The sequence below is a fragment of the Enterobacter cloacae complex sp. HYC003_NIDB genome (genome assembly GCF_056673375.1).
This window is the reverse complement of sequence record NZ_CP114220.1, coordinates 2,470,830-2,528,500: the sequence shown is the minus strand read 5'-3', so window position 1 is coordinate 2,528,500 and position 57,671 is coordinate 2,470,830. Positions and strand designations below refer to the sequence as shown.

Sequence of the window (57,671 nt, the reverse complement as noted above, 5' to 3'; positions counted from 1 at the left end):
CGGTACATCGCCGTTTCCGCTATCGAGCGACGGTTGTAATCTGTTGTCCATTTCCACCGCGCATTACTCCCGGTCATTCGCTGATTAGCCACTGCACGGTTACGGTCTGCATATTCACCGGGCCAGTAACCCGCACCTTTTCGGGGTGGGATAAGCGCGCTGATTTTCTTACGCCGCAGTTCATCGTGACAGAGCCGGGTGTCGTAAGCGCCGTCTGCCGATGCTGCCCTGATTTTTCTGTGAGTCTGCCGGATAAGACCCGGGAAGGCTTCTGAGTCCGTCACATTGTTCAGCGACAGGTCTGCACAGATGATTTCATGTGTGTTGCTGTCAACTGCCAGATGCAACTTTCGCCATATACGACGGCGTTCCTGGCCATGCTTTTTGACTTTCCACTCGCCTTCACCAAAGACCTTCAGCCCGGTGGAATCAATCACCAGATGCGCGATTTCACCCCGGGTGAACGTTTTGAAACTGACGTTAACCGACTTTGCCCGCCTGCTGACACAGCTGTAATCCGGGCAGCGTAGCGGAACGTTCATCAGAGAAAAAATGGAATCAATAAAGCCCTGCGCAGCGCGCAGGGTCAGCCTGAATACGCGTTTAATGACCAGCACAGTCGTGATGGCAAGGTCAGAATAGCGCTGAGGTCTGCCTCGTGAAGAAGGTGTTGCTGACTCATACCAGGCCTGAATAGCTTCATCATCCAGCCAGAAAGTTATGGAGCCACGGTTGATGAGGGCTTTATTGTAGGTGGGCCAGTTGGTGATTTTGAACTTTTGCTTTGCCACGGAACGGTCTGCGTTGTCGGGAAGATGCGTGATCTGATCCTTCAACTCAGCAAAAGTTCGATTTATTCAACAAAGCCGCCCCGCAGAGTCCGGAACGCTGATACGGATCCATATCATTAGTAACAGCGAAAGTACTGACATAATACCGAACGTCAGGCGCCAGCCAAGATAATGCCCAAGCCAGGTTCCCAGCGGAACGCCTAGTGAGAGCGCCAGCGGTGTCCCAGCCATGGCTATCGCCATAGCCCGACCCTGATGAAGCGGCTCAACAATTCGGCGTGAAAACCCCGCCAGCAGGCTCCACGCCAGTCCCGCAGCCGCCCCGGCCCCCAAACGCGCTAACAGGGTCAGGTAAACATTTGATGAAAGTGCGGTAATGGTATTAAAAATGAAGAATCCCGCTACGGTCATTAATAAGACATATTTCCGATTCCACGACCGGGTAACGATAGTTAACGGAATAGCGGCAAATAATGACCCGAGGGCGTAGACGGTGACCCACTGGCCTGCGCTAGCCAGCGAAATATTCATTCCCTTACTGATTTCTGGCAATAATCCTGCTGGAATAGTTTCCGTCATGATGCAAATAAATCCGGTCATCGCAAAAGCCATTAATGGCATATAGGGAAATGTGTCATTCATTTTCTGCATTTTGCAATACCGTTAATGTTTAATTAAGCCTGCCAGGTGCGCAGGCTTAGCGCCTAATAGAGTAGATCGTTAGTCAATTAAAGTGCCATGTTCAGTATTGTTTCCGCCACTTCAGCAGTAATTTTTCCATGTTCACCTAATGCGATGTGCCCATGTTCTTTTAACTTGCCGATAACAGCTGAAATATCTTCCGCGCCCAGACCATAATCAGAAAGTCGGGTTTTAACGCCCATCAGTTCAAAAAATTCCACGGTGGCATTGATAGCCTCATCGGCCATTTTTTCGCTATCAGACTCAGGAATATTCCAGACACGCGCACCGTACTGAGCCAGCTTTTCTGCTTTTTCCTTTTTGCACAAGCGCCATAGTGCAGGCATAACGATAGCGAGGGTACGGGCGTGGTCGATTCCGTATAATGCAGTAATTTCCTGGCCAATCATGTGAGAAGCCCAGTCAGTTGGGACACCTGCGCTCAACATTCCATTCAGGGCCATCGTCGCAGCCCACATGATGTTAGCTCTGGCGTCGTAGTTCTGTGGATTTTTAAGGGCTACTGGGCCTTCTTCTTTCAGCGTGCTCAGCAGTCCTTCCGCCAGGCGATCCTGCACCTTAGCGTTAACCGGGTAAGTAATGTATTGCTCAAGAACGTGGACAAAGGCATCAACAACCCCGTTTGCGGTTTGTTGTTCAGGCAGCGTGTAGGTCATTTCCGGTTCGAGCACTGAAAATTTCGGCATAACGTAAGGGGAGGTGAAAAAGAGTTTATCCTGGGTGGTCACCCGATTAATCACCGCCGTGTTATTCATCTCTGAACCCGTGGCCGCCAGGGTCAGCACGCATCCAAAAGGGAGAGCTTGTTTCACCACGCCGCCATAACTCTTGACGATCTCCCATGGATCATTTTCGTAGAGGGCTGCGGCGGCAATAAATTTAGTCCCGTCGATCACTGAACCGCCGCCCACGGCCAGAAGAAAATCAATTTTTTCTGTTCTGACAATCTCAACGGCTTTCATCAGGGTTTCATAATGAGGGTTTGCTTCTACACCGCCAAACTCATAAACCAGGGTGTTTGTCAGGGACTCTTTTACGCGTTTCAATATACCGTGTTTTATAACGCTGCCCCCGCCATAGACAATCATGACCTTTTTACCCTGCGGGACTTCTTGTGCTAACGCAGAAATTTGATCGCGACCAAAAAGAATTTTTACCGGATTATGATAGATAAAATCTTGCATAATGATTACCTCATTTTCAGAATTAAAAGCCGTCACTACAACGAGGACATATTCACGTCGTGGAATATAAAGTACCATTTTGAATTTTATTTATTAATCAACATAAATTTCACTTACTTGTGAAATTTATTTGATAATTAATGACAGACTGGTACGCTGACGTCTCCAGTAGGGACCGAGGAGGAGGAATCGTGTGGATGAATTAAAGGTTTTTTTAACAGTGGCCAGGCTGAAAAGCTTTACCAAAGCCGCAGCTGAAATAGGTGTGACACCCTCAGCCATCAGCCACACGGTGAAATCTCTTGAGGAAAGGCTTGGGATCCGCCTGCTGGCCAGAACCACCCGCAGTATCTCCACTACGGAAGCAGGTGAAAGGCTCATTAACGAAGTTGGCCCGTTAATGGAACAGGTTGATGATGCTATTAGTCGGTTGAGTGAGCTTAGGGAAAAACCCACTGGCGTCATACGCCTCACGGCGGCAGATGATGTTATCCAGTATTTGATCCGTCCTGTATTACCGGACTTTCTGAGTCGCTACCCAGATATTCAGATTGAAATCGGCATTGACTATGGATTTACAGATATTGTTGATCAGCGTTTTGATGCCGGGATTCGTCCGGGCGATGTTCTGAATAATGATATGATTGCCGCAAAAATAAGCCAGAACTGGCGCCAGCTTGTTGTTGCTGCACCAGATTATTTTAAGCGTTATGCTAAGCCCAGGAAGCCGCAGGATCTTTTGAACCACAACTGCATTAACGTCCGCTATTCTGATACGAGTGGATTGTACGCCTGGGAATTCGAGAAAGATGCTCAGAAATTCAGTCTGAAAGTCAAAGGGCAATATATTGCGAACAGCACGATTCATCAGCTCGATGCAGCATTAGACGGGCTGGGGATTGCCTATATTCCCGAGTATGTTGCAGATGGATATATCAAAAGCGGCAAGCTGATTGCTGTTCTGACCGAGTGGTGTCCATATTTTGACGGCTACCATATTTATTATCCTCACCGCCGACAGGATTCTCCTGCGTTTATGGCTTTTCTGCAACTTTTGCGCGACAGGTACAATAATGGAATAAGATAAATTTATGAGTAAAGGATTATGTCCACGATAAGCACCTGGGTCGATTCCTGGGAGGCGGCCATGAGGGTAGGGAAGCGCCGTCCCGTCAAGTCAGCGTAATGCTCTGCCAGTGTTACAACCAATTAACCAATTCTGATTAGAAAAACTCATCGAGCATCAAATGAAACTGCAATTTATTCATATCAGGATTATCAATACCATATTTTTGAAAAAGCCGTTTCTGTAATGAAGGAGAAAACTCACCGAGGCAGTTCCATAGGATGGCAAGATCCTGGTATCGGTCTGCGATTCCGACTCGTCCAACATCAATACAACCTATTAATTTCCCCTCGTCAAAAATAAGGTTATCAAGTGAGAAATCACCATGAGTGACGACTGAATCCGGTGAGAATGGCAAAAGCTTATGCATTTCTTTCCAGACTTGTTCAACAGGCCAGCCATTACGCTCGTCATCAAAATCACTCGCATCAACCAAACCGTTATTCATTCGTGATTGCGCCTGAGCGAGACGAAATACGCGATCGCTGTTAAAAGGACAATTACAAACAGGAATCGAATGCAACCGGCGCAGGAACGCTGCCAGCGCATCAACAATATTTTCACCTGAATCAGGATATTCTTCTAATACCTGGAATGCTGTTTTCCCGGGGATCGCAGTGGTGAGTAACCATGCATCATCAGGAGTACGGATAAAATGCTTGATGGTCGGAAGAGGCATAAATGCCGTCAGCCAGTTTAGTCTGACCATCTCATCTGTAACATCATTGGCAACGCTACCTTTGCCATGTTTCAGAAACAACTCTGGCGCATCGGGCTTCCCATACAATCGATAGATTGTCGCACCTGATTGCCCGACATTATCGCGAGCCCATCTATACCCATATAAATCAACATCCAGGTTGGAATTTAATCGCGGCCTCGAGCAAGACGTTTCCCGTTGAATATGGCTCATAACACCCCTTGTATTACTGTTTATGTAAGCAGACAGTTTTATTGTTCATGATGATATATTTTTATCTTGTGCAATGTAACATCAGAGATTTTGAGACACAACGTGGCTTTGTTGAATAAATCAGATTTCGGGTAAGTCTCCCCCGTAGCGGGTTGTGTTTTCAGGCAATACGCACGCTTTCAGGCATACCTGCTTTCGTCATTTTGTTCAGCGCTCGTACCAGGGCCATAGCCTCCGCAACCTGACCATCGTAGTCACGCAGCGTCAGTGAACCCCCGAACAGCTGTTTTACCCGGTACATCGCCGTTTCCGCTATCGAGCGACGGTTGTAATCTGTTGTCCATTTCCACCGCGCATTACTCCCGGTCATTCGCTGATTAGCCACTGCACGGTTACGGTCTGCATATTCACCGGGCCAGTAACCCGCGCCTTTTCGGGGCGGGATAAGCGCGCTGATTTTCTTACGCCGCAGTTCATCGTGACAGAGCCGGGTGTCGTAAGCGCCGTCTGCCGATGCTGCCCTGATTTTTCTGTGAGTCTGCCGGATAAGACCCGGGAAGGCTTCTGAGTCCGTCACATTGTTCAGCGACAGGTCTGCACAGATGATTTCATGTGTTTTACTGTCAACGGCGAGATGCAGCTTACGCCAGATACGGCGGCGTTCCTGGCCATGCTTTTTGACTTTCCACTCGCCTTCACCGAAGACCTTCAGCCCGGTGGAATCAATCACCAGATGCGCGATTTCACCCCGGGTGGGCGTTTTGAAACTGACATTAACCGACTTTGCCCGCCTGCTGACACAGCTGTAATCCGGGCAGCGTAGCGGAACGTTCATCAGAGAAAAAATGGAATCAATAAAGCCCTGCGCAGCGCGCAGGGTCAGCCTGAACACGCGTTTAATGACCAGCACAGTCGTGATGGCAAGGTCAGAATAGCGCTGAGGTCTGCCTCGTGAAGAAGGTGTTGCTGACTCATACCAGGCCTGAATAGCTTCATCATCCAGCCAGAAAGTTATGGAGCCACGGTTGATGAGGGCTTTATTGTAGGTGGGCCAGTTGGTGATTTTGAACTTTTGCTTTGCCACGGAACGGTCTGCGTTGTCGGGAAGATACGTGATCTGATCCTTCAACTCAGCAAAAGTTCGATTTATTCAACAAAGCCGTTTTGAAACTGACGTTAACCGACTTTGCCCGCCTGCTGACACAGCTGTAATCCGGGCAGCGTAGCGGAACGTTCATCAGAGAAAAAATGGAATCAATAAAGCCCTGCGCAGCGCGCAGGGTCAGCCTGAATACGCGTTTAATGACCAGCACAGTCGTGATGGCAAGGTCAGAATAGCGCTGAGGTCTGCCTCGTGAAGAAGGTGTTGCTGACTCATACCAGGCCTGAATAGCTTCATCATCCAGCCAGAAAGTTATGGAGCCACGGTTGATGAGGGCTTTATTGTAGGTGGGCCAGTTGGTGATTTTGAACTTTTGCTTTGCCACGGAACGGTCTGCGTTGTCGGGAAGATGCGTGATCTGATCCTTCAACTCAGCAAAAGTTCGATTTATTCAACAAAGCCGATAGACTTTCCTCCGACTGAAACAACAGGATGATTGAGCCCATGCTTCGATACGAGTTAACGCCGAACAATGCAGGTTTTATACTGTGGGGAGATTCAGAAGCCCTGAATGAATTACATGAACTCATTCATTACATCGTGGATGAAAGCCCACTGATTAAAGTTAAAGACGGATTTATGTTATCCCTTGCCTATGATATTCGTAAAGCACGGGAAGGTAATCGTCGTGTTGAGCAACATCAGTATGATCAACATGATACATATAAGCTTTATGGTGTTGAGCTTTTATGGCCTCTGGTCCTGGTACAGTCCTCAATACTCAGAAACTCAATGGGTTATATTCAGACAGACAAAAACCAGCTGTCTGTCATGTATGCCTTTGAATACCTGATAGAATCAGCATTAACAGAGTCTGAGAGAACAACGTCGAATGATATTATGCTAACAGTAAAATATGCATCAGACTCTGATTTTAATTTCATTGAGGATAATATTGACAGCAGGTGCTGCTATTTTATCAGCCTATCTCCGGAGCAAAGAAAAAAGCAGTTAATCAGTATTGTTCGTTCTTTTCATTCATTATGGGGTAAGTATGCCCGTGAAAAGCAGGACATAAAGATGCTGAACGAAATGAATAATACATCATGGGTCTGGCCGGACAATATCAACTGGTGAGCAACCACTGTCCGGCCAGTGAGTACCATCAGCGGGCTCTTTTACCAAAAATGTCCTCTGAACGTGACTGAAGCTGTTTGAGTGCTTCGAGCATGTCATCATTATCCAGTGAGCGCTGGGATTTCTTCCCTTCCTGCTTTGGCCGTCGTCGGGAAGGGCCATCTCCAGCGGGAATTGACTGAGAGCGCGTGTTATCCCGCTTGCTCTGCACCAGACTGATAAACTCCAGGGTTCGGCCAAGACGCTTGTTATCGACAATCGCGCCCTGGTCGATTTCTGACAGTCGGTCGTAGGTAGAGTAGGGAAGTAGCGTACCGTTCAGGCGCAGCTCTTTTCTGCCATCAGGATAGTGATACACATCGATATATTTACCTATTGCACGGCGACTCAGTTCGCTGTCTTCAATCAGGTACAACATTTTATCATATTGTATCGTCAACGATTTTGAGACTTTACGTTTTTCACGAACAGTGAAAATAAGCCCCAGGTCCTCATCATGTTCTACAGCACGGTGTACGTCAAAATCATGTCGCGGTACTTTGCCAAAACGGCGGTTATAGTCAGCCATATAGGCCTCAGCGAAGTCATTTGCAGCCTCCATTGAACAAATGCCCTGTAACCGCAGCTCTTTGACCAGACGATCCTGTAAAGTGAGGTGAGCTCGTTCTACACGCCCTTTGGCGGGACTGGTTTCTGCACAGATAGTCTGGATGTTCAGTTCATGCATGGCTCGCCCAAACTGAGTATGCCCGTCTCCGCCTGTGGCGTGTTTATTGTTAACACGAAAAACACCGGCTTTATCGCTGTACAGTGCCAGCGGTTTACCATGCTTATCGATATAGCGCCGCGTGGCTTCGAAGTAAGAAAACGTGGACTCCGATTTAACAAACAACAGTTCCATCAGTTTGCTGGTTGCATCATCAACATAGACCAGCGCGGTGCAGGCCGGGCCACGGCCTTCAAACCAGTCGTGATCACAGCCATCTATTTGTATCAGCTCACCAGTACACGGACGCCGGTACCGTGGTTGAGGGATCCTTGCGGCACGTTGTTTACGGGGAACCCATAAGCCAGCCCGCACCATGATGCGCCGGACAGTTTCTTTGCCAAGAAACAGTCCGTGGAGTTCTTCGAGCTTTTCACGCGCCAGAGTCGGACCGAAATCAGCATAACGCGTCTTGATCAGTTCCAGAGCCTGATCTGCGAGCCCGGGTGGCAACTGGCGGTTACCACGCATGCCACATCGTCTGCTGGCCATACCAAGCGGTCCGCCTTCCCTGATTTTTCTGTGAGTCTGCCGGATAAGACCCGGGAAGGCTTCTGAGTCCGTCACATTGTTCAGCGACAGGTCTGCACAGATGATTTCATGTGTGTTGCTGTCAACTGCCAGATGCAACTTTCGCCATATACGACGGCGTTCCTGGCCATGCTTTTTGACTTTCCACTCGCCTTCACCAAAGACCTTCAGCCCGGTGGAATCAATCACCAGATGCGCGATTTCACCCCGGGTGAACGTTTTGAAACTGACGTTAACCGACTTTGCCCGCCTGCTGACACAGCTGTAATCCGGGCAGCGTAGCGGAACGTTCATCAGAGAAAAAATGGAATCAATAAAGCCCTGCGCAGCGCGCAGGGTCAGCCTGAATACGCGTTTAATGACCAGCACAGTCGTGATGGCAAGGTCAGAATAGCGCTGAGGTCTGCCTCGTGAAGAAGGTGTTGCTGACTCATACCAGGCCTGAATAGCTTCATCATCCAGCCAGAAAGTTATGGAGCCACGGTTGATGAGGGCTTTATTGTAGGTGGGCCAGTTGGTGATTTTGAACTTTTGCTTTGCCACGGAACGGTCTGCGTTGTCGGGAAGATGCGTGATCTGATCCTTCAACTCAGCAAAAGTTCGATTTATTCAACAAAGCCGCCCCGCAGAGTCCGGAACGCTGATACGGATCCATATCATTAGTAACAGCGAAAGTACTGACATAATACCGAACGTCAGGCGCCAGCCAAGATAATGCCCAAGCCAGGTTCCCAGCGGAACGCCTAGTGAGAGCGCCAGCGGTGTCCCAGCCATGGCTATCGCCATAGCCCGACCCTGATGAAGCGGCTCAACAATTCGGCGTGAAAACCCCGCCAGCAGGCTCCACGCCAGTCCCGCAGCCGCCCCGGCCCCCAAACGCGCTAACAGGGTCAGGTAAACATTTGATGAAAGTGCGGTAATGGTATTAAAAATGAAGAATCCCGCTACGGTCATTAATAAGACATATTTCCGATTCCACGACCGGGTAACGATAGTTAACGGAATAGCGGCAAATAATGACCCGAGGGCGTAGACGGTGACCCACTGGCCTGCGCTAGCCAGCGAAATATTCATTCCCTTACTGATTTCTGGCAATAATCCTGCTGGAATAGTTTCCGTCATGATGCAAATAAATCCGGTCATCGCAAAAGCCATTAATGGCATATAGGGAAATGTGTCATTCATTTTCTGCATTTTGCAATACCGTTAATGTTTAATTAAGCCTGCCAGGTGCGCAGGCTTAGCGCCTAATAGAGTAGATCGTTAGTCAATTAAAGTGCCATGTTCAGTATTGTTTCCGCCACTTCAGCAGTAATTTTTCCATGTTCACCTAATGCGATGTGCCCATGTTCTTTTAACTTGCCGATAACAGCTGAAATATCTTCCGCGCCCAGACCATAATCAGAAAGTCGGGTTTTAACGCCCATCAGTTCAAAAAATTCCACGGTGGCATTGATAGCCTCATCGGCCATTTTTTCGCTATCAGACTCAGGAATATTCCAGACACGCGCACCGTACTGAGCCAGCTTTTCTGCTTTTTCCTTTTTGCACAAGCGCCATAGTGCAGGCATAACGATAGCGAGGGTACGGGCGTGGTCGATTCCGTATAATGCAGTAATTTCCTGGCCAATCATGTGAGAAGCCCAGTCAGTTGGGACACCTGCGCTCAACATTCCATTCAGGGCCATCGTCGCAGCCCACATGATGTTAGCTCTGGCGTCGTAGTTCTGTGGATTTTTAAGGGCTACTGGGCCTTCTTCTTTCAGCGTGCTCAGCAGTCCTTCCGCCAGGCGATCCTGCACCTTAGCGTTAACCGGGTAAGTAATGTATTGCTCAAGAACGTGGACAAAGGCATCAACAACCCCGTTTGCGGTTTGTTGTTCAGGCAGCGTGTAGGTCATTTCCGGTTCGAGCACTGAAAATTTCGGCATAACGTAAGGGGAGGTGAAAAAGAGTTTATCCTGGGTGGTCACCCGATTAATCACCGCCGTGTTATTCATCTCTGAACCCGTGGCCGCCAGGGTCAGCACGCATCCAAAAGGGAGAGCTTGTTTCACCACGCCGCCATAACTCTTGACGATCTCCCATGGATCATTTTCGTAGAGGGCTGCGGCGGCAATAAATTTAGTCCCGTCGATCACTGAACCGCCGCCCACGGCCAGAAGAAAATCAATTTTTTCTGTTCTGACAATCTCAACGGCTTTCATCAGGGTTTCATAATGAGGGTTTGCTTCTACACCGCCAAACTCATAAACCAGGGTGTTTGTCAGGGACTCTTTTACGCGTTTCAATATACCGTGTTTTATAACGCTGCCCCCGCCATAGACAATCATGACCTTTTTACCCTGCGGGACTTCTTGTGCTAACGCAGAAATTTGATCGCGACCAAAAAGAATTTTTACCGGATTATGATAGATAAAATCTTGCATAATGATTACCTCATTTTCAGAATTAAAAGCCGTCACTACAACGAGGACATATTCACGTCGTGGAATATAAAGTACCATTTTGAATTTTATTTATTAATCAACATAAATTTCACTTACTTGTGAAATTTATTTGATAATTAATGACAGACTGGTACGCTGACGTCTCCAGTAGGGACCGAGGAGGAGGAATCGTGTGGATGAATTAAAGGTTTTTTTAACAGTGGCCAGGCTGAAAAGCTTTACCAAAGCCGCAGCTGAAATAGGTGTGACACCCTCAGCCATCAGCCACACGGTGAAATCTCTTGAGGAAAGGCTTGGGATCCGCCTGCTGGCCAGAACCACCCGCAGTATCTCCACTACGGAAGCAGGTGAAAGGCTCATTAACGAAGTTGGCCCGTTAATGGAACAGGTTGATGATGCTATTAGTCGGTTGAGTGAGCTTAGGGAAAAACCCACTGGCGTCATACGCCTCACGGCGGCAGATGATGTTATCCAGTATTTGATCCGTCCTGTATTACCGGACTTTCTGAGTCGCTACCCAGATATTCAGATTGAAATCGGCATTGACTATGGATTTACAGATATTGTTGATCAGCGTTTTGATGCCGGGATTCGTCCGGGCGATGTTCTGAATAATGATATGATTGCCGCAAAAATAAGCCAGAACTGGCGCCAGCTTGTTGTTGCTGCACCAGATTATTTTAAGCGTTATGCTAAGCCCAGGAAGCCGCAGGATCTTTTGAACCACAACTGCATTAACGTCCGCTATTCTGATACGAGTGGATTGTACGCCTGGGAATTCGAGAAAGATGCTCAGAAATTCAGTCTGAAAGTCAAAGGGCAATATATTGCGAACAGCACGATTCATCAGCTCGATGCAGCATTAGACGGGCTGGGGATTGCCTATATTCCCGAGTATGTTGCAGATGGATATATCAAAAGCGGCAAGCTGATTGCTGTTCTGACCGAGTGGTGTCCATATTTTGACGGCTACCATATTTATTATCCTCACCGCCGACAGGATTCTCCTGCGTTTATGGCTTTTCTGCAACTTTTGCGCGACAGGTACAATAATGGAATAAGATAAATTTATGAGTAAAGGATTATGTCCACGATAAGCACCTGGGTCGATTCCTGGGAGGCGGCCATGAGGGTAGGGAAGCGCCGTCCCGTCAAGTCAGCGTAATGCTCTGCCAGTGTTACAACCAATTAACCAATTCTGATTAGAAAAACTCATCGAGCATCAAATGAAACTGCAATTTATTCATATCAGGATTATCAATACCATATTTTTGAAAAAGCCGTTTCTGTAATGAAGGAGAAAACTCACCGAGGCAGTTCCATAGGATGGCAAGATCCTGGTATCGGTCTGCGATTCCGACTCGTCCAACATCAATACAACCTATTAATTTCCCCTCGTCAAAAATAAGGTTATCAAGTGAGAAATCACCATGAGTGACGACTGAATCCGGTGAGAATGGCAAAAGCTTATGCATTTCTTTCCAGACTTGTTCAACAGGCCAGCCATTACGCTCGTCATCAAAATCACTCGCATCAACCAAACCGTTATTCATTCGTGATTGCGCCTGAGCGAGACGAAATACGCGATCGCTGTTAAAAGGACAATTACAAACAGGAATCGAATGCAACCGGCGCAGGAACGCTGCCAGCGCATCAACAATATTTTCACCTGAATCAGGATATTCTTCTAATACCTGGAATGCTGTTTTCCCGGGGATCGCAGTGGTGAGTAACCATGCATCATCAGGAGTACGGATAAAATGCTTGATGGTCGGAAGAGGCATAAATGCCGTCAGCCAGTTTAGTCTGACCATCTCATCTGTAACATCATTGGCAACGCTACCTTTGCCATGTTTCAGAAACAACTCTGGCGCATCGGGCTTCCCATACAATCGATAGATTGTCGCACCTGATTGCCCGACATTATCGCGAGCCCATCTATACCCATATAAATCAACATCCAGGTTGGAATTTAATCGCGGCCTCGAGCAAGACGTTTCCCGTTGAATATGGCTCATAACACCCCTTGTATTACTGTTTATGTAAGCAGACAGTTTTATTGTTCATGATGATATATTTTTATCTTGTGCAATGTAACATCAGAGATTTTGAGACACAACGTGGCTTTGTTGAATAAATCAGATTTCGGGTAAGTCTCCCCCGTAGCGGGTTGTGTTTTCAGGCAATACGCACGCTTTCAGGCATACCTGCTTTCGTCATTTTGTTCAGCGCTCGTACCAGGGCCATAGCCTCCGCAACCTGACCATCGTAGTCACGCAGCGTCAGTGAACCCCCGAACAGCTGTTTTACCCGGTACATCGCCGTTTCCGCTATCGAGCGACGGTTGTAATCTGTTGTCCATTTCCACCGCGCATTACTCCCGGTCATTCGCTGATTAGCCACTGCACGGTTACGGTCTGCATATTCACCGGGCCAGTAACCCGCGCCTTTTCGGGGCGGGATAAGCGCGCTGATTTTCTTACGCCGCAGTTCATCGTGACAGAGCCGGGTGTCGTAAGCGCCGTCTGCCGATGCTGCCCTGATTTTTCTGTGAGTCTGCCGGATAAGACCCGGGAAGGCTTCTGAGTCCGTCACATTGTTCAGCGACAGGTCTGCACAGATGATTTCATGTGTTTTACTGTCAACGGCGAGATGCAGCTTACGCCAGATACGGCGGCGTTCCTGGCCATGCTTTTTGACTTTCCACTCGCCTTCACCGAAGACCTTCAGCCCGGTGGAATCAATCACCAGATGCGCGATTTCACCCCGGGTGGGCGTTTTGAAACTGACATTAACCGACTTTGCCCGCCTGCTGACACAGCTGTAATCCGGGCAGCGTAGCGGAACGTTCATCAGAGAAAAAATGGAATCAATAAAGCCCTGCGCAGCGCGCAGGGTCAGCCTGAACACGCGTTTAATGACCAGCACAGTCGTGATGGCAAGGTCAGAATAGCGCTGAGGTCTGCCTCGTGAAGAAGGTGTTGCTGACTCATACCAGGCCTGAATAGCTTCATCATCCAGCCAGAAAGTTATGGAGCCACGGTTGATGAGGGCTTTATTGTAGGTGGGCCAGTTGGTGATTTTGAACTTTTGCTTTGCCACGGAACGGTCTGCGTTGTCGGGAAGATACGTGATCTGATCCTTCAACTCAGCAAAAGTTCGATTTATTCAACAAAGCCGTTTTGAAACTGACGTTAACCGACTTTGCCCGCCTGCTGACACAGCTGTAATCCGGGCAGCGTAGCGGAACGTTCATCAGAGAAAAAATGGAATCAATAAAGCCCTGCGCAGCGCGCAGGGTCAGCCTGAATACGCGTTTAATGACCAGCACAGTCGTGATGGCAAGGTCAGAATAGCGCTGAGGTCTGCCTCGTGAAGAAGGTGTTGCTGACTCATACCAGGCCTGAATAGCTTCATCATCCAGCCAGAAAGTTATGGAGCCACGGTTGATGAGGGCTTTATTGTAGGTGGGCCAGTTGGTGATTTTGAACTTTTGCTTTGCCACGGAACGGTCTGCGTTGTCGGGAAGATGCGTGATCTGATCCTTCAACTCAGCAAAAGTTCGATTTATTCAACAAAGCCGATAGACTTTCCTCCGACTGAAACAACAGGATGATTGAGCCCATGCTTCGATACGAGTTAACGCCGAACAATGCAGGTTTTATACTGTGGGGAGATTCAGAAGCCCTGAATGAATTACATGAACTCATTCATTACATCGTGGATGAAAGCCCACTGATTAAAGTTAAAGACGGATTTATGTTATCCCTTGCCTATGATATTCGTAAAGCACGGGAAGGTAATCGTCGTGTTGAGCAACATCAGTATGATCAACATGATACATATAAGCTTTATGGTGTTGAGCTTTTATGGCCTCTGGTCCTGGTACAGTCCTCAATACTCAGAAACTCAATGGGTTATATTCAGACAGACAAAAACCAGCTGTCTGTCATGTATGCCTTTGAATACCTGATAGAATCAGCATTAACAGAGTCTGAGAGAACAACGTCGAATGATATTATGCTAACAGTAAAATATGCATCAGACTCTGATTTTAATTTCATTGAGGATAATATTGACAGCAGGTGCTGCTATTTTATCAGCCTATCTCCGGAGCAAAGAAAAAAGCAGTTAATCAGTATTGTTCGTTCTTTTCATTCATTATGGGGTAAGTATGCCCGTGAAAAGCAGGACATAAAGATGCTGAACGAAATGAATAATACATCATGGGTCTGGCCGGACAATATCAACTGGTGAGCAACCACTGTCCGGCCAGTGAGTACCATCAGCGGGCTCTTTTACCAAAAATGTCCTCTGAACGTGACTGAAGCTGTTTGAGTGCTTCGAGCATGTCATCATTATCCAGTGAGCGCTGGGATTTCTTCCCTTCCTGCTTTGGCCGTCGTCGGGAAGGGCCATCTCCAGCGGGAATTGACTGAGAGCGCGTGTTATCCCGCTTGCTCTGCACCAGACTGATAAACTCCAGGGTTCGGCCAAGACGCTTGTTATCGACAATCGCGCCCTGGTCGATTTCTGACAGTCGGTCGTAGGTAGAGTAGGGAAGTAGCGTACCGTTCAGGCGCAGCTCTTTTCTGCCATCAGGATAGTGATACACATCGATATATTTACCTATTGCACGGCGACTCAGTTCGCTGTCTTCAATCAGGTACAACATTTTATCATATTGTATCGTCAACGATTTTGAGACTTTACGTTTTTCACGAACAGTGAAAATAAGCCCCAGGTCCTCATCATGTTCTACAGCACGGTGTACGTCAAAATCATGTCGCGGTACTTTGCCAAAACGGCGGTTATAGTCAGCCATATAGGCCTCAGCGAAGTCATTTGCAGCCTCCATTGAACAAATGCCCTGTAACCGCAGCTCTTTGACCAGACGATCCTGTAAAGTGAGGTGAGCTCGTTCTACACGCCCTTTGGCGGGACTGGTTTCTGCACAGATAGTCTGGATGTTCAGTTCATGCATGGCTCGCCCAAACTGAGTATGCCCGTCTCCGCCTGTGGCGTGTTTATTGTTAACACGAAAAACACCGGCTTTATCGCTGTACAGTGCCAGCGGTTTACCATGCTTATCGATATAGCGCCGCGTGGCTTCGAAGTAAGAAAACGTGGACTCCGATTTAACAAACAACAGTTCCATCAGTTTGCTGGTTGCATCATCAACATAGACCAGCGCGGTGCAGGCCGGGCCACGGCCTTCAAACCAGTCGTGATCACAGCCATCTATTTGTATCAGCTCACCAGTACACGGACGCCGGTACCGTGGTTGAGGGATCCTTGCGGCACGTTGTTTACGGGGAACCCATAAGCCAGCCCGCACCATGATGCGCCGGACAGTTTCTTTGCCAAGAAACAGTCCGTGGAGTTCTTCGAGCTTTTCACGCGCCAGAGTCGGACCGAAATCAGCATAACGCGTCTTGATCAGTTCCAGAGCCTGATCTGCGAGCCCGGGTGGCAACTGGCGGTTACCACGCATGCCACATCGTCTGCTGGCCATACCAAGCGGTCCGCCTTCACGGTAACGGGCAAGAAGTCTGCGGCATTGCCTGTCGCTGATACCGAGGTGCTCGGCCGCACGGCGCGTTGTGATGCGACGTTCAATGACGTCCTGTATAATCTTGATCCGGTTGATCTCTTTCAAAGTAAACACTCCTGAGCTTTCTGCGCTCATGATATGCCTCCCGGTAGTTTAAACGGACCAGTGAAGCTTACCATAGCGCGGACATCTGAATTGAGCCACAGGCGGACATTACTATTGAGCCATTACAACCTTAGTACGTATAATGTATATTATGTTAAATGACCTGTGGTGATAATGAGTTTGTGATTTGATCGCTGAGTTGACACTGCTATTATCTAAGACTTAAGGTTGGAATCATAAGTTTTTCAATAAATTATCCTGCTAATTCACAGTCCTCACGGGATGAAGGAGCTCTCTGATGAATCTACCCGGTCAGCAGTCGCCTGACAGCACCCTTCCCTCTTATGATCTCTCTCGAAGCCTTGGCCTACAGGCCGGTACTGATCTCGACTTTAAAAAGCTAGCCGCGCAGCTCGACTGTACACGTAACTTTTACAATGTCGGCATCATTTTCGATGATGGCAAGCAACGCTGGCTGGTTCGTCCGTCACGACGCATTGCTGATGTGAATCAGAGCACCGTCAGCCATGTGGTCATCAGTAAAATTCCGGTTACTAAGGAAACCAGTGCGGAAAAAGCCGTGGTGGCGACGTTAACCACGCCGTCACTTGCGACTGAAATCACTTCAACCGGTTTCGCCTGTGGCGCGATGATTGTTACGCTTGTCATGGCGTTTGGTGCCGGTGCGGCTGTGCCTTTTACCGCTGGCGGATCCGGCGTGATTGCGGCGATTAGCCTGTCCGGCTCGTTGGCTACGGGAGCACAATGCATGATTGGCGCGGGCCGTCTGCTGGCTATCCATAACGACCATGGTTCCGATGTTGCCTGGCTCGACAGCCAGGACTGGTACGTTGCCACCACAACGGTTCTGGATGTCATTTCGCTGACTGCGGCAGGAACCGCGCTACGAGGTACTTTAGAAACGTACAAGCTGATGAAAGCGGCATCTTCAGGTAAAGTTACCGCCTGGTTCCAGAGCATGAGCCGTGCCGAGCGTAAGCGCATCACGGAAGAGATTATTAAAGCGCAGAATCCAGGCATCTCCAGTGCTGGCGTAAAGGCCGCGATCCGTGCAGGTGTTTATCCGAAACGTTTCCCCAGCGAATCGTTACAAAAATCACTGCAGCGCGAGTTAATGAGTGCGGTCAACAACGCATCGGCCTTTGTGGGGAGTTCACTCACAGGGACTATCCGCAACCCACAAAATACCGTCCAGTCAGGGCGTTATGTAGTTGGTGTGCTGCAGTCATTTTTACCTAACTAAACGCTGAGTATATAAATGTTTAAAGTTTTAACCCGTCGCCTGCAATATTGTAACGAGGTGTCCGCCAGCATAAAAAATGCCGCCCCGACACAGTTGCAGCTGCTTAAGACGCAGTTGGCTGAAGATATGGTTAAGCCTGTGGGACTACATACCATGGGTATTCCGGCGGCGGTCAGTACGCTCGGGGTGATTGTCAGTTTCGCCATTCCGCAACTGTGGCTGGGGTATGGCGTACTCGCCGCACTCGGCCAGCCAGCAGAGCGCGTATTCGTGTGGTTCGTGCTGATCGCCCTGCTCTTCGCTGGCATCAACGGAGTAACGATGTTTATGATTGGCAAAGGTAGCATGCGTGCCGTGCGGTTACATCTTACGCTGGCGATGCTAAGCCTGGTATTAACGGCAGCCTATCTGCTGGCCGCGCTGAGCGGTAGTTCTTCTCCGGGCGTCAGTCTGACCGCGGCGCTGGTAAGTATTGTCATGCTTGGGCTTAGCGGTATCTGTATCCTCTCTACCGCTTTCTATAAGATGCTGCTATTTACTTTGCATAACAGAGTCTGGCGCAAGCTTATCAGCCAGACGCGCTAAACATTCATTCCATTAAAATCCCGCCGCTACGTGCGGCGATCCGACTATCGCTACTGGGGAAGCCGGAGAAACAGTGTCCGTTCCTGAGTCTGCGATGCTTTAAAACCATGGTGGATATAAAACGCTTTGGCTTCCTCAGTGAGTGCATGAACCATAATCGCCCGCACCCCGATATTCTCTGCTACACGATAACAGCGTAAAACCGCATCGTGGAGTAAATCGGCTCCCAACCCGTTTCCGCGTAACGAGACATCCACAGCCAGACGGGCAAGTATAATCACGGGAATGGGATCCGGCATGTTACGCCGCAGATTACCTGTCGCTTGCGTATGGTTAACGCTGCCGGTAGCCAGAGAGTAAAATCCCGCGACCTGCTTCGTGCCCGTTTTACAAACGACAAACGTTCGGGCTGCGCCGAGCGCCTGGTTTTTCAGACCTCTTTGTTTTAGCCATTCGTCAAGCACGGCCTCTCCACTGACGAACTCCGCCAGTTGATGGACGCTGGATAAGGGCTCTGGTGCTGTTACACGTCCCACTGCGGTTTCCTTGCCAGCAGTTTTTCTATGGCAGGATCGTCCGCGACCGGGGCATCGAGCATGTCAATGAACTCTGCGTACTGTTCATCGTTAAAATTGAATACACGTCGATCGAGGATCACATTCTCGGCTGCCTGACAGGCCATCTCCAGAATGAAGTCTGTACGTGATTTATGGAGGATCTCTGCGGCGGCATCAATAAGCGCCCGCTGGGATTCTTTGGCTCTGAGATTGAGTTGAACATCTGATTTCATGAGTATACCTCTTGTATAGCAATTGCTTTACAAGCATAGCATAAGCGCTGTGTATAGCAATCGCTATACAGAACCCTTAATCATGTCTGACCTCTCCACACCGCATATCGCAAGAATTTGCTCTCTCAGCCAGCGGTGACCAGGGTCGCGTTCCATTCTTGGGTGCCACATCTGCGATACCGTAATACGACGGCTTTTGAACGGCAGCTCGAACAGATGTACCTGGTCCGTTACCTGCTGATTGAGTAAATAGAGCGCGGGTATCATGGCGATAAGATCCGATTCCAGCGCCACGGAGAGCGCCGTCGGAAATCCCGGTACGACGCTGGCGATTTTACGTTTTGTCCCCAGTTCGGCCAGCGCATCGTCAACGGAACCGTGCAACGCGCCCTCGGGTGACGCTACCACATGGCCCCAGGCGACATAATCCTTCACGCCTATTTCTGCCTGCTTAGCCAGCGGGTGTCCCTTACGCACGACGCCCACAAACCGATCCTCAAACAGTCGTTGCAGCCGTATTTCAGGCCCCATATTGCTCTGGACGCCAATCTCCAGATCAACCAGCCCTTCCCGAAGATAGCGCGACGTTTTTTCCGGCTTAGGCGCGAAGCGTATACAGACGTCCGGCGCGGCGTCGGCCACAGCCGCTATGAGCGCAGGCCCAAACGCCACCACAAAACCATCGTTTGCCCTGATGGTAAAAAGACGCGCCAGACTTTGCGCGCTGAACGTTTCAGTTGAGGGCTGCAATACCGCCCTCGCCTCGTGCACTGCACGCCTGGCGCGATCCCGGGTCGCTTCGGCCCACGGGGTCAGTACCATGTTACGCCCGGCGCGCACCAGGATCGGGTCGCCTGTAACGTCGCGTAACCTGCTTAATGTCCGGCTCATGGCCGAGGTGCTCAGGTTCAGACGACGTGCTGCACCTGCGACACTCGCTTCGCTCAGCAATATGTCGAGTGCAATCAGTAAATTAAAATCAGGATCGGTCATAGCGCTCATTCCTGTACATTCAGATAAGGCGTTTCGTGCAACGATAAAGTGCAAATGATGCGCCTTCCGCCCTGTAAAAGCCATCTTTATAGTTTTGTCATCCATACACGCTTCTCAGAGGACAACATAATGACGCTCTTTTCCAGTCAACCCGGCGACGAAGGACTGCCTGGCCCGGCGCGCGCACGGGTGATGGCCGCAATTATGACCACCACCTTAATGGGCGTGTTTGATGGCACCATGATCAACATTGCCCTGCCCTCCATGGCTCAGGAGATGCAGGTACCTGCCAGTATTGCCGTCTGGTTCGCCAACGGGTATCTGCTGGCGGCTGCGATGACGCTGGCGATATTCGCGGCGCTTGCGGCCCGCCTGGGTTATCGCCCCGTATTTCTGGCAGGTCTGACGACCTTTACCCTGACATCACTGGGTTGCGCGCTGGCGAATACACCCGAAGTGCTTATCGGTATGCGCGTGCTTCAGGGGATCGGCGGCGCGGCGACGCTGAGTATTGCCCCCGCAATCCTGCGGTCCGTATTTCCCGGGCGATTGCTTGGCCGCATTCTGGGGTTGCACGCCCTGCTCATCGCCTCCAGCTCCGCTATCGGGCCGGTATTGGGCGGGACGATCCTTCACACCCTGAGCTGGCAATGGCTGTTTGCGATAAACGTTGTTCCCGGCACCCTCGCCTTACTGCTGGCGGTCAAAGCGCTGCCGCGGGATGCGGTTCGAAAGCAAGCGCCTTTCGACACCCCGGGCGCCATATTGTCGGCGCTGCTGTTGGGGTCGACGATCATAGCGGCGAACAGCCTCCAGGACTATCATCCCGGTAGCCTTTGCTGGACAATGCTCGCTGCGCTGAGCGGCATGGCGTTTATCTGGCAGATCCGCCGCGCGGATAACCCCTTACTGCCGCCGATGATGTTTAAAAATGAACGTTTTACCCTCGCGGCCTTCACGTCGATGATTGCTTTTGTCAGCCAGGGGATCACCTTTATTGCGCTGCCCTTCCTGTTTCAGAGCGAATACGGCTACAGCCCGGTGTTGTCTGCCCTGCTGTTTACGCCGTGGCCGCTAGGGATCGTACTGATTGCGCCGCATGCAGGCCGGTGGGCAGACACGATTTCAGCCCCGGCGATATCCACGCTGGGGCTGATGATTTTTGTCGTCGGTTTGATCCTGCTGGCAACATTACCCGACCGCCCTTCAGTGTGGGATATCTGCCTGCGGAGTCTGGTGTGCGGAGTGGGGTTTGGCTGCTTTCAGAGTCCCAATAACCGGGAAATGCTTTCCAACGTTATTCGTGAGCATGCGAGCTATGCATCCGGTGTTTTATCCATTATGCGCACGTTCGGGCAGTGTCTGGGCGCCGCCGCCGTGGCCGTTCTGCTGGCCGCAGATGAAAGGTCAATTCATGTTGCGCTGTGGATCGCCGCCGCAGCTTCTGCGGTAGCGGTCGTCGTCAGCGCGAGCCGGTTGCGTAAAATCACTCATCCTGCGGAAACAGGATGAGCACGAAAATATAACTAAGCGCTACTCCAGCGCCAGCAGCGCAAAACTCGCCAGCCAGTGGCCGCCGCTGTAGTGACTGCCGACAACATGCTCCACGCTTGCCGAGAGATGGCGCGAAACGGCATCCTGTAACGCCTGTTGCGCCGGGTGGTTTTCCGGCAAAGCGCGGGCAATGTGCTTCATACACCACGCGCGGCTGAGGTTAAGCCCGTCCAGATGTGCGATTTTCGGGTCGGTGCGGTCGCTTACCTCAGCCGGGTTCATCAGCGCTGAAACGGCACCCACTTCAGGCAGAAACGCATCGAACCAGGCCGGGAAATTCTCTACCACCTTACTCATCAGTAACGCCTCGGTCAGCGCCCCGGAGATATACTCGTCGCCGCCCGGCTCATAATGCGCCGGATATTGCGTGTCCGTATGATAAAAGCGCGTCGCCGCGTCCAGGATCGCCTGTTCAAGCCCGTCATCCATCACCGCCCGGGCATAATCCAGCCCCAGCGCGAGCGCAAACGCCGTGTTGTAATGTGTTCCGACGCGGATGGGATAGGTGAGCTTGCTGAGGTAATCCACCAGCCGCTGGCGAATATCCCGCGTTAACGGTTGCAGCGTCTGGTACCAGCGCTCCGCCTGTGGCAGTGACGACTGTTTCAGCTCCTGCGCCAGCGCCAGCAGCCAGCCGTAGCCATAAGGCCGCTCAAACGACGCGCGGAACGGCGCGGTAAAATAGGCCAGCTCCTTCGCCACCTTCTCGTCAGTCAGGTGTTCTTCGAACAGAGTGATGATCTCTTCCCGGCACGGCAGTTCGGGCCAGAGACGCAGGCAGCGCAGCAGCAGCCAGTAGCCGTGCACCGCAGAGTGCCAGTCAAAACAGCCGTAAAAGATCGGGTGCAGCTCGCGAGGCGGCAGAACGTCGCCGTCATCGTTGAGCAGATGCATAATGTGGTTCGGGTATTCCTGACGTAAATAGGTCAACGGCATTCTGGCGAAGGCGTCAGCCTGATGTTGCGTTAATTCCATTGCAGCTCCTTAGCGAAACACGAGGAAATACATTAAGAACACGTTCACCACCAGCAGGGTTAACGCGGTCGGGATCTGGATCTTGATAACCTGATATTTGTCTTTTAGCTCCAGCAGCGCGGCGGGCACAATGTTGAAGTTGGCGGCCATCGGCGTCATCAGCGTGCCGCAATAGCCTGCGTACATACCGATAGCCAGCAGCGGCGCCGGGTTACCGTGATGGACGTTAATCAGGAATGGCAGAGCGATACCGGCGCTTAACACCGGGAAGGCTGCGAAGGCATTACCCATGATCATGGTAAACAGCGCCATCCCCACGCAGTAAATGACCACCAGCATGAAGCGGCTGTCCGGGTTCACAAACAGGCTGACCACCTTTTGTACCGATTCGCCGGTATTCGCCACCACAAACACCCCGCCGAGCATGGCGAGCATCTGCGGCAGGATCACCGCCCAGCCAATGGTATCGACCAGCCGACGCGACTGACGCACCGCATGCAGCGGCGTACCTTTTGTCAGCCACCAGCCGGTAAGGATAGCCGCCACGCAGGCCACGCACAGCGCCGCCAGCGTAAGCTGTTTCTGGTCGAGCAGATAAACGCCGCCAATCGACACGCCTTTCAGAAACAGCGTCCCGATGACCGTTACCACGGGGATCATCAGTGCCGGTAAAAACAGCCAGTTTTTCAGCCGGTTCGACGAGGCAACACGCTCCTCCTCGGTGGACATTTTATAGTGCCCCTTCCCGACCAGCCCGAAACCGGCCAGCAGCGCAATCATGATAACGGCGCCGCCAATAATGCGATACGCCAGCGACTTACCCAGCTCCTGCACCATCAGATCGCCAAACAGGAAGATCCCGCCGAACAGAAACCAGAACAGCGCCGTGGTATAGCGTTTCGGGTTAGCGCGGTCGCGAAGGGTCATCACAACCAGCAGCATCACGACGAAGCCGATCAGGTAATACACGCGGTTAATGGTGATGAGGGTCATCATGGTGCGATCTCCTGCGTACCCTGCTCTGCTTTCCAGGCCATCACGTCGCGACGAATGCTGGCGTCGAGGCGCAGCAGACGCGTCATATGTATGATCAGTGCCGCAATAGCGGTCGGAATGGCCCACAGGCCGATATGCAGCGGTTCGATCCCCTCGATCCCGTTCTCTTTCAGGAACGCATCAATCAGCAGTACCGCGCCAAAGGCGATAAAGATATCTTCCCCAAAGAAAACCGCGATATTGTCACACGCGGCGGCATGGGCTTTGATTTTGTCGCGGATAGTCTGCGGCAGTTCGCCGTATTCATTCAGGGCCGCCCCTTCCGCCATCGGCGCCAGCAGCGGACGCACCGTTTGCGCGTGGCCGCCAAGGGACATCAGGCCCAGCGCAGCCGTCCCTTCGCGGGCGACAAAGTAGAGCATCAGGATACGCGCCGAGGTGGCGCTGGCGATCTTCGCTACCCAGGCCTGGGCGCGCTCTTTCAGCCCGTAATACTCCAGCAGGCCAATCACCGGCAGGATCAGAATGAAGGTGGCAAGCGATCGGCTATTCACAAACTTTTCGCCAAAGGTTTCCAGCAGCATACCGAAATCCATGCCAACCAGCAGGCCCGTCGCCAGCCCCGCCACCACGACAACCAGCAGCGGGTTGAAACGCAGTGCAAAACCAATAACCACCACCGGAATCCCGATAAGTGGCAACAGTGTAGAACTGTCCATAAACGTTACCCTATCCAAAGTGAGCGTTGCGCGCCGACGGCTATTTTTTATACTTCGCAGCAGAGCGAAGCCGGTGCATTACGGCGCGCGATGTTGTGTTTTGCGTCAGGCTCCACAGAACCTGCACTAAAAAGCTATATCTGAACGTCAAAAACATGTAAACAATTTATCAATAAAATGTTCTTATTTTATCGACGGGTTTACATTTCGGGGGAAGGATCGTTATGACAGTTAAGAAAAAGACGACAGCGTTAAACCACGACGATATTGCGGACGGGCGAATCGTCTCCTCCCGTCATCTCGTCTCAGAGCGGTGTGCTGAATTATCAGAGCTGGAATATGCGCTGATCATGACCAGCAATGCGTTTAACAAATGGATGGTGCGCTGCATGACCGCAGCGGGTGAACCGGATATGGGGGCCTTTGACGTTTCGCTTCTGCACCACGTGAATCACCGCAACCGCAAGAAAAAGCTGGCCGACATCTGCTTTGTGCTGAACGTGGAAGATACCCACGTGGTGACGTATGCGCTGAAAAAGCTGGTCAAGGCGGGATATGTCACCAGCGAGAAAGCCGGAAAAGAGCTTTTTTTCTCCACCACGGAGGAGGGAAAAGCGCTGTGCATGAAGTACCGGGAGGTGCGGGAGGCCTGCCTGATCAACATTCATGCGGAAAGCGGCATTCCGGGAGCATCAATTGGCGAGACCGCGCAGTTACTCCGCGCGATCTCCTCCCTGTATGATACCGCCGCACGCGCGGCGGCCTCGCTTTAAGGACGGCGGAAAAGCGTCATACTCCGCCCGGCCAGTTCATAATCGACGGATTCCGTGATGATTTCCCCTGTGGGGGCCTCATCCGCCGTCGAAAGCTCCAGCACCCAACCCCCTTCACCAAACTGCGGGATCTGGAATGGCACCGTACCTTCAAACGGGTTAAACAGCATCAGCACGTCGTGCCAGACGCCCTCTTCCTGCTTAAGATCCGGGCGGCTGATGGCAAGACCAAGGGTGGAACCCTCGTCCCATTGTTCCGACTGCTGCGGTCCGCCGCCGGCGTTAAACCAGCGGATCTCCAGCCCGTCGCGCCAGTTCTCACGTCGCAGCAGCGGCTGCGTCGCGCGCAGGGCAATCAACCGACGGGTAAAGTCGCGCAGCTTCTCGTCGTTTTCAGAGAGCCCTTTCCAGTTTACCCAGGAGATCTCGCTGTCCTGACAGTAGCCGTTATTATTGCCCTTTTGCGTCCGGCCAAACTCATCCCCTGCCAGCAGCATCGGCGTACCGTGCGAGAAGAAGAGCGTGGTGAGGAAGTTGCGCTTTTGCCGCTCGCGGGTGGCGATGATATCCGGGTTCTCCGTCGGCCCTTCTTCGCCGTAGTTATACGACCGGTTATCGTTATGTCCGTCGTTATTATCTTCCCCGTTATCGGCGTTATGTTTCTCGTTGTACGACACCAGGTCGTTCAGCGTGAAGCCGTCATGCGCGGTAATAAAATTGACGCTGGCCCACGGACGACGCCCGCGCAGATCGTACAAATCACCGGACCCTAACAGACGGGCGGCAAAATCGTTAGAGACGTTATCCCCCTTCCAGTATTCACGTACCGTATCGCGGTATTTGTCGTTCCACTCACCCCAGCCAGGCGGGAAGCCTCCCACCTGATACCCGCCGGGGCCGATATCCCACGGCTCACCGATGAGCTTCAGCTTCGACAGCACCGGATCCTGGGTCACGGCATCGAAGAAGCCGCCGCGCGGATCGAACCCCTCCGGCTCACGTCCGAGAATGGTCCCGAGGTCAAAGCGGAAACCGTCAATCTGCATCGATTCTGCCCAGTAACGCAGGGAGTCCATGACCATCTGCAATACGCGCGGGTGGGAAGTATTAACGGTGTTCCCGGTGCCGGTGTCGTTGATGTAATACCGGTGCTGATCCGGCATGGTGCGGTAATAACAGAAGTTATCAATTCCCTTAAACGACAGGGTTGGCCCCAGCTCGTTGCCCTCCGCCGTGTGGTTATAGACCACGTCGAGGATCACCTCGATGCCCGCGTCATGATAGGCACGCACCATGTCGCGGAAACCCTGGATCCCCGCCGGGCCGTAATAGCGTGACGCTGGCGCAAAGAAACCGAGCGAGTTATAGCCCCAGAAGTTTTTCAGACCGCGATCGAGCAGGTGCTGATCGTCAGGGAACCAGTGAACCGGCAGCAGCTCGACCGAGGTAATCCCGAGGCTTTTGATGTACTGCACCGACGCTTTATGCCCCATCCCCTCAAACGTACCGCACAGTTCAGGCGGAATAGCCGGGTTAAGCTGGGTAAAGCCTTTTACGTGGCTCTCATAAACCACGGTATGCGGCCACGGGATATCGGGTCGGCGGGAGTCTTGCCAGTCGACGGCATTGGGGTCGATGACCTTACATTTGGGCGTAAACGGCGCGCTGTCTCGCGTATCAAAGCTGAGATCCAGCTCATCGTGTCCCAGCTCATAGCCGAAGTGGGCATCGTTCCACTCAATGTCACCCACCAGTTCACGGGCATAGGGGTCAATAAGCAGCTTATTGGGATTGAAGCGGTGACCGTTCTCCGGATCGTAAGGGCCATACACACGGTAACCATACAGCGCCCCCGGTTTCAGATCCGGCACATAACCGTGCCAGACCTCATGGGTATATTCCGGCAGTTCCAGGCGGGTGATTTCTGTTTTTCCCGATGGGTCAAACAAACACAGCTCCACCCGCTCCGCATGGGCGGAAAACAGGGCGAAATTCACTCCTTTCCCGTCATAATTTGCGCCCAACTGTTGGCCATGACCGGCCCGAATTTCAAACGTTGTATCCTTTGGCATTTTTGTTCTCCTCGATTATTCGCAGGTAAGCAGAACCAACAAACATCCCTTTTCAGACGTTAAATCCAGCGTCTCTGGCAGAAGGCGACGCTCACCGGTAAACAGATCCCGGTAGTGCTTCCCGGCCAGCTCCTGGGGTATGGCCACCGTAGTATTGGCCCAAAGCATCGCATTGTCGGTGACGTCAAACACCAGACGCGGCACGGCGACGATCAGCGCCTCGTCATCTTTTATGCGGGCATAAACGATCAGATTCTCTTCCCGCTCGCCGGTCACCTTCAGCGGCAGCCAGTCGCCGTAGCGGAAAAGCGCGGGGTAATGCGGCCGCAGCCGTAACAGCGTGGCGGTGACGTACTGCTTCACGCTGCCGTCTCGCCAGCGTTGCGCATCGTTAAAAATGGTTCCATCCGCTACGCTGAGGTTTTCCGCCAGCGCGGTGAAATCCGGTTCGCGGCGGTTATCCGGGTCGACCAGGCTGAAGTTAAGCCCTTCGCTGCCCTGGTAGATGTCCGGTACGCCTGGCGCAGTCAGCTTGATCACCGTCTGGCTCAGGCTGTTCATTAACCCAGCCCGAATAAACGGCTGGAGTGCGGCACTGAAATCACGCAGGAACAGGGTGTTATCCGGGGAGAGCAGATGGCGCACGTAGTCCAGCACCACGCTCTCGTACCCTTCGTTGCTGTCGATCCAGTCGGTACGCTGCTTGGCCTCGCGCAGGGCTTTCTCAATAAAGCCGAGGAAACGCTCTTCCAGTGACTTGAGACCATCACGATCGTCAGGCGACAGCGTGGCTGGCCAGACGCCCGCCAGCGCCTGGAAGATCATCCAGGTGTCGGCGGCGTTCGGCGCGGTGCCGTCGTTGAGGAATCGGACCTGCGTCTGGTTCATCTGGCGCCAGCGCGCCAGGTTTTCCCCCCACAGATCTGGCGCTTCCGTCAGCGTGTATAGTCGCGCTCGCGCATCCTCGCCGCGTTTGGTGTCGTGGGTGGAGGTTCCCAGCAGCGCATCGGGCTGGCGGGCAAGACGAATACGCATCTCCTGATGAAAACGGGAAAGTGAAAATGCGCGCGGCGTCGGGTCAGCGCCGACTTCGTTCAGGGCCAGCTCCAGGTTATGGCGGAAGAACAGCGTATCCTCTACCGATTTCGCCATCAGCGGCCCGGTCAGTTGCTGAAAACGGGTGCGGAAAAGCGAGGCCAGCGCGTGGTCATCCTCAGGCAGATCGCCGGTAAGAATACGCACGATCAGGCTGAGAGCGGGTTCAGAGGTGTCGACGCTGGCGACCACGCGACTGAGCAGCGCCACATCCGGTGGCGTCAGCCCTTCTCCGGTGCCGTAGGTGCGATACACCGGAAACGCGATAAGCAGCTCGCGCAGGGCATGGCGGATATCCTCATGCTCCACTTCGGCGCCGTTATGCCCGGCCAGCTCGCTGGCGATTTTGAGCAGCGTGGTAAATTCACCTTCAAAATTACGATCGGTCATCAGCCCTTTGGCTTTGCGAAGTTCCGCCTGCCTGTCCACGGTCGTACCCAGCGTCTCGTCGTAGAGCGTCTCCAGTCGCGAGAGGTTGGTATCATCCACCAGCACTTCCGCCAGCGAGGCAATAAACTCATAGCCCGTAGTACCCGAGACCGGCCACCCCTGAGGAAGCTGTTCCCCTTTGGCGAGGATCTTCTCAACCGTGATGTAGCAATCCGATCCGGTCGCCGCACGCAGGCGCTGCAAATAGCCCAGCGAATCGGCAAGCCCGTCCACATGGTCAATGCGCAGGCCGTCGACAACCCCGGCGTGAACAAGCTCAAGGATCAGGCGGTGCGTGTCTGCGAAGACCGCCTCATCCTCTACCCGCACGCCGACCAGCCCGGTGATTTCAAAAAAGCGCCGCCATGAAAGCTGTTTCGGCGCTTCCCGCCAGGACATCAGCCGCCAGCTTTGCGCCTCGTGGATCTCAGCGATGCTCTTGCCTTCGGCATACGTGCCGGGATTAAGCGGATAGGCGGTATCATAGTAAACCAGCGCTGCGCTGTTGGTGACACTGTCACGTTTTAAGGTGATAGCCCCCCGCTCCAGCTCGGCTTCAAAGGTGTCGCCAAGAAACGGCAACGTCAGCGGTCGGGACCAGTCGATATCAAAATATGCCGCATAGCGGCTCTGCCTGCCTTGTTCTATAACATCGCGCCACCAGCGGTTTTCCAGCGAGGTCGACATATGGTTAGGAACGATATCCAGAATCAGCCCCATCCCCGCCTGCTTCAGCGCTGCCGCCATGCGGTCAAACCCTTCCCGCCCGCCAATCGCCGGGTCGATTTCGTTGGGGTCGGTCACGTCATAGCCGTGGGTGGAATCCGTGGTTGCGGTGAAAACAGGCGACGCGTAAAGATGGCTAATTCCAAGGTCTTTCATATACGGAATCAGGTCCACCACGCGATCGAAGGTCATGCCGTTGCGAAACTGAATTCGGTAAGTAGAGGAAGGGATCATAGCGCTGCTTCTCCATCAGCTAAGCGAACAACAATGCTGTTTGGCGGCAGGTTATCGACTGCCTCCGGCCAGCTAAAGATCGTTTTTCCGGGCAGGTTCGGTAAGGCGAGCGGCTTTTTGCCGATATTCAGCGCCAGCGACAGCGTACCGGACGGGAAACGCCAGCTCACGGCAACCATGCCGAGCGCCGTTTGCAGGACGTGACCCTCCACGGCGCCCCGCTGTTTCAGTAGCGGGACGATAAAGCGCTGACGCAGCGCAATCAGTTCGCGCGTAGCGTGCAGCCACGCCCTGCCTTCCTCCGTGTCTGCCTTGTTCCAGTCAAGCTTCGACCGCATAAAGGTATTTACGTCATTGGGGTCCGGTACGGTTTCATCGTGCCCGGCATGGCCGGTAAACTCTTTCGCGCGCCCTTCCCGTACGGCTTTCGCCAGGTCGCCGTGGAAGTCGGTGAAAAAGAGGAACGGATGCGTTTCGCCATACTCCTCGCCCATAAACAGCAGCGGAATATGGGGCGACATAAGCAGCGCCGCAAACAGCACACGCGTTTTATCCGCGCCTGCCAGAGAGATAAGCCTCTCCCCCTGGGCACGGTTGCCGACCTGGTCGTGATTCTGAATAAAATCGACAAAAAACTGCGGAGGTTGCTCGCGACACTCTACCCCGCGCGATTTTCCGGTCTGAAGCGAGATTTCCCCCTGGTAGACAAAGCCCTCTGCCAGCGCCCGCGCCAGTTTTTTCTCCGGCTCAAAGGCAAAATCCTGATAATAGGCGTGTGATTCCCCGGTCGCGAAGACATGCGCGGCGTTGTGAAAATCATCATTCCATTCGGCGGTGAAAAGCGGCGTCTGACCATGCTCATCGCGCGGATGCAGGAAAATCACGTTGCGACTGTCTTCGGTGGTCAGATGGATATGCCGATCCGGAAATGCGTCGCGGATCCGTTGCGCTATCTCGGGAAGAATATGGGTCTCAGCGTCGTCATGGATCTGGTCGATGGCGTCGAAGCGCAGACCGTCAAGATGATACTCCGAGAGCCAGAATAACGGCGCCTCGGCGATGTATTGCCGGACGGCCTCAACCTCATAGGCAATACCGTTGCCCCACGGGGTCATATGATCCCGATGGAAAAACGCCGGTGAGAGCAACGGCAGGTAATTACCTTCCGGGCCAAAGTGGTTGAGTACGATATCCAGCACCACGGAAAGCCCGAGCGCGTGGGCGGCATCAATGAAGGCATGAAAATCATCCGGTGTGCCATAAGCCGAGTGCGGGGCATACAGCAGTACGCCGTCATACCCCCATCCGCGCGCGCCCCCGAACTGGGACACGGGCATCACTTCCAGTTGCGTAATACCCAGCCCGGCCAGATAAGGCAGTTTGTCGATGGCCGCCCTGAAGGTTCCTTCCCCGGTGAAGGTGCCGATATGCAGCTCGTAGATCACCGTCTCTTCCCACGATCGTCCTTGCCATTCCCGCTGAGTGGGCAGGCTGCGACGCGGGTCGATCACCACCGACGGGCCGTTGACGTCAGCCTGCTGCGCGCGTGAGGCCGGATCCGGCACCGCCATTCCATCCTGTAAAACAAACTGATAAGTCGTACCGTGCCTGACGCCGGGCACGTCAATCTGAAACCAGCCGTCGCCCACCGCCGCCATGGGAATGTCGGTATCGGTTAAACGTAATGTGAGATCTTTCTGCCCTTCTGCCCAGACGCGAAAACGTACAACGTCATCGGAAATAAACTCAGCACCCCAGTGCCTGCGACATGTTCTGAATTCCATTCATTGTCCTCGAATGACCACCTTTACGCGGAACGAAATACAAGCTTAGACCAGGATCTACAGAGTGTTATGCCAGCAGGGGATGCCGCTTCGTCTATTATCTATTTCTAACTCCCACTTAAGGAATACTATGCATATTCGAAAAGGATTAAGTACAGACCTCGCCCGCCTTGAATGTTGTGATTTTTCTTTCAAGGTTGATGAGATTGCCAGAGAGCCATTTCTCAATGGTGATTTGCATATCGAGGCGCTGACCGAACCTTATCTTAAAACCTATGAACTTGATCTCCAGACGCTGGAAAATCATTGCGTTAATCCGGATTCAATATTTCTTATCGCCGAAACGGATGACGGTGAAATCGCCGGTTTTATTACCGCGTCCTGCAACTGGAATAAATTTATTTCGGTGGATTACATTGCCGTGGAGCGTTCAAAACGCCGTACGGGCGCGGCGCACAAGCTGATGTCCGCCACCCACGTCTGGGCGCGAAGCCTCAATGCGCCCGGGTTACGGCTGGAGACGCAGAACGTTAATGTTTCTGCCTGTCAGTTCTATCGTCACTATGGGTTTATTCTCGGCGGTTACGATCGCTACCTTTACAACGCCCTGCCGGAAAAAGATGAGGTCGCCCTTTTCTGGTATTACATGCTGGCTTGAGAAAATATTTTATATCCGCTACCAGAAGATAGATTTGTCTGAATTTGTCAATTTTGCCCGCTTACGTTTAATTAACGACTAATCTTGGAATTCACTATTAAGGAGGCCGGTATGTCTACAGGAAATAATCACACGCTGCATTACCCTCGTCCACCGTTTGCTGAACAACCGCAAAGGGCCCCCGGGCTGGCATCGGAAATGAAGCCAATACCGGATCACGGTGAAACAAGTTATATCGGATCAGGCAAACTGGCAGGAAAAAAAGCGCTGATTACCGGCGGTGATTCCGGAATTGGTCGCGCGGTAGCGATCGCCTATGCCCGTGAAGGTGCAGATGTGGCTATTGGCTATCTCCCGGAAGAGGAGTCCGATGCGGCATCGGTCATTGCGCTGATTCGGGCCGAAGGCCGTAAAGCGGTCGCCATTCCCGGCGATATTCGCGTGGAGTCGTTCTGCGATACGCTGGTGGAAAAAGCCGTCGCGGAACTGGGTGGCCTGGATATCCTGGTGAACAACGCCGGACGCCAGCAGTACTGCGAATCGATCGACGATCTCACCACGGCAGATTTCGACGCGACGTTTAAAACCAACGTCTATGCCCCCTTCTGGATCACTAAAGCTGCGCTGCGCCATTTGCAGGAAGGCGCCGTGATCATCAACACCACTTCCGTTCAGGCGTTTAAACCGAGCGCGATCCTGGTGGACTATGCGCAGACCAAAGCCTGTAACGTGGCCTTTACCAAGTCTCTGGCTCAGCAGCTGGGGCCGCGTGGCATTCGGGTGAATGCCGTCGCGCCAGGTCCATACTGGACGCCTCTTCAGTCCAGCGGCGGTCAGCCGCAGTCCAAAGTTCAGAAATTCGGGGAAGATACGCCCCTGGGCCGACCGGGCCAGCCGGTTGAAATCGCACCGCTGTATGTGCTTTTTGCCTCAGATACCTGCTCATACGCCTCCGGACAAGTATGGTGCTCTGACGGCGGTACCGGCGTGCTGTAAAGCATCCTCTCAGACCTATCCATTTCATGGATAGGTCACATTCACTTCCCTGCTGTTCTCAAAAATCTCAGTTGAACTATGATGAACTTACTATTGAGGAGCCCATCATGTTTACTGTGAAAAAACTTGCGTTATCAACCCTGTTGACCGGTTCGGTTTTATTCTTTCCCGCGATCCACGCGGTGGCCAGCGTTCCGCAGCATGTGGTGAAACAGCAGGCCGGCGGCTACAGCGTTCAGGTTGGCGATACGATTGTCACCGCCTTTACGGACGGCAGCGTGCCGCAGGACCTGCACGCCTTACTGTGCCGGACGACGGCGGAAAATACCGATGCGTTACTGGCCAAAAACTTCCAGGCCAATCCGGTGGAAGCATCGATTAACGCGTTCTATATCGCTATGCCCGGCCACAAAATTCTGGTGGATACCGGCTCCGGTCAGCTCTTTGGCCCTGGCAAAGGCGGGCGGCTGATTGAAAGCCTGGCGACGCAGGGTATCAGGCCGCAGGACATCACCGATATCCTGATCACCCACGCGCACTCCGATCATGCAGGCGGCCTGGTCAAAGACGGTCAGCGCGTATTTACCCGTGCACAGGTGTATGTCGGCAAACCGGATATCGATTTCTTCTTTAACGACGAGAACCAGAAAAAATCTGGCTATGACCAGAACTACTTCGACGTCGCGCACAAGACCTTAAAGCCCTATCTGGATGGCGGGAAAGTGAAGACTTTCTCCGGGACGGAACAGCTTCTGCCGGGCATCAGCGGTACGGTTCACCCGGGCCACACCCCAGGGTCCGCGTTCTACACGCTGGAGAGCAAAGGTGAAAAAATTACCTTTGTCGGCGACATCATTCACGTTGCCGCGGTTCAGTTCCCACAGCCCAACGTGACGATTGCTTACGATGAGGATCAGGACGGAGCCGCCCGGGTACGCAACGCAGCGTTCGCTGAGTTTGTGAAAAACAAAGATCTGATTGCGGCGCCACATCTGCCTTTCCCCGGGATCGGGTATGTGAAGAAAGGTGAGCGGGAAGGCTACGCGTGGGTTCCGGTGACCTATACCAACCGGGACGCCCAATAAGAGAGTCTCTGCGTCCCAGGCTAAATATGTCAGCCTGGGACCGCTATCTCACGCCCAGGGCCCCGAGGCCGGGTATTAACCAGCCGGCGAAATCTGTTCGGCCCTGCGCTCAACCTGTCAGACAGCCAGCCATTTTTTTGCGTTCGCTTTCATATTCGCTTCTAGTTCACTGTCACGCGTGGCAAATACGCGGCCGAGGGGAAAACCGCTTTGTTCCAGCAGATAAGCTAGCGCGGCATATTCCCGCGGATAGTTGGCAGCAATTTTTGAATCAATCTCAACCGGGCCCAGCGGAAAGGTGAAAATAGCCATGTCGTAGATGCTCTGACGATGGAACAGCTTCCATACGCCCTCTCTCTTTTCTGCCAGATCGTAGAAACGATTGTGGCATTCGCATCCAATATTAAGTTTTATATTTTCAGCGATGATCATCGCATTGGTTTCAAGAATCGCTTTGTCGCCGCGGTCGTTAAAAGTGACGACGGGCGAGCCAATCATATGTTTTGTGCGCAAATCTGAAGCGCCCATACGCATGGAACCCTCGACAAAATCGCTCGCGAGCCCTTCGAACCACGTAATTTCGATTGTGCCGTCCGGATGAAAAAGATTACGCAGCTGCTCCCATTCGCCCAGGTCGCGGTGCATCCAGCCATTCATGAGGTCGTTAAGATCCTGACGGTCTTGCAGTTGGTGAGTTTGCATTGTTTGATTCCTGTTTGAGTTGATGCGTTCAGTTTGGCCGTGAAGCGGTTTATACTCAAATATATATATTTTACTAAACAATCATTTTTAATGATGAGTCAGGGTGGCAATGGAACTCCGGCACTTACGCTATTTTTTGGCTGTTGCAGAAGAAGAGCATTTTGGACGCGCGGCTGAGCGACTCAATATTGTTCAGCCTGCGCTCAGCATGCAGATTAAAGCCCTTGAAACTGAGTTAGGCGGTTCGCTGTTTATCCGCACCAGCCGTCGTGTGGAACTTACTGAGGCCGGATCGCTTCTTCTCAGCGAAGCCAGACTGATGCTGGAACAGATGGAACACACGCGTCTGGCAGTCCAGCGTGCGATACGGGGAGAGACAGGGCGTGTACGGGTCGGTTTTGCCGGTAACGCCATTTTTAGTGGCAAAATGATTACCGATGTACGTCGCTTCCGTAAAACCCATCCGGATGCAGAAGTCACCATTCAGGAAATCGCTCCCCAGAAACAGGTAGCTGCGATCCTCGCAGGGCATATTGATGTCGGTTATACACCGGATAACAGTACGACAGCCGATCCGCAGATCAGGGTGCAGAAAACCGGAAACTGGGAGATGATAATCGCAATGTGTGACGATCATCCCTTAGCCATCCATCCGCACCTCTCCGTTGAAATGCTCGCCGGTCATCCCCTGGTCCTGTACGACGCGCATGACGCCAATGAAAATCTGACTGTGCTGCTGGCGCAGCAGCTCGGGGATGGTTTTTGCGTGGCACATCGTTCAAACAGTACGCTAAGCGTTCTGGCATTTGCCGCAGCCGGGCTCGGTCTGGCGCTGGTTCCCGCCCCCCTGCAACAGGTGCAAATACCCGGACTGATTTACCGCAACCTGAATGCTCAGGCGCTGACCGCAAATCTGGTCATGATCAGCCGCATGCAGGAGCCAGGTAATGCAGTGACTGCTTTTCTGGCAATGGCTAACCTTCCCTGTTGAACAACGGCAGCAAGCTATGACGCACAATAAGATGCCCTCCTCCGATATGGATATGGACCTGATCCTGACGCTGGATGCGTTACTCAGGGATCAGAATATCACCCATGCGGCCGCGCGGCTGGGCATCAGCCAGCCGGCGATGTCTGCCCGCCTTGCGCGCCTGCGCGTCCTGTTCGATGAGCCGCTGTTTATCCCTTCCCCACACGGACGTGGGGTGTTACCTACGCCGCGCGCCGAGGCGTTAAGGCCGCAGGTCACGACGGTTTTGCAGGGTATATCGGCGATGCTTGAACCCACCACGTTCAACGCGCATAACAGCACCCGCACCTTTGTGATTGCCCTGCACGAGAACCCGGCGCTGATGCTGGGGGCAGAGTTGCAGAATCAGATTAGCAGCACAGCACCAGGCATCCGCCTGCGTTTTGCGCTCCCGGAAACCCCGCTGCTGCCAGCGCAGATGGAAAATGGCGATGTGGATATTTATGTCGGCGTTAACGCGGGGGCGCACGATGCATGGGTCAGACGCAAGCTGTTTGACGATGAATATGCCACCGCCCAGCGTAAAGGCCATCCGCGCGGTACGGTGCCGATGGATCTGGAAAGCTATTGCAGCCTTTCCCACCTGGTGGTTTCATCCGAGGGCGACCCGTTCGCGGGCTTTGTCGATCAGCATCTGGCGGGGCTTGGCCACCAGCGTAACGTGGTGATGTCGACGCAAAGCTATGCGATGGCGCCTGCGATTGTTGCCGGTACCGATTTGCTCTGCACCCTACCCAGACGCATGTTGCTACGGTTCACGCAAACGCTTGATATTTTTCCGCCGCCGCTGGATCTCCCTCCGATCGTCATCGGTATGTACTGGCACCCGAAAAACAGCCAGGATCCGGCTAACAGCTGGCTGCGAGAACAGCTTCTTCAGGCCGCCGGACGTCAGGTATGATCGAGGATGCTCATCAATTTTTTCAGGACCTCAGAGCGAATAATCCGGTGGCAAACCAGCGTCAGCTCGCTCTCCCGGAGTCGGTCAAGAATATCCACAAAGACGACGTTTTGTACGCATATCGCCTTCGCTGAAGCCGGCAGCATGGCGATGCCAAACCCTGCCGAGACAAGACTTATCACCGTGGGGACATCGGTGGCATTTTGCACAACATCAGGCTGTATGCCCGCGCTGTGGCAGGCATCATAGAAATATTGCTCCAGCCCCATCCCCTCCGGGTCGCGCAGGGCGATCCACTTCTCCTCTTTCACCGACGCAAGCGTCAGCGCGGCGGAGCCCGCCAGGCTATGTTGACGAGGTAAGGCCAGGCCTTTTCCGTTGTAAATGGACGGCTTTGCAGATCGTCAGGCAATAGCGGTAACGGGGCACGAATAATGGCCACATCCAGCTGGTTGCTTTGCACGCCGGTATAAAGGGTTTGCACGTTACCCGTCATCATGGAAAGGCTGATGGCGGGCCATTTCTCATGTAAAAGCCGCAGCGCGGCGGGTAGCTTACTGTCGAATATCGCACTTGAAACACATCCGAGATTCAGCACGCCCTGTTCCCCTCTGGCCGTCTGTCTGGCATCCAGAATCGCCTGATCGGTCATTAAAATCGCGACTCTGGCTTTACTGAGAAATGCCTCACCGGCTGGCGTCAGCGTCAGGCGACGATTCGCCCGGCTAAAGAGCAAGACCCCGAGACGATCTTCAAGCGTTTTTATCTGCTGGCTCAGCGCTGGCTGCGCCATGTTAAGGCGCTCCGCCGCCCGATGCATGTGAAGCTCTTCCGCCACCACGATAAAATTGCGCATCAGTCGAAACTGCATACCATGCCTTTATTATTGATAATAAAATTCATATTAAAATAGCATAAATGATGCAATTGATAGCCCTCTTCTTCCGGTTAAGAATGGAAGCCTTCATCCGAGGAGGGAAATATGAAAAAACACATCAACGATCTCAGAAGTGCTATCGAACTGCTCAAACGCCATGAAGGTCAATACCTTGAAACCAGCCATCCGGTCGATCCTGACGCGGAGCTGGCGGGTGTGTACCGGCATATTGGTGCTGGCGGCACGGTAAAACGTCCGACGCGCATTGGCCCGGCGATGATGTTTAACGCTATTAAGGGATATCCCGACTCGCGTATTCTGGTCGGAATGCACGCCAGCCGCGAGCGGGCGGCGCTCCTGTTGGGCTGCGAGCCCTCTGAACTGGCAAAACATGTCGGCCAGGCCGTGAAAAACCCGATTGCTCCCGTTGTGGTTCCGGCGGCACAGGCGCCGTGTCAGGAACAGGTGTTTTATGCCGACGATCCGGACTTCGATCTGCGTAAATTGCTTCCGGCACCGACCAACACGCCGATAGATGCCGGTCCGTTCTTCTGTCTGGGGCTGGTGCTGGCAAGCGATCCGGAAGATGCCTCACTGACCGATGTCACTATTCACCGTCTCTGCGTGCAGGAGCGCGATGAGCTCTCCATGTTTCTTGCCGCGGGCCGCCATATTGAAGTGTTCCGTAAGAAAGCCGAGGAGGCGGGCAAACCGTTGCCGGTCACGATCAATATGGGTCTCGATCCCGCTATCTATATTGGCGCCTGTTTCGAAGCCCCTACCACGCCCTTCGGCTACAACGAGCTGGGTGTCGCCGGCGCGTTACGTCACACCCCCGTCGAGCTGGTGCAGGGTGTGGCCGTAAATGAAAAAGCGATAGCGCGTGCGGAAATTATCATCGAAGGCGAACTGCTGCCGGGCGTGCGTGTAGAAGAAGATCAGCATACCCACACCGGGCACGCGATGCCGGAATTTCCCGGCTACTGCGGGGAGGCTAACCCCTCCTTACCGGTAATCAAAGTGAAGGCCGTCACGATGCGTCATCAGGCGATCCTGCAAACCCTGGTAGGACCGGGCGAGGAGCACACCACGCTGGCCGGTTTGCCAACGGAGGCCAGCATCCGTAATGCGGTGGAAGAAGCCATCCCCGGTTTTCTGCAAAACGTCTATGCGCATACCGCTGGCGGCGGCAAGTTTCTTGGCGTATTGCAGGTGAAAAAACGCCAGCCCTCTGACGAAGGGCGTCAGGGTCAGGCGGCACTCATCGCGTTAGCCACCTATTCCGAGCTTAAAAACATTATTCTCGTCGACGAAGATGTGGATATTTTCGACAGCGACGACATCCTGTGGGCGATGACCACCCGTATGCAGGGCGATGTCAGCATCACCCATCTGCCGGGGATCCGCGGACACCAGCTCGATCCGTCTCAGGCCCCGGACTACAGCCCCTCCATTCGTGGCAACGGGATCACCTGCAAAACGATTTTCGACTGTACGGTGCCCTGGGCGCTTAAGTCCCGCTTTGAGCGTGCGCCCTTTATGGAGGTAGACCCGACGCCATGGGCGCCTGAACTGTTTAAAAAATAGCGTTAACCGGATAATCTTCTTCACCCTTCACGGGCTGAGGGTTTCCCACAAAATAATGCCTGCACAGACGGCCCCCTCTCCCTTGAGGGAGAGGGCTGGGGTGAGGGGGAACATACGGCGCTGGTGGTCATTCCGTTCACTTAGGGCATCGCTGAAAGCCCTCAGTTTTTCTGAGGCAACGTTATAGCTTTTTCTTTCAAATTACTGGGTAACCCTCTCCTTCACGGGTGAAGAACCTCACGCTGAAATTGCCGCGTCCCCTGCTTTCTTGTAACCTTTGAGCGTTTATCACATCCCCATAAAAAATGAGACTACCGGACGCCTATGACAGCACATGTTTCCAACGATCCTTTGCATGGCGTAACGCTCGAAATGCAGGTTAACGCGCTGGTTGCGCGATATGGCTGGAATGAACTGGGCAACCGAATCAAAATCAACTGTTTTCGCAAGGACCCGAGTGTTAAATCGAGTCTGAAGTTCCTGCGCCGCACCCCATGGGCGAGGGCGGAAGTTGAAGCCCTCTACCTCGACTCTCTTCACGATGACGGTAACGGGGAACAGGACGAACCGGCGTTTAATCCCTGGACGGATAGCCGGACACCCAGGAGCTAACACGCAAATGATGCGACACGTAAAACGGACTGGCGCGCTGCTTGGCTGCGCGCTTTTACTGGTAAGTTGCACTTCCAAACCACCCAAATCACTCGTTACCCCGCTGCCGCAGGCGAAACCTCTACAGCAGACTAACGAACCCATGCGCGGGATCTGGCTGGCGACCGTCTCCCGTCTCGACTGGCCTCCCGTGTCATCGGTGAATGGCCGTAGCGCGGACCAGCGTATCGCCCAGCAACAGCGGGCGCTGACGGACAAGCTCGATAAGCTGAAAAAACTTGGGATCAACACCGTCTTCTTTCAGGTAAAACCGGACAGTACGGCGCTGTGGGCCTCTAAAATACTGCCGTGGTCAGATACCCTGACGGGGACTATCGGGGAAGATCCCGGTTACGATCCACTTCAGTTTATGCTGGATGAAGCGCACAAGCGCGGGATGAAGGTTCATGCCTGGTTTAACCCGTACCGCGTTTCCACCAACACGAAGCCGTCGACCATCGCCGCGCTTAACCGCACCTCGTCGCTTCATCCTTCCAGCGTGTACGTCCAGCATCCGGAGTGGATCCGCACCTCGGGGGATCGTTTTGTTCTCGACCCGGGCATTCCCGACGTGCGGGACTGGATAACCCAGGTGGTGATGGAAGTGGTAAATCACTACCCTGTCGACGGCGTTCAGTTCGATGACTATTTTTACACCGAGACGCCGGGGTCCACCCTGAATGATGCCTGGACCTTCAGGCGCTATGGCGAAGGATTTGCGTCAAAAGCGGACTGGCGTCGACACAATACGCAGCAGTTGATTGTGCAGGTCTCAAGGGCGATCAAGCAGGCTAAACCTGAGGTCGAATTTGGCGTTAGCCCGGCGGGGGTCTGGCGCAATCGCTCCTTCGACCCGGCAGGCTCGGACACGCGCGGTGCCGCAGCCTATGATGAATCCTACGCTGACACGCGCAAATGGGTACAGCAGGGTTTACTGGATTACATTGCGCCGCAGATCTACTGGCCCTTCGCCCGCGACGCGGCACGTTACGATGTGCTGACAAAATGGTGGGCTGACGTGGTGAAACCGACCCATACCCGCCTGTATATCGGGATCGCGTTCTACAAAGTGGGCGCGCCTTCCAGAAACGAACCGGACTGGACGGTGAACGGCGGCGTACCGGAGCTGAAAAAACAGCTCGACCTCAACGATTCACTGCCAGACGTTAAGGGCACCATCCTGTTCCGTGAAGACTATCTTAACCAGCCGCAGACGCAGGAGGCAGTAAATTACCTCCGGGGACGCTGGGGTAGTTGACTGAAAAAAGGCAGAAACGACCTGTTTCTGCCTTTTTTTTACGGCTTCGGCCCGAACATCGCCTCAAGCTGTTTTGCGTCTGGCATACCCACGACCTGTTGCAGTTCGTTTTGCTCATTCAGGTAATAAATAGCCGGTGTGGCATTCGCGCCAAGACTGTCCATTAGCGTCTGGTGATTTTGCAGGATCTCAACGGTTTCCCGGGAAGCCGCAGCTTCAGGTTTCGGCAGCTTTTTCCCGCCGGACAGCTCGTACGTTTTCCAGGCCGACACCGGATCTTTCGCATTCAGGATCGCGGAGGCGTTACGCCCGCTGTTTGGGTTAAGAAATGCAACCAGCAGCGTATTGAGCTGAACCTTGCCAGCCTTCACCCACGGCTGCGCTTCAGCCCAGAACTGCTTGCAGTACGGGCAGAACGGGTCGGCAAAGACGAAGACTTTGCGCGGGGCACTCTCCGCGCCCTCTTTCAGGGGATGCGCCGCATTGAGCTTTTTCCACATCTCGCGGCCCATCGGGGCGTAGATCTCTTTCTGGAAAAAGGCCTCGCTGAGGTTGGTTCCTTTCTCATCATAAAGATAACCAGACACGACGTGCTTTCCGTCAGGGGTCAGAAAGAGCGTCACGCCCATGTCCTGATATTTCCCCAGCCACGCTGGCGCGCCGCCGGGGGCGTCAATTTTCTTGATGATTTTGATGTCCTGCTGTTCACTGAAGTGCTTCACCACATCCGGAAGCGACTCCTCTGCCCTGACCAGCCCTGAAACCATCAGAGCAGAGAGTAACAGCACCTTTTTCTTTGCTAACCGTTGAAGCATAACGACCCCTTTAAAATATTGTTTTTCAGAGTGGTCGAAGTTTATTGTCCTGTCAACGCTTCATAAATATCCTTGAGGCGACTACGCAAAAATCGCACGGCTTTGTGTTTGCAGGATAATAACGCCTGCACACTGTCGCCTGTTTCCTCTGCCAGCATCTTCATGCTGTAGCCCTCAAATTCCGTTTTTTCAAACACCTCGCGCTGAGGTGGCGGCAGTTCCGACAGGGCTTGCCCCAACTCTTCCCATAGCAGCATGTTGAGATACTCTTCCTCCGGCGTTTGCGGTAGGCCGAATAACGTTTCTGCAATCTCCTGCTCCGGAAAGTCCTCGTCATCTGCTGTCAGGTACCCCGGCAGTGAAACCTCGTGCTTTTTTCGCGCCCGGTCGATCATCTCATTTCGTGCGGCGCGAAACAGCCAGGCGGCGACGTTCTCGACCGGTTGTTCCACTTTCATCAACTGCCAGGTCACTTCCTGAAGAATATCATCGACATCATCACGAACCGCAGTCCGTCCGCGAATGAAGGCTTTTAGCCGCGCGCGGCAGGCATTGAGTGCCGAGATCAGTAATGATTCCCCCGCCTCACCGGCTTTCATATCGCTCACTCGGCTTCCGGCGCTTTTGCACCGTTATCATCTCGCTTTTAATCCCGGCCATCGTGCCACCGGCAATGACCGTGGCGCCCAAATCCCGCCCGACGCTGCTGAATGAAGGCCTCACGTTGTTCGGGGCTCATATTCATCCATTGTTCGTGCATACGGCGGTGCGCACCGAACATGCCCGGACGGAAACCCAGCCCACCGAAAAGAATGCGGCTCAGCAGCAGGATCCCCAGCGCCTGCCAGAAGCCAATGGCTTTAACCCCCAGGATGGCCGGGAGCAACGCGTTCCACAGGGACATGACCAGCAGGCCAAGCACCACGAACAGGACTGCGCCAATCACGATGCCCTTACCCATACGATGGCGGCCCAAACCACGCCCGTGACCTTTTCCGTGCATATCAAAATTTCTCATGTGTACCTCGTTTATGTTGAATGATTATGGTCTCTGATGAGGTAGACGGATGAGGAACAGAAATATTGCCGGGGAAAGATAAAATTTATGTGATAGCGGCTTTGTACGGATAACAGTAATGGCTGAAGGAGATTGTGCAGCGGCTACATGCAGACATTAAAAAGGCTCCCTCAGGAGCCTCTCTGAACATCACGCCGTAGCAGGCAAACTAAAGCTCGAGATACTCTGGGACAGCTGCTGCGCCTGCTCCTCCAGCGAGGCCGCAGCGGCGGCGGATTGCTGCACCAGCGCCGCGTTCTGCTGGGTCACACCGTCCATCTCCGTTACGGCCTGCCCAACCTGACCAATCCCGCGGCTCTGCTCTTCTGAGGCAACCGAAATCTGTTCCATCAGCGTATGCACTTTATTCACAGAGCTGATAATAGAATCAATCACCTCTCCCGAACGATTCACCAGTTGTGCACCGTTTTTCACGCTGGAAACAGACTGGGCGATAAGGCTTTCGATATCTTTCGCCGCCACCGCGCTTTTTTGTGCCAGGGTGCGCACTTCACTTGCTACCACGGCAAATCCTCGCCCCTGCGCGCCAGCACGCGCCGCTTCAACGGCCGCGTTTAGCGCCAGAATATTAGTCTGGAAAGCAATGCTGTTGATGACGCTGGTGATGTCTTCAATACGCTTCGAATTGGACGCGATAGTATTCATCGTTTCGATGACTTCACGGGTTACCGCTTCACCGGTATGGGCATTTTTCACGGCATCCTGCACCAGCTTACCGGCCTGGAAAACGTTGTCGGTGTTATTCGCCACCGTCGCGCTCAGCTCTTCCATGCTGGCGGCCGTCTGGGTCAGGGCCGAAGCCTGTTGCTCGGTACGGGAGGCCAGGTCGATATTGCCGGAGGCAATTTCCTGCGCCGCATGCGTCACAGTGTGGCTGGCATCGCGCACCTGAGAAATGGTGGAGAGCAGCGCCTGGCGCATCTGCTCCATCGAGGACATCAGGTGATCGATTTCATTCCCGGAATCACGCTTGATCGGTACCGGTACGTCCAGCTTCCCGGCCGCAATCTGGCGACAGTGCTCGCGCGCCAGGTTCACCGGCGCAAAGACCACGCGTTTCATCAGCAGGCTGACGGCGAAGATCACCACCACGAACAGCACCGCAATGCAGGCGATAATAACCAGACCCGACACGAAATTATGGCTCGCATCCTCGTTCAGCGTTTTGGCGTACTTCTGGTGAACGGAGAGAACCTGATCGAGCACAATTTCATATTGGCGATCGAGTCGAGACACCACGGGAATAAGAGCGTTGAACCGCGACACATCGTGAGCGGCGGCAGCGGCGATGAGAGGCGCCAGTCCCTGGTTACGGTAGTTTTGCCACGCCTCCTGGTAGGCAGTGACAAGCGGGGCTTCGTCCGGCAAACGCGGCGAGGCCATAAACGCCGAAAATGCACTATCGGCTTTGGTCAGCGCCTCTTTAACCGAGGCCAGTTTCGCAGACGGGTCGGTAGCGTCCCCCGCTTCCACCATTTTCACATACTCCATAACCCTGACGCGCAGGGTTCGGCTGTGGTTAATGGGATCAATAATGGACAGAACCACCTGAATTTCTTTGTTCACATTATCCAGCGAAGTATTACTTTTAATGATGAGCCCAACGCTGGTGATAGTGCTGGCCACAAAGAAGAAAAGCAGGGAAAACAGGATAATCAGGGATGATTTTTTCAACGACATAACACACCTCAGGGATATAATTTCCCTTTGGTTATCGGCTGAATCCAATCTTTAATTAATTAAAGTTATTGATGTCACCCTCAGACGTTACCCTGTCACTCTACGGCCTTGTATCGCCGTTGCAGGGTGGCATCCAGCTTACGCTGGATCGGCTCCGGCGTTTCCCCTTCAATCAGTTTGCCAATCAGATCAAAGCAGTGCCAGGCGAGCTGGCGGTTATCCTGACGAACGGTATCGACAGGAATGGTCAAAGAATCATAGAGATAGTGATCGTCAAAGCTGGCCAGACGCATATCGCTTTGCAGCAGATTATGTTGCCCCATATAGCGCAACACCCCTTCCAGCAGACCGCAGGCGGCGGTAAAAAGGGCTTTTGGCGGGCGGCCCAGGCGTGCGCAAAGCTCGGCAAACATTTCGTAGCCGGAGCTCGGATGGTAATTACCATGAATGATCCACTCCGGACGTAACTCGACGCCAGCGTCACGCAGCCCCTGCTTAAACCCTTCAAGACGGTCACGCGTCGGGGAAAGCCGCGGCTGACCGCCGAGGAAGTAGAACTCATCCGGATGCTGGCGCGCGATGTCGGCCACCAGTGTGGCGGTTGGGGTAATTGAATCGGTGAGAACCAGCGGCAGAGAACTGTCGTTCATATGACGGTCAAAGAGTACAACGGGCAACTGTTCGCTCAGCTTTTGATAGTCCGCGTCGTTGAGCATGCTGGAGGCGACAATCAGCCCGTCCACCTGGCGGGCCACCATGTTATTGACCACCACCGTCTCCTGGCCCGGATTTTCATCGCTACAGGAGATCAGCAGCTGAACACCCGCCTCGCGGCAGAGGGTCTCCAGCTCATGAGAAAAAACGGCAAACCCGTAGTTGGTGATTTCCGGCACCACCAGACCAATGGTGTGGCTGCGGTTGTCCCGCAGCGAACGGGCGTGAATGCTGGGCTGATAATGATGTTCTTTGGCAATCGCCAGCACACGCTCGCGTGTCTCCTCCGCCACCCGAAGCTCTTTGCTGCGGCCGTTCAGAACCAGGCTGGCGGTGGCTTTTGATACCCCCGCGAGCTCCGCGATATCTTTAATGGTGACGCGTTTTGTTTTTCTCACAACGACTTAGATCCGGCTACCAAAACCTCTATTCTATCATGCAGCTGCGCAGCGACCAGTAGCGTAATGTGATATCGGACGCACCTTCGAAGCGTACCTGGGCCGGATGGTCAGGAAAATAGCGGCTGCTCATGACGCCTTCACCGTGATTGATGAAAATTTCGACGCTGGAACAGTCGCACAGCACGCGTAAATGATGAACATTGCCCTGCCAGTAGCGGGTCAGCGTGTCTGCGGTTTTCAGACTGGCGCGTTCCAGACGGATCCCCTCATCATCCACAATCAGCCGCAACGCGCCGGCAAAATCCACGTTCACGCTCGATGCGCTCAGTTCGAACTCAAGACGCGCTCCCGCCAGCACCGGGGCATCGCTGGCGCGTCCCTGCCAGAGATGTTCATCCTCGCGCAGCGTTTCCAGCTCACGGACGGGGGTTTGCCAGAGCTTACCGTCGCGGTAGCGCAGCTCGCGAGGACAGGTCATCTGGTGGATCCAGCCGTGCGCCCGCGTAGGCTGGAGCATCTCTTCGCCGTCCGGCACGCCCATCCAGCCGATGAGGATGCGGCGGCCATCTTCTGCCACCGTGGTTTGCGGCGCGTAAAATTCGAAACCGGCGTCAAGCTCATGCAGCTCGCCGTGCGCAAATGCAGGCGTTTGATAATCAAATGCCCCACGCATCCAGACGGCCGGATAGGTGTTGAGATAGCGATGCGGTTCGCGCGCCAGCCCCTGCGGGCAGCAGATCAAGACGTGTGTGCCATCAAGCTCAAACAGATCCGGGCACTCCCACATATAGCCCGCGTCCGTGAGTCCGTTGACGCCGTGACCGGCGATTTCGCCGCAGGACGCCCAGATGTGTAAATCGGCTGACGTAAACAGCAGCACCTTGCCGCGCTGCTGTCGATCCTGCGCGCCGAGCACCATGTACCACAGCCCGTCATGCCACCATACTTTCGGATCGCGGACGTGCCCGGTGTACCCGTCCGGCAGGGGCAACACCGGTCCCAGTTTGGCAAACGTGCCATCGTCATTTTGCACCGCCAGACACTGCCAGGCGGTGCGGCCGCCATCGTCAAACTTAACGTTGCCGGTATAGCACAGGGTCAGCACGCCGTTGTTATCCACGGCGCTGCCGGAGTAACAGCCATTGCGGTCATACTCTTCGTCAGGCATCAGCGCCATTGGCTCGTGCTGCCAGTGCACCAGATCTGCTGAGCTCCAGTGCCCCCAACACTTGTAGCGATGATCGCAGCCCAGCGGGTTCCACTGATAAAACAGATGGTAGCGCCCGGCAAACCAGATAAACCCGTTCGGATCGTTCATCAGCCCTGTCACCGGTGCGGGATGCCACTGCGGATAGTGGCTGTCCGCCAGCGCACGCGGCTGGCCTTGCATAACGGCCTGCAACACGGCAGGCCAGCGGGAAGATAAGGTCATTATTCAGAGTCCGTTTTATATTTCAGCAGCAGAGAGACGGTGAACGCCACGCCAAAGGCAATCACCATGCCGATTATATAGTTGAGCAGCGAGCTGGCCTGGACAATCGCCATGCCGGGAAGCGCCGTCAGGCCAACGGCGGTCATGTAGACATGCACCGACACCACCCAGGCACCGCCCGCCGCACCACCGATCAGCGCCGCGATAAACGGCTTCACAAAACGCAGGTTGATGCCAAAAATTGCCGCTTCGGTGATGCCCAGCATCGCGGAAAACGCCGACGGTAAGGTAATGGCTTTGATTTTGGCATCGCGGGTTTTGAACCACACCGCCAGACACGCCCCGCCCTGCGCCACGTTCGCCATCGCCCAGATCGGCAGCAGGAAGTTAACGCCAATCGACGGATTACCCAGCAGCCCGGCCTCAATGGCGTGGAAGCTGTGGTGAATGCCGGTAATGACAATCACCGAATAGAGCCCACCAAACAGCAGCCCGGCCAGCCAGCCCGCGTGGGCAATCAGAGTGCTAAGAATGAAGGAGATTCCGTCGCCCAGCGCGCGTCCCGCCGGGCCAATAATCAACAGCGCAATGAAGCCGGAGATAATGACGGTCAGGAACGGCGTCAGGATCAGATCTAACGCATCCGGGATGGCCCGGCGCAGCTGTTTTTCCACAATGCTCATAAACCACACCGCCAGCAGCACCGGGAAGACGGTTCCCTGATAGCCAATCATGGCGATTTCAAGACCGAAGAAGTTCATGGTGTGGAAGCCGGACGCTACGCCCCAGGCGTTGGTCAGCGCCGGATGAGTCAGGATGCCGCCGAGCGTTGCCCCCAGATACGGGTTGCCGCCAAACTCCCGCGCGGCGGTGAAGCCAATCAGGATCGGCAGAATAATAAACGCCGCCGAGCTGCACATATCCAGCATGATATAGAGCGCGTTATCCGGATTAACCCAGCCGTAGGTTTTAACCATCCCCAGCAGGCCCATCAGCAGACCCGAGGCCACGATCGCCGGGATAATTGGCACGAAGATGTTGGAGAGCAGACGCGCGATACGCTGGAACGGGTTCAGCTTGCGGGCCGCAATATCCGCCGCTTCCGATTTACTGGACTCGCTAATCCCTGCCGCCTGAATAAACGCGGCGTAAACCTTATTCACCACCCCGGTGCCGAAGATCACCTGCATCTGCCCGGCGTTTCGAAAACAGCCTTTCACGCCTTCAACCTTGCCGATAGCCTGCTGGTCGGCAAGCGCATCATCGACCAGCACCAGACGAAGGCGCGTGGCGCAATGTGCCGCGCTGGCAATGTTCTCTTTGCCACCGAGCAGCGGAATAAGCTCGCGCGCAATATGATTAAAATCCATAGATACCTCTTCCTGACCTCTTTTTATGGTGTTCGAAACGCCCCCGCGATGCGGGAGCGTGAAGGGTTAAAACCAGGTTTCCATCTGCACCCCAAAGTTCCATTCCCCGCCCGCGTTGAAGCCGCTGCTGCCAAAGGCGTCATCGCTGGCGTAGTTATCCAGCTTGCTGCTCCAGTCCATCCAGGTGGCGAACAGGCGCAGCTCCGGACGGCTGAAGAAATCGCCAATTTTGCCCGCCTTTAACGTCGGGGCGAAGGTCAGCTTGTAGAAGCTACCGTTAACCGCATTGCGATCCTTGTAGCCTTCCGGGCTTAAATCCATGTACTGATAGCTGCCTTCGAACGCGAGGGCGAAATTCTGGGTCACCTCTTTGATCAGACGCGTATTGAGCGTGACCCACTCGTAGCTGTCGCCCTTCACGTAGCGGTCCTTACTGCTTTGCGCCAGCACGGCGGGCGCAATGTGCCAGCCACCGCCCAGCGGCGTGACACCGTAACTTGCAAAACGCCAGGTATCGGCTTCTGACAGTAGCGCGCCGTCTGAACCAATGCTTTTCACCTCGGCGCCCAGACCGTGGCCGTAAAGCAGCGCCGTTTTGGCGGAACCTTCCCGCAGGCCGTAGAAGCTCTCGTTATGCAGACCAACCAGCGCATGTACCCCGTTATTGGCCGCGTCGGTTTTAATCGGATTGCCGTTGCTGTCCTTACGGTCGTCATTATCTTTTGCCCGTAAGCCGCTGACCATCATCTGCACCGGCCCGGCGAAGTGATTCATGCTGAGGATGTAGTTCTGAACGTTGTTGTCGATCTCCTCTTCGCTGCCGAAGTTACGGCCATAAAGGGAGAAGTTACTGCGCAGCGTATCGTTCCACTTCACGTCGTAGACGCCGCCGCCGGTCCCGGCGAGAAACACCACGTCGGAATCCAGCCAGTGAATGTCGAAGTTGTCGCGGTCAAAACGCTTACCCGCCCAGAAGGTACTGCCCTTCAGCGCACCGGTAAAGTCTGGCAAATTGCCCAACTCGGCAAAGGCCTGACGAATGTTCAGGTCGCTGCTGTCTGCCGACCAGTCGTTATAGGTTTTCTGGCCGTCGGCCAGCATCGCCTTAAAGCGCGTCGTCGCACCATTCTCCAGCGTCTGTTTGTGCTCAACATTCAGCTCAACGTAGGTATCCGCTTCGTTCCCCAGACGCCCGATGGCCCCGCCCGTTTCCCCGGCGGGCGTCAGATAAGGGCCGCTTTTGCTGCTGGAGGCCGCGTCGTTCATCAGCAGGCCGGAACGGGCGTAACCGTGAAATTCAAAACCGCCTGTCCGGTCGGCTTTTTCTTCCAGCACCGTGGTACGTTGCGCCACCGCCTGTGTGGAGGTTTGCGCTTCCTGCTGCGCAGCCACCAGCTGCTGTGTTTTCTGTTCTGCTGCCGTGGCGCGCTTTTCAGCAACCTGCGCGCGGGTTTCCGCCTCCTGCAAACGCTGCTCCAGCGCTGCCAGGCGCGCTTCGATACGTGTCATATCCGTCTGGGCAAAAACAGAGGTACTCCCGGCCAGCATGCCTATCATCACGGCAAGTCTGCGTTTTTTATACATTTTGTCGCATCCCTAATAACTATCGGTGAAAGTGCTAAATTGCTAAACCGGTTTAGGCTGATGATACTAAACCGTTGAATTTTGGATCGGCAACGTTTTTTGCTAAACCGTTTTAGTAAGTGTGATCGAGGCGACAATTCAGGCCGCCGACCGGTGGCCTGGAGAGGTGAATTACAGTTCGTGATGATAAGGCAGCGCGGTCATTGCCCCTTTTGCGGTTGTCGCCAGCGCCCCACAGCGCTGCGCCAGCGTGATGACCTCTGAAAGACGGGCCTGGCCATCACGAGCCAGACCGAACAGCAGCCCGGCGACGAAAGCATCCCCCGCGCCGGTGGTATCAATGCATTCCACGGGTGATGCAGGATAGTGCGTCAACGCGCCTTTCTGCCAGGCGGTTACGCCCTCTTTTCCCTGCGTCACCAGCACCAGCCTGGCCGGACAGGTGCGCATCAGCGCCGCCAGCCCCTCATGGACCTGCGCATTTCCGGTTAAGAACGCCAGCTCTTCCACCGAAATTTTCACCACATCTGCACAGGCTAATGCCCGCTCAAGACACTGACGCAGCTCGACTTCATCATGCCAGAGATCGGCGCGGATATTGGGGTCAAAGCTGACAAATCCCCCCGCCAGTCTGATAGCGGACATCGCCTGAAACGTCGCGGAACGGCTGGGTTCGGCGCTGAGCGCGATAGAGCAGACGTGCAGCCACTCCCCGGCGCGGAATGGCGGGAGATCGGCAGAGTCGAGGAATAAATCAGCGCTCGGGCGAACCATAAAGGTAAAGGAACGTTCACCGTCGTTATCGAGATCCACCACCACCGTGGAGGTGCGATGCTGCGGGTCCAGGCGCAGCCATTCTGTATTAACCTGCTCATCCGCAAGCGTTTTTTGCATAAAACGCCCGAAGGGGTCGTCGCCCACCCGGCCTATAAAGGCGCTTCTGCCGCCCAGACGCGCAACCCCTACCGCGACATTGGCCGGTGCGCCGCCAGGACATTGCAGCAGTTTGCCCTCTCCGTCGGGCAACAGATCCACCACGGCATCGCCAAGTACCCAGATCGTCTCCATATCACCTTCTTAGCTAAATCATGTTAAACCGGTTTAGCTATTTAAGCACAGGCAGGATGTCGGGGAAATATGGCGACGGAAAATTTGCTTAACCCACCCGATGGGGCCAGTGGATATCACCTACGCCATTGAGCTGCGGGCGGGCGAACAAAAAGCCCTGGAAGCGGCGAATACCGACGGATTCAAGCCAGCACCACTCTTCTATCTTCTCAATGCCTTCTGCGACCAGCGTAATCTCCAGATCGGTGCAGCAGCTGATTATCGACTTCACAATCGCCTGCTTGGGCCCGCTCAGGTGGATATCGCTGACGATCTCTCTGTCGATTTTGAGCTTATCCGGCTGAAACCGGGTGAGCAGTGAAAGACCAGCATAGCCGGAACCAAAATCATCTATCGCCAGCCCAACCCCTTCCGCGCGCAGCTGTTTAATGGCGCTGTTAAACTGGTTAAAGCCGGAAATCATCTCGCTCTCAGTGACTTCAATGACCACCTGCTCAGGCTGTAGATTGTACTTTTTGATCTGCGTTACCAGGAACTCTACCGCGCCCGGCACGTTAACCAGCGACATTGGCAGCAGGTTCACCGCCAGTTTGTGGCTGCCGATGCCGAGCTTTTGCGCCAGCGCAAAGGTCCAGGCTTTGGTTTGCAGGTCGACTTCGTAAATCTGTTCACGATCGAGACTACGGAAGAAATGCTCCGGGCTGCCGCCGTCGTTTCCGCGTATAAGCGCTTCGAGAGAACTGATTTTGCCTTCGGACGGCTCGACAATGGGTTGCAGCGCAAACTGGCAGGGCTGTCCCGCCAGCAGACCTAACCCTTTACCAAACGGCGCGCGCTCTCGCGAAAGCGTCCATTTATCAGGCTCATAGTCCGAAGCGGGTGGGATAGCGGTTTTGCCGGTGATAAAGGTCTGAATAAATTTGAAGACCCGATCCTCAGAAGTCAGATAGCTTTCCAGCTTGCTGTAATGCAGAACCGACGCCAGAACCGCTTTCGGGGTCTGAACGTCCAGGTCAAACAGCAGCATTCCCACGTCTTCGAAACGTCTGCGCGGGCCGTAATCGCGCATCAGCTCCACCACGCCGGTATGCCGGTCATCCGCACGGATGGTGTTAAAAAGCGTGACGACGCGCTGTTCCGTGCCTTCGAGAATTTGCAGAACGTCACGTCCACGGGAGAGAAGAATGCCTGAGATGCCCTGCTCCGTATTACGGATCCTGGCCTGTTCAACCAGCGCGCTTAACGCTGCGGAGGTGCAGGTTAAGCTCAGCTGGCTTCGATAAATAAGAGTTGTCAGCACAGAAACGGGGTCCGGTATGGGGTATATGCCTGAACGGTACTGTTTAACACAGTTCCCCGGTGTGACCTAATCTATTCCACGTCGGGCTTAATTCTCCCCGATACGGCTGTCGATCCGCGTCTGCATATAATCGTAGAACGGATTCGACGTCACCCGCATCAGCGCATCTTTGCCGACGCTCAGAACCGATGTTTCTCCCCACAGGGCTATCGTCCCCAGGCTGATACCGTAGTGGTTTTTCACCTCAGGATGGCGGCCATACAGATCGTCATCAGGCGGGAACGGAATAGCAACATGCGACAGGGAATAAACCTCCTGCGGATACGCGACCGACAGCGGCATCACCGTTTCCCGGGTGCTACCCGCTGGCGTTGTCTTTGCCACCATATCAAACCTGTCGGGGCTGGCATTGGTCACAATTGTGACACTGTAACGCCTTTTTGCCCCGGGCAGCAGGTCAGCCACCGCCGTCCAGGATGATGGCCTGAACAGTGGACGGAAACTCCCGGCCTGGTTGATATCAAAAACTACCAGTTCGCTGCCGTTTGCCGGAAGCTGGTCAAACAGCCCGCTGACCACGGCGCGGGTACTGACCGTTGAATCCATGACCGACTGAAACGCCAGCACCGGCGGAAGCTGCGCCAGTTTGTGATCATGAACATCGCGGTTTATCTGCTCATGCAGCGCCTGGGTAAGCAGCCAGGACTGACGTGCTGCATTCACCGGGAACGAATTGTATTTATAAGGATTATATTCCGGCGAAATGTTGAGCCACGCGGCTTTGGCAAACGCCGGTAACATGGCCGGTAGCCCGGCGAATCCGGCAAAGCGCGCAAACGCCGTGACGCCAATCATCGGTGAGAGCAAAACGATCTGCTGAGGTTTACGCAGTTCAGGCGCATCAAGAGCGTCGAGGGCGTATTTCATCGCCAGCGCCCCGCCGTTGGAGTAGCCCACCAGATGCAGGGGGAGATCGTTCCCCGTCAGGCGTGTCGCTTCACGAACCGCAAGGCGCGATGCGGCCAGCCACGCCTCCCAGTCAACGTCTGTCAGGGCACCCGGCGCCGTGCCGTGTCCGGGCAAACGAGGCACTACGGCCACAAAGCCGTGCTGTTGATAATTCTCTGCCAGATGCCTGACGCTGTAGGGCGAGTCCGTCAGACCGTGCAGCAATACCACCGCCCCGCGCGGCTTTCCGGCAGGCATCAGCACGAATGACCGGTTTGCATCCGGGGAAAAGTGTCCTGGCCACACCAGGCTCTGGCGGTAATAACGGTTCAGCGGCGTGCGCTCTGCGGGTGTGACATTCGCCGTCACCTCAGCGTCGAGAGCGGTGAAGATGGCGTTTTCCCGCGCGACATACGCTGCGAAGGTCGCGTTATCCATCTCCTGCACGGACATTTCGTCAGCCCGCCAGGTGTGCCAGTGATGCAGGGCCGGCCCCTGCTGCGAAAGATAAACCCGCACCGCCAGCAGCACGAGCACAATGATCCCGATGATCATCGCTATTTTTTTTGCGAGAGCCATCAGGCGCACGCTGACCCGCCAGGGCAAATTCGCCATGTAGGCTCCCTCCCTTATCCACAGAGCGTTCATCTTACCAAAAAATGTGAAGAGGCTGACGTATTCACCAAATAGATACCGCTCAGGCCGGACACTGCACCAAAAGTGAACTACGCTGCACAAATGTTGAGCATCTGTTAAACAAATATTGCATTAACTTTGCTGCACAGCGCGTTTTCGCCGCAATGTGAACATGGCACGCGTCCTGCATTGTTAATCCGGTAACAGAAACTGGAGCATCGTGCGCCAGCGCTGCTGGGGGTTAATCCTGGTGGTGGCCGGTGTCTGTATTATTACTTTTATTATTTCACACCTGATCCCCGGCGATCCGGCCCGCCTGCTGGCCGGTGACCGCGCCAGCGATGAAATCGTGCAGGGCATCCGCCAGCAGCTGGGGCTGGATCAACCGCTCTATATTCAGTTTGGCCGCTATGTAGAGGCGCTGGCGCACGGCGATCTGGGCACCTCCATTCGTACCGGTCGCCCCGTTGCGGAAGATTTGAAAGCCTTTTTCCCCGCCACGCTGGAGCTGGCCTTCTGCTCTTTGCTGCTGGCGCTGGTGATTGGCGTGCCGCTGGGCATTTTATCGGCGGTGTACCGTAACCGCTGGCTGGATCACCTGGTGCGACTGATGGCGATGACGGGCATCTCGACGCCTGCCTTCTGGCTGGGACTGGGGGTAATCGTTCTGTTCTACGGGCAACTGCAAATTCTGCCCGGCGGCGGCAGGCTGGACGACTGGCTCGATCCGCCTGCCCACGTTACCGGCTTTTATCTGCTGGACGCCCTGCTGGAAGGCAACGGCGAGGTGTTTTTCAACGCCCTACAGCACCTGATTCTACCCTCCCTGACCCTGGCCTTTGTGCATCTGGGTATTGTGGCGCGTCAGGTGCGTTCCGCGATGCTGGAGCAGCTGAGCGAGGATTATATTCGTACCGCCCGCGCGAGCGGGTTGCCGGGCTGGTACATCGTGCTGCGCTACGCCTTACCCAACGCCATGATCCCCTCCATTACCGTGCTCGGGCTGGCGCTGGGCGATCTGCTGTATGGGGCAGTCCTTACCGAAACCGTGTTTGCCTGGCCGGGAATGGGAGCCTGGGTGGTGACCTCCATTCAGGCGCTGGACTTCCCTGCCGTCATGGGCTTCGCGGTCGTGGTATCGCTGGCCTATGTCTTCGTCAATCTGGTGGTGGATCTGCTGTATCTGTGGATCGACCCGCGAATCGGGCGCGGAGGTGCCGAATGATGTTAACTCAGGAAACGCCCGTCCTCGTCAGCACCGCCAAACAGCGCATCAACTGGGCAAAGCTGTTCTGGATGTTACGCAAAAGCCCGCTCACGCTGATCGGCGGGGTGATTATGATCGTGATGCTGCTGATGATGGTGGTCTCGCCGTGGATAGTCCCGCACGATCCGAACGCGCTGGATCTGACCGCGCGATTGCAGGCGCCTTCAGCCCAGCACTGGTTTGGCACCGATGAGGTGGGCCGGGATCTGTTCAGCCGCGTGCTGGTGGGCAGCCAGCAGTCCATCACGGCGGGGCTGGCGGTGGTGGTGATTGCAGGCGGCATCGGTTCTCTGCTCGGCTGTTTGTCCGGCGTACTCGGCGGACGCGGCGACGCCATCATTATGCGTATCATGGACATTATGCTCTCCATCCCCTCGCTGGTGCTGACGATGGCGCTGGCCGCCGCGCTCGGCCCAAGCCTGTTTAACGCGATGCTGGCGATTGCGATTGTACGCATTCCGTTTTACGTGCGGCTGGCACGCGGGCAAACGCTGGTGGTGCGCCAGTTCACCTACGTGCAGGCCGCCCGCACCTTTGGCGCATCGCGCTGGCACCTGATCAGCTGGCATATCCTGCGTAACGCCCTGCCGCCGCTGATCGTACAGGCGTCGCTGGATATCGGCAGCGCCATTCTGATGGCCGCCACGCTGGGCTTTATTGGATTAGGCGCGCAGCAACCCACCGCCGAATGGGGCGCGATGGTGGCCGTGGGGCGTAACTACGTGCTTGACCAGTGGTGGTACTGCGCGTTTCCGGGGGCGGCAATTCTGATCACGGCAGTTGGGTTTAATCTGTTTGGCGATGGTCTTCGCGACCTGCTGGATCCCAAATCAGGAGGGAAGCAGTCATGAGTGATTCCGTATTATCGATTGAAGATTTGCACCTGAGCTTCCCCATTTTTCGCGGTGACGTCCACGCGCTCAACCACGTTTCGCTGGAGATTGGCCGGGGTGAAATTGTCGGCGTGGTGGGCGAATCCGGCTCGGGAAAATCGGTCACCGCGATGCTGGCGATGCGCCTGCTGCCGGAAGGCAGTTACCATATTCACCATGGACGGGTCACGCTCCTCGGGGAAGATGTCCTGAACGCGTCGGAAAAACAGCTTCGTCAGTGGCGCGGCGCCAGGGTGGCGATGATTTTTCAGGAGCCGATGACGGCGCTCAACCCCACGCGCCGGATTGGCAGGCAAATGGTGGAGGTGATCCGCCAGCATCAGTCGCTTTCCCGCCGCGACGCGCAGCAGAAGGCGATCGCCCTGCTGGGCGAGATGCAAATCCCGGATGCGGCACAGGTGATGGATCGCTATCCGTTTGAGCTTTCCGGCGGTATGCGCCAGCGGGTGATGATCGCCCTTGCCTTCTCCTGCGAGCCGGAGCTGATCATTGCCGATAAGCCGACCACCGCGCTGGACGTGACCGTTCAGCGTCAGGTGCTGCGTCTGCTGAAACACAAAGCGCGCGCCAGCGGGACGTCGGTGCTGTTTATCAGTCACGATATGGCGGTGGTGTCGCAGCTTTGTGACCGGATGTACGTTATGTACGCGGGCAGCGTGATCGAAAGCGGCAGCACGCAGACCTTGATCCACCATCCTGTGCATCCCTATTCGATTGGCCTGCTGCGGTGTGCCCCGGAAAATGGTGAACCGCGCGAGATCCTCCCGGCCATTCCCGGCACGGTGCCTAACCTCAGCCACCTCCCGCGCGGATGTGCCTTTCGCGAACGCTGTTTTGCTGCCGGGGCGAAATGCAGCGAAACGCCGCGCTTAATTTCTACGGGCGCAGAAGGCCAGCAGGCTGCCTGCTGGTACCCACAACAGGAGAGACGCCATGTCTGAGGTACTGCTGGAACTGGATAGCGTGCATGTGAATTTTCCTGCGCGCAAAAACTGGCTGGGGCGCGTGACGGAGCAGGTACACGCCCTCAACGGCATGGATCTCCGGATCCATCGCGGCGAAACGCTGGGCGTTGTGGGGGAATCCGGCTGTGGAAAGAGCACGCTGGCGCAGCTGCTGATGGGCATGCTCAAACCGAGTACCGGTGCCTGTCAGCGCGCGAATGCGGCAGGCGGTATGCAGATGGTATTTCAGGACCCGCTCTCGTCCCTCGACCCGCGTTTACCCGTCTGGCGCATCATTACCGAGCCGGTGTGGATACAGCAACGCCGCAGCGAACGGGAGCGTCGTCAGCTGGCTGAGACGCTGGCGCAGCAGGTGGGCATTCGGGCGGAATATCTTGACCGCCTGCCGCATGCGTTTTCGGGTGGACAGCGCCAGCGCATTGCTA

50 protein-coding genes and 5 pseudogenes (2 of these 55 cut by a window edge) are annotated in these 57,671 nt (G+C 54.3%); 20 read left to right on the top strand and 35 right to left on the bottom strand.

Annotated features, from left to right (window positions below; genetic code table 11):
• The 3 genes and pseudogenes from O1722_RS12020 to O1722_RS12010 all read right to left on the bottom strand — a co-directional run.
• Positions 1 to 836, bottom strand: the 5' portion of a protein-coding gene (locus O1722_RS12020; protein WP_022652343.1) for an IS5-like element IS903B family transposase. It extends 133 nt beyond the left edge of the window; the window shows 836 of its 969 coding nt (coding positions 1-836); the start codon lies at positions 834 to 836; its stop codon lies off the left edge, out of view.
• Between the two features lie 30 nt (positions 837 to 866).
• A pseudogene (locus O1722_RS12015) lies at positions 867 to 1,433 on the bottom strand (MFS transporter); the annotation flags it as partial.
• Between the two features lie 86 nt (positions 1,434 to 1,519).
• Positions 1,520 to 2,677, bottom strand: coding sequence for an iron-containing alcohol dehydrogenase (locus tag O1722_RS12010; protein ID WP_021243026.1), 1,158 nt, complete (start codon positions 2,675 to 2,677; stop codon positions 1,520 to 1,522).
• Between the two features lie 193 nt (positions 2,678 to 2,870).
• Here O1722_RS12010 and O1722_RS12005 point away from each other — a divergent pair, with 193 nt between their 5' ends.
• Positions 2,871 to 3,764: a LysR family transcriptional regulator gene (locus O1722_RS12005; protein ID WP_012695469.1), complete on the top strand. Its 894-nt coding sequence runs from the start codon at positions 2,871 to 2,873 to the stop codon at positions 3,762 to 3,764.
• Positions 3,765 to 3,900: 136 nt separating this feature from the next.
• On the opposite strand, the gene aph(3')-Ia (O1722_RS12000) is transcribed toward O1722_RS12005, so the two are convergent.
• The 3 genes and pseudogenes from aph(3')-Ia (O1722_RS12000) to O1722_RS11990 form a co-directional block, all read right to left on the bottom strand.
• On the bottom strand, positions 3,901 to 4,716 hold the full coding sequence (aph(3')-Ia, locus tag O1722_RS12000; RefSeq protein WP_012695470.1) for an aminoglycoside O-phosphotransferase APH(3')-Ia: 816 nt from the start codon (positions 4,714 to 4,716) through the stop codon (positions 3,901 to 3,903).
• 160 nt (positions 4,717 to 4,876) lie between these two features.
• A complete protein-coding gene (locus O1722_RS11995; RefSeq protein ID WP_013815099.1) occupies positions 4,877 to 5,845 on the bottom strand; it encodes an IS5-like element IS903B family transposase in 969 nt (322 codons plus the stop codon).
• 31 nt (positions 5,846 to 5,876) lie between these two features.
• Positions 5,877 to 6,248: pseudogene (locus tag O1722_RS11990) on the bottom strand (IS5/IS1182 family transposase); the annotation flags it as partial.
• Between the two features lie 74 nt (positions 6,249 to 6,322).
• Between O1722_RS11990 and O1722_RS11985 the strand changes: the two are divergent.
• A complete protein-coding gene (locus O1722_RS11985) occupies positions 6,323 to 6,955 on the top strand; it encodes a DUF6904 family protein (RefSeq protein WP_001567369.1) in 633 nt (210 codons plus the stop codon).
• A gap of 28 nt (positions 6,956 to 6,983) precedes the next feature.
• Here O1722_RS11985 and O1722_RS11980 read toward each other — a convergent pair whose 3' ends face one another.
• From O1722_RS11980 to O1722_RS11970, 3 genes and pseudogenes are all read right to left on the bottom strand, one after another.
• Entirely contained in the window at positions 6,984 to 8,840 is a 1,857-nt protein-coding gene (locus tag O1722_RS11980) for an ISNCY family transposase (protein WP_479954285.1), read from the bottom strand.
• A 30-nt stretch (positions 8,841 to 8,870) separates the two neighbouring features.
• Positions 8,871 to 9,437: pseudogene (locus tag O1722_RS11975) on the bottom strand (MFS transporter); the annotation flags it as partial.
• Positions 9,438 to 9,523: 86 nt separating this feature from the next.
• A complete protein-coding gene (locus O1722_RS11970; RefSeq protein WP_021243026.1) occupies positions 9,524 to 10,681 on the bottom strand; it encodes an iron-containing alcohol dehydrogenase in 1,158 nt (385 codons plus the stop codon).
• 193 nt (positions 10,682 to 10,874) lie between these two features.
• On the opposite strand from O1722_RS11970, the gene O1722_RS11965 reads away from it, so the two are divergent.
• Positions 10,875 to 11,768 (top strand): LysR family transcriptional regulator, encoded by an 894-nt coding sequence (locus O1722_RS11965; RefSeq protein ID WP_012695469.1) that lies wholly within the window; start codon positions 10,875 to 10,877, stop codon positions 11,766 to 11,768.
• Positions 11,769 to 11,904: 136 nt separating this feature from the next.
• Here the strand turns inward: O1722_RS11965 and aph(3')-Ia (O1722_RS11960) are convergent, their stop codons facing one another.
• From aph(3')-Ia (O1722_RS11960) to O1722_RS11950, 3 genes and pseudogenes are all read right to left on the bottom strand, one after another.
• Positions 11,905 to 12,720: an aminoglycoside O-phosphotransferase APH(3')-Ia gene (gene aph(3')-Ia, locus O1722_RS11960; RefSeq protein WP_012695470.1), complete on the bottom strand. Its 816-nt coding sequence runs from the start codon at positions 12,718 to 12,720 to the stop codon at positions 11,905 to 11,907.
• A gap of 160 nt (positions 12,721 to 12,880) precedes the next feature.
• Positions 12,881 to 13,849, bottom strand: a complete 969-nt coding sequence (locus O1722_RS11955; RefSeq protein WP_013815099.1) for an IS5-like element IS903B family transposase — start codon at positions 13,847 to 13,849, stop codon at positions 12,881 to 12,883.
• Between the two features lie 31 nt (positions 13,850 to 13,880).
• Positions 13,881 to 14,252: pseudogene (locus O1722_RS11950) on the bottom strand (IS5/IS1182 family transposase); the annotation flags it as partial.
• Between the two features lie 74 nt (positions 14,253 to 14,326).
• On the opposite strand from O1722_RS11950, the gene O1722_RS11945 reads away from it, so the two are divergent.
• Positions 14,327 to 14,959, top strand: coding sequence for a DUF6904 family protein (locus tag O1722_RS11945; protein WP_001567369.1), 633 nt, complete (start codon positions 14,327 to 14,329; stop codon positions 14,957 to 14,959).
• Positions 14,960 to 14,987: 28 nt separating this feature from the next.
• Here the strand turns inward: O1722_RS11945 and O1722_RS11940 are convergent, their stop codons facing one another.
• Positions 14,988 to 16,391 (bottom strand): ISNCY-like element ISKpn21 family transposase, encoded by a 1,404-nt coding sequence (locus O1722_RS11940; protein ID WP_001567368.1) that lies wholly within the window; start codon positions 16,389 to 16,391, stop codon positions 14,988 to 14,990.
• A gap of 268 nt (positions 16,392 to 16,659) precedes the next feature.
• Between O1722_RS11940 and O1722_RS11935 the strand changes: the two genes are divergently transcribed.
• Both O1722_RS11935 and O1722_RS11930 read left to right on the top strand, forming a co-directional pair.
• On the top strand, positions 16,660 to 17,625 hold the full coding sequence (locus O1722_RS11935; RefSeq protein WP_033487773.1) for an Ssp4 family T6SS effector: 966 nt from the start codon (positions 16,660 to 16,662) through the stop codon (positions 17,623 to 17,625).
• Positions 17,626 to 17,640: 15 nt separating this feature from the next.
• The gene (locus O1722_RS11930; RefSeq protein ID WP_033487774.1) at positions 17,641 to 18,210 is read left to right on the top strand and encodes a hypothetical protein; all 570 of its coding nucleotides are present in this window, start codon (positions 17,641 to 17,643) and stop codon (positions 18,208 to 18,210) included.
• Between the two features lie 50 nt (positions 18,211 to 18,260).
• Here the strand turns inward: O1722_RS11930 and O1722_RS11925 are convergent, their stop codons facing one another.
• The 3 genes from O1722_RS11925 to O1722_RS11915 form a co-directional block, all read right to left on the bottom strand.
• Positions 18,261 to 18,746, bottom strand: coding sequence for a GNAT family N-acetyltransferase (locus O1722_RS11925; protein WP_003857133.1), 486 nt, complete (start codon positions 18,744 to 18,746; stop codon positions 18,261 to 18,263).
• Positions 18,734 to 19,000 carry a type II toxin-antitoxin system TacA family antitoxin gene (locus O1722_RS11920; RefSeq protein ID WP_003857131.1) on the bottom strand — a complete coding sequence of 89 codons (267 nt, stop codon included), beginning with the start codon at positions 18,998 to 19,000 and terminating at the stop codon, positions 18,734 to 18,736. The genes O1722_RS11925 and O1722_RS11920 overlap by 13 nt, the downstream gene beginning before the upstream one ends.
• A 63-nt stretch (positions 19,001 to 19,063) precedes the next feature.
• Entirely contained in the window at positions 19,064 to 19,993 is a 930-nt protein-coding gene (locus O1722_RS11915; RefSeq protein WP_017693416.1) for a LysR family transcriptional regulator, read from the bottom strand.
• Between the two features lie 129 nt (positions 19,994 to 20,122).
• On the opposite strand from O1722_RS11915, the gene O1722_RS11910 reads away from it, so the two are divergent.
• Positions 20,123 to 21,505, top strand: a complete 1,383-nt coding sequence (locus O1722_RS11910) for an MFS transporter (protein ID WP_033487775.1) — start codon at positions 20,123 to 20,125, stop codon at positions 21,503 to 21,505.
• Between the two features lie 21 nt (positions 21,506 to 21,526).
• Here the strand turns inward: O1722_RS11910 and O1722_RS11905 are convergent, their stop codons facing one another.
• Genes O1722_RS11905 through O1722_RS11895 form a run of 3 tightly spaced genes read right to left on the bottom strand, consistent with a single transcriptional unit; the run spans position 21,527 to position 24,237 of the window.
• On the bottom strand, positions 21,527 to 22,522 hold the full coding sequence (locus O1722_RS11905; RefSeq protein WP_033487776.1) for a DUF2891 domain-containing protein: 996 nt from the start codon (positions 22,520 to 22,522) through the stop codon (positions 21,527 to 21,529).
• A gap of 9 nt (positions 22,523 to 22,531) precedes the next feature.
• On the bottom strand, positions 22,532 to 23,518 hold the full coding sequence (locus O1722_RS11900) for a DUF979 domain-containing protein (RefSeq protein WP_033487777.1): 987 nt from the start codon (positions 23,516 to 23,518) through the stop codon (positions 22,532 to 22,534).
• Positions 23,515 to 24,237 (bottom strand): DUF969 domain-containing protein, encoded by a 723-nt coding sequence (locus tag O1722_RS11895; RefSeq protein WP_003857121.1) that lies wholly within the window; start codon positions 24,235 to 24,237, stop codon positions 23,515 to 23,517. Before O1722_RS11895 ends, O1722_RS11900 begins: the two co-directional genes overlap by 4 nt.
• A 224-nt stretch (positions 24,238 to 24,461) precedes the next feature.
• Here O1722_RS11895 and O1722_RS11890 point away from each other — a divergent pair, with 224 nt between their 5' ends.
• Positions 24,462 to 25,010 carry a winged helix DNA-binding protein gene (locus O1722_RS11890; RefSeq protein ID WP_003857118.1) on the top strand — a complete coding sequence of 183 codons (549 nt, stop codon included), beginning with the start codon at positions 24,462 to 24,464 and terminating at the stop codon, positions 25,008 to 25,010.
• On the opposite strand, the gene glgX is transcribed toward O1722_RS11890, so the two are convergent.
• From glgX to treZ, 3 genes are read right to left on the bottom strand one after another with little or no spacing between them, the layout of a single operon-like run.
• Positions 25,007 to 27,082 carry a glycogen debranching protein GlgX gene (gene glgX / locus O1722_RS11885; RefSeq protein ID WP_033487778.1) on the bottom strand — a complete coding sequence of 692 codons (2,076 nt, stop codon included), beginning with the start codon at positions 27,080 to 27,082 and terminating at the stop codon, positions 25,007 to 25,009. The two genes, O1722_RS11890 and glgX, sit on opposite strands and share 4 nt — an antisense overlap.
• 15 nt (positions 27,083 to 27,097) lie before the next feature.
• Positions 27,098 to 29,566, bottom strand: coding sequence for a malto-oligosyltrehalose synthase (gene treY / locus O1722_RS11880; RefSeq protein ID WP_033487779.1), 2,469 nt, complete (start codon positions 29,564 to 29,566; stop codon positions 27,098 to 27,100).
• On the bottom strand, positions 29,563 to 31,350 hold the full coding sequence (treZ, locus tag O1722_RS11875; protein WP_033487780.1) for a malto-oligosyltrehalose trehalohydrolase: 1,788 nt from the start codon (positions 31,348 to 31,350) through the stop codon (positions 29,563 to 29,565). Before treZ ends, treY begins: the two co-directional genes overlap by 4 nt.
• Before the next feature lie 130 nt (positions 31,351 to 31,480).
• On the opposite strand from treZ, the gene O1722_RS11870 reads away from it, so the two are divergent.
• The 3 genes from O1722_RS11870 (at position 31,481) to O1722_RS11860 (ending at position 34,089) form a co-directional block, all read left to right on the top strand.
• Positions 31,481 to 32,008 (top strand): GNAT family N-acetyltransferase, encoded by a 528-nt coding sequence (locus O1722_RS11870; RefSeq protein WP_032653615.1) that lies wholly within the window; start codon positions 31,481 to 31,483, stop codon positions 32,006 to 32,008.
• A 111-nt stretch (positions 32,009 to 32,119) separates the two neighbouring features.
• Entirely contained in the window at positions 32,120 to 33,004 is an 885-nt protein-coding gene (locus tag O1722_RS11865) for an SDR family oxidoreductase (protein ID WP_017382335.1), read from the top strand.
• Between the two features lie 107 nt (positions 33,005 to 33,111).
• A complete protein-coding gene (locus O1722_RS11860) occupies positions 33,112 to 34,089 on the top strand; it encodes an MBL fold metallo-hydrolase (protein ID WP_100151281.1) in 978 nt (325 codons plus the stop codon).
• A gap of 117 nt (positions 34,090 to 34,206) precedes the next feature.
• Here O1722_RS11860 and O1722_RS11855 read toward each other — a convergent pair whose 3' ends face one another.
• Entirely contained in the window at positions 34,207 to 34,791 is a 585-nt protein-coding gene (locus O1722_RS11855) for a nuclear transport factor 2 family protein (RefSeq protein ID WP_033487781.1), read from the bottom strand.
• A 109-nt stretch (positions 34,792 to 34,900) separates the two neighbouring features.
• Here O1722_RS11855 and O1722_RS11850 point away from each other — a divergent pair, with 109 nt between their 5' ends.
• Positions 34,901 to 35,782, top strand: coding sequence for a LysR substrate-binding domain-containing protein (locus tag O1722_RS11850; RefSeq protein WP_033487782.1), 882 nt, complete (start codon positions 34,901 to 34,903; stop codon positions 35,780 to 35,782).
• Between the two features lie 16 nt (positions 35,783 to 35,798).
• Positions 35,799 to 36,722, top strand: coding sequence for a LysR family transcriptional regulator (locus tag O1722_RS11845; protein WP_032669862.1), 924 nt, complete (start codon positions 35,799 to 35,801; stop codon positions 36,720 to 36,722).
• Here O1722_RS11845 and O1722_RS11840 read toward each other — a convergent pair.
• Positions 36,713 to 37,593: pseudogene (locus tag O1722_RS11840) on the bottom strand (LysR substrate-binding domain-containing protein). The gene O1722_RS11845 and the pseudogene O1722_RS11840 overlap by 10 nt on opposite strands.
• A 111-nt stretch (positions 37,594 to 37,704) precedes the next feature.
• Between O1722_RS11840 and O1722_RS11835 the strand changes: the two are divergent.
• The 3 genes from O1722_RS11835 to O1722_RS11825 all read left to right on the top strand — a co-directional run bounded on the left by O1722_RS11835 (position 37,705) and on the right by O1722_RS11825 (position 41,095).
• Positions 37,705 to 39,186 carry a UbiD family decarboxylase gene (locus O1722_RS11835; protein ID WP_479954280.1) on the top strand — a complete coding sequence of 494 codons (1,482 nt, stop codon included), beginning with the start codon at positions 37,705 to 37,707 and terminating at the stop codon, positions 39,184 to 39,186.
• Between the two features lie 324 nt (positions 39,187 to 39,510).
• Positions 39,511 to 39,798, top strand: coding sequence for a VF530 family protein (locus tag O1722_RS11830; RefSeq protein ID WP_003857097.1), 288 nt, complete (start codon positions 39,511 to 39,513; stop codon positions 39,796 to 39,798).
• A 7-nt stretch (positions 39,799 to 39,805) separates the two neighbouring features.
• Positions 39,806 to 41,095, top strand: coding sequence for a glycoside hydrolase family 10-like protein (locus O1722_RS11825; RefSeq protein WP_033487785.1), 1,290 nt, complete (start codon positions 39,806 to 39,808; stop codon positions 41,093 to 41,095).
• Positions 41,096 to 41,133: 38 nt separating this feature from the next.
• Here O1722_RS11825 and dsbG read toward each other — a convergent pair whose 3' ends face one another.
• The 11 genes from dsbG to O1722_RS11770 all read right to left on the bottom strand — a co-directional run bounded on the left by dsbG (position 41,134) and on the right by O1722_RS11770 (position 54,100).
• Positions 41,134 to 41,910 (bottom strand): thiol:disulfide interchange protein DsbG, encoded by a 777-nt coding sequence (gene dsbG, locus O1722_RS11820; protein WP_015570501.1) that lies wholly within the window; start codon positions 41,908 to 41,910, stop codon positions 41,134 to 41,136.
• A gap of 41 nt (positions 41,911 to 41,951) precedes the next feature.
• Positions 41,952 to 42,509, bottom strand: a complete 558-nt coding sequence (locus O1722_RS11815) for an RNA polymerase sigma factor (protein WP_170950455.1) — start codon at positions 42,507 to 42,509, stop codon at positions 41,952 to 41,954.
• 47 nt (positions 42,510 to 42,556) lie between these two features.
• Entirely contained in the window at positions 42,557 to 42,928 is a 372-nt protein-coding gene (locus O1722_RS11810) for a hypothetical protein (protein WP_100151282.1), read from the bottom strand.
• A 189-nt stretch (positions 42,929 to 43,117) separates the two neighbouring features.
• Positions 43,118 to 44,668, bottom strand: coding sequence for a methyl-accepting chemotaxis protein (locus O1722_RS11805; protein WP_032671157.1), 1,551 nt, complete (start codon positions 44,666 to 44,668; stop codon positions 43,118 to 43,120).
• A gap of 95 nt (positions 44,669 to 44,763) precedes the next feature.
• Positions 44,764 to 45,780, bottom strand: coding sequence for a LacI family DNA-binding transcriptional regulator (locus O1722_RS11800; RefSeq protein ID WP_017693400.1), 1,017 nt, complete (start codon positions 45,778 to 45,780; stop codon positions 44,764 to 44,766).
• 28 nt (positions 45,781 to 45,808) lie between these two features.
• Complete coding sequence (locus O1722_RS11795) at positions 45,809 to 47,215, bottom strand: sucrose-6-phosphate hydrolase (RefSeq protein ID WP_033487787.1); 1,407 nt, start codon at positions 47,213 to 47,215, stop codon at positions 45,809 to 45,811.
• Entirely contained in the window at positions 47,215 to 48,585 is a 1,371-nt protein-coding gene (locus tag O1722_RS11790; RefSeq protein ID WP_003857085.1) for a sucrose-specific PTS transporter subunit IIBC, read from the bottom strand. The genes O1722_RS11795 and O1722_RS11790 overlap by 1 nt, the downstream gene beginning before the upstream one ends.
• Before the next feature lie 66 nt (positions 48,586 to 48,651).
• Positions 48,652 to 50,169 (bottom strand): carbohydrate porin, encoded by a 1,518-nt coding sequence (locus O1722_RS11785; RefSeq protein ID WP_033487788.1) that lies wholly within the window; start codon positions 50,167 to 50,169, stop codon positions 48,652 to 48,654.
• A 171-nt stretch (positions 50,170 to 50,340) separates the two neighbouring features.
• On the bottom strand, positions 50,341 to 51,237 hold the full coding sequence (locus O1722_RS11780) for an aminoimidazole riboside kinase (protein WP_032648360.1): 897 nt from the start codon (positions 51,235 to 51,237) through the stop codon (positions 50,341 to 50,343).
• An 88-nt stretch (positions 51,238 to 51,325) separates the two neighbouring features.
• Positions 51,326 to 52,537 (bottom strand): diguanylate phosphodiesterase, encoded by a 1,212-nt coding sequence (locus O1722_RS11775; RefSeq protein WP_033487789.1) that lies wholly within the window; start codon positions 52,535 to 52,537, stop codon positions 51,326 to 51,328.
• A gap of 87 nt (positions 52,538 to 52,624) precedes the next feature.
• A complete protein-coding gene (locus tag O1722_RS11770) occupies positions 52,625 to 54,100 on the bottom strand; it encodes an alpha/beta hydrolase (RefSeq protein WP_033487790.1) in 1,476 nt (491 codons plus the stop codon).
• Between the two features lie 238 nt (positions 54,101 to 54,338).
• On the opposite strand from O1722_RS11770, the gene O1722_RS11765 reads away from it, so the two are divergent.
• The 4 genes in view from O1722_RS11765 to O1722_RS11750 are tightly spaced (each overlapping or abutting the next) and all read left to right on the top strand, a layout consistent with a single transcriptional unit that may run on beyond the window.
• Positions 54,339 to 55,346 carry an ABC transporter permease gene (locus O1722_RS11765; RefSeq protein ID WP_257438624.1) on the top strand — a complete coding sequence of 336 codons (1,008 nt, stop codon included), beginning with the start codon at positions 54,339 to 54,341 and terminating at the stop codon, positions 55,344 to 55,346.
• Positions 55,343 to 56,239 carry a D,D-dipeptide ABC transporter permease gene (gene ddpC, locus O1722_RS11760; RefSeq protein ID WP_033487792.1) on the top strand — a complete coding sequence of 299 codons (897 nt, stop codon included), beginning with the start codon at positions 55,343 to 55,345 and terminating at the stop codon, positions 56,237 to 56,239. Before O1722_RS11765 ends, ddpC begins: the two co-directional genes overlap by 4 nt.
• Positions 56,236 to 57,222, top strand: coding sequence for an ABC transporter ATP-binding protein (locus O1722_RS11755; RefSeq protein WP_479954276.1), 987 nt, complete (start codon positions 56,236 to 56,238; stop codon positions 57,220 to 57,222). Before ddpC ends, O1722_RS11755 begins: the two co-directional genes overlap by 4 nt.
• Positions 57,215 to 57,671 carry the start of an oligopeptide/dipeptide ABC transporter ATP-binding protein gene (locus O1722_RS11750; RefSeq protein WP_015570491.1) on the top strand. The gene runs 470 nt beyond the window's last position, so only the first 457 of its 927 coding nucleotides appear in the window; it begins with the start codon at positions 57,215 to 57,217; the stop codon falls past the right edge of the window. Before O1722_RS11755 ends, O1722_RS11750 begins: the two co-directional genes overlap by 8 nt.

What these genes read in the sequence shown, in the direction of transcription:
- O1722_RS12010 (WP_021243026.1), bottom strand. Translation starts at nt 2,677, where the DNA reads ATGCAAGATTTTATCTATCATAATCCGGTAAAAATTCTTTTTGGTCGC.
- O1722_RS11985 (WP_001567369.1), top strand. Translation starts at nt 6,323, where the DNA reads ATGCTTCGATACGAGTTAACGCCGAACAATGCAGGTTTTATACTGTGG.
- O1722_RS11970 (WP_021243026.1), bottom strand. Translation starts at nt 10,681, where the DNA reads ATGCAAGATTTTATCTATCATAATCCGGTAAAAATTCTTTTTGGTCGC.
- O1722_RS11945 (WP_001567369.1), top strand. Translation starts at nt 14,327, where the DNA reads ATGCTTCGATACGAGTTAACGCCGAACAATGCAGGTTTTATACTGTGG.
- O1722_RS11940 (WP_001567368.1), bottom strand. Translation starts at nt 16,391, where the DNA reads ATGAGCGCAGAAAGCTCAGGAGTGTTTACTTTGAAAGAGATCAACCGG.
- O1722_RS11935 (WP_033487773.1), top strand. Translation starts at nt 16,660, where the DNA reads ATGAATCTACCCGGTCAGCAGTCGCCTGACAGCACCCTTCCCTCTTAT.
- O1722_RS11930 (WP_033487774.1), top strand. Translation starts at nt 17,641, where the DNA reads ATGTTTAAAGTTTTAACCCGTCGCCTGCAATATTGTAACGAGGTGTCC.
- O1722_RS11920 (WP_003857131.1), bottom strand. Translation starts at nt 19,000, where the DNA reads ATGAAATCAGATGTTCAACTCAATCTCAGAGCCAAAGAATCCCAGCGG.
- O1722_RS11915 (WP_017693416.1), bottom strand. Translation starts at nt 19,993, where the DNA reads ATGACCGATCCTGATTTTAATTTACTGATTGCACTCGACATATTGCTG.
- O1722_RS11910 (WP_033487775.1), top strand. Translation starts at nt 20,123, where the DNA reads ATGACGCTCTTTTCCAGTCAACCCGGCGACGAAGGACTGCCTGGCCCG.
- O1722_RS11905 (WP_033487776.1), bottom strand. Translation starts at nt 22,522, where the DNA reads ATGGAATTAACGCAACATCAGGCTGACGCCTTCGCCAGAATGCCGTTG.
- O1722_RS11900 (WP_033487777.1), bottom strand. Translation starts at nt 23,518, where the DNA reads ATGATGACCCTCATCACCATTAACCGCGTGTATTACCTGATCGGCTTC.
- O1722_RS11895 (WP_003857121.1), bottom strand. Translation starts at nt 24,237, where the DNA reads ATGGACAGTTCTACACTGTTGCCACTTATCGGGATTCCGGTGGTGGTT.
- O1722_RS11890 (WP_003857118.1), top strand. Translation starts at nt 24,462, where the DNA reads ATGACAGTTAAGAAAAAGACGACAGCGTTAAACCACGACGATATTGCG.
- glgX (WP_033487778.1), bottom strand. Translation starts at nt 27,082, where the DNA reads ATGCCAAAGGATACAACGTTTGAAATTCGGGCCGGTCATGGCCAACAG.
- treY (WP_033487779.1), bottom strand. Translation starts at nt 29,566, where the DNA reads ATGATCCCTTCCTCTACTTACCGAATTCAGTTTCGCAACGGCATGACC.
- treZ (WP_033487780.1), bottom strand. Translation starts at nt 31,350, where the DNA reads ATGGAATTCAGAACATGTCGCAGGCACTGGGGTGCTGAGTTTATTTCC.
- O1722_RS11870 (WP_032653615.1), top strand. Translation starts at nt 31,481, where the DNA reads ATGCATATTCGAAAAGGATTAAGTACAGACCTCGCCCGCCTTGAATGT.
- O1722_RS11865 (WP_017382335.1), top strand. Translation starts at nt 32,120, where the DNA reads ATGTCTACAGGAAATAATCACACGCTGCATTACCCTCGTCCACCGTTT.
- O1722_RS11860 (WP_100151281.1), top strand. Translation starts at nt 33,112, where the DNA reads ATGTTTACTGTGAAAAAACTTGCGTTATCAACCCTGTTGACCGGTTCG.
- O1722_RS11855 (WP_033487781.1), bottom strand. Translation starts at nt 34,791, where the DNA reads ATGCAAACTCACCAACTGCAAGACCGTCAGGATCTTAACGACCTCATG.
- O1722_RS11850 (WP_033487782.1), top strand. Translation starts at nt 34,901, where the DNA reads ATGGAACTCCGGCACTTACGCTATTTTTTGGCTGTTGCAGAAGAAGAG.
- O1722_RS11845 (WP_032669862.1), top strand. Translation starts at nt 35,799, where the DNA reads ATGACGCACAATAAGATGCCCTCCTCCGATATGGATATGGACCTGATC.
- O1722_RS11835 (WP_479954280.1), top strand. Translation starts at nt 37,705, where the DNA reads ATGAAAAAACACATCAACGATCTCAGAAGTGCTATCGAACTGCTCAAA.
- O1722_RS11830 (WP_003857097.1), top strand. Translation starts at nt 39,511, where the DNA reads ATGACAGCACATGTTTCCAACGATCCTTTGCATGGCGTAACGCTCGAA.
- O1722_RS11825 (WP_033487785.1), top strand. Translation starts at nt 39,806, where the DNA reads ATGATGCGACACGTAAAACGGACTGGCGCGCTGCTTGGCTGCGCGCTT.
- dsbG (WP_015570501.1), bottom strand. Translation starts at nt 41,910, where the DNA reads ATGCTTCAACGGTTAGCAAAGAAAAAGGTGCTGTTACTCTCTGCTCTG.
- O1722_RS11815 (WP_170950455.1), bottom strand. Translation starts at nt 42,509, where the DNA reads ATGAAAGCCGGTGAGGCGGGGGAATCATTACTGATCTCGGCACTCAAT.
- O1722_RS11810 (WP_100151282.1), bottom strand. Translation starts at nt 42,928, where the DNA reads ATGAGAAATTTTGATATGCACGGAAAAGGTCACGGGCGTGGTTTGGGC.
- O1722_RS11805 (WP_032671157.1), bottom strand. Translation starts at nt 44,668, where the DNA reads ATGTCGTTGAAAAAATCATCCCTGATTATCCTGTTTTCCCTGCTTTTC.
- O1722_RS11795 (WP_033487787.1), bottom strand. Translation starts at nt 47,215, where the DNA reads ATGACCTTATCTTCCCGCTGGCCTGCCGTGTTGCAGGCCGTTATGCAA.
- O1722_RS11790 (WP_003857085.1), bottom strand. Translation starts at nt 48,585, where the DNA reads ATGGATTTTAATCATATTGCGCGCGAGCTTATTCCGCTGCTCGGTGGC.
- O1722_RS11785 (WP_033487788.1), bottom strand. Translation starts at nt 50,169, where the DNA reads ATGTATAAAAAACGCAGACTTGCCGTGATGATAGGCATGCTGGCCGGG.
- O1722_RS11780 (WP_032648360.1), bottom strand. Translation starts at nt 51,237, where the DNA reads ATGGAGACGATCTGGGTACTTGGCGATGCCGTGGTGGATCTGTTGCCC.
- O1722_RS11770 (WP_033487790.1), bottom strand. Translation starts at nt 54,100, where the DNA reads ATGGCGAATTTGCCCTGGCGGGTCAGCGTGCGCCTGATGGCTCTCGCA.
- ddpC (WP_033487792.1), top strand. Translation starts at nt 55,343, where the DNA reads ATGATGTTAACTCAGGAAACGCCCGTCCTCGTCAGCACCGCCAAACAG.
- O1722_RS11755 (WP_479954276.1), top strand. Translation starts at nt 56,236, where the DNA reads ATGAGTGATTCCGTATTATCGATTGAAGATTTGCACCTGAGCTTCCCC.